The 57,671-nt window shown below is 60.7% G+C and carries 53 protein-coding genes and 1 pseudogene (2 of these 54 running past the window's edge); 29 read left to right on the top strand and 25 right to left on the bottom strand.

Going from position 1 to position 57,671, the window contains the following annotated elements:
* Positions 1–1,161, top strand: partial view of a cytochrome ubiquinol oxidase subunit I gene (locus tag J1W56_RS05655; protein WP_223612301.1) — the 3' portion only. 204 nt of this gene lie to the left of the window's left edge; only the last 1,161 of its 1,365 coding nucleotides appear in the window; the start codon falls outside the window, past its left edge; its stop codon occupies positions 1,159–1,161.
* Complete coding sequence (locus tag J1W56_RS05650) at positions 1,158–2,162, top strand: cytochrome d ubiquinol oxidase subunit II (protein ID WP_223612300.1); 1,005 nt, start codon at positions 1,158–1,160, stop codon at positions 2,160–2,162. Before J1W56_RS05655 ends, J1W56_RS05650 begins: the two co-directional genes overlap by 4 nt.
* On the opposite strand, the gene J1W56_RS05645 is transcribed toward J1W56_RS05650, so the two are convergent.
* Complete coding sequence (locus J1W56_RS05645) at positions 2,153–3,916, bottom strand: phospholipase D-like domain-containing protein (RefSeq protein ID WP_223612299.1); 1,764 nt, start codon at positions 3,914–3,916, stop codon at positions 2,153–2,155. The two genes, J1W56_RS05650 and J1W56_RS05645, sit on opposite strands and share 10 nt — an antisense overlap.
* A gap of 126 nt (positions 3,917–4,042) precedes the next feature.
* On the opposite strand from J1W56_RS05645, the gene lepA reads away from it, so the two are divergent.
* Entirely contained in the window at positions 4,043–5,851 is a 1,809-nt protein-coding gene (lepA, locus tag J1W56_RS05640; protein ID WP_223612298.1) for a translation elongation factor 4, read from the top strand.
* Between the two features lie 6 nt (positions 5,852–5,857).
* Positions 5,858–6,049, top strand: coding sequence for a hypothetical protein (locus J1W56_RS05635; protein ID WP_223612297.1), 192 nt, complete (start codon positions 5,858–5,860; stop codon positions 6,047–6,049).
* Positions 6,050–6,057: 8 nt separating this feature from the next.
* Here the strand turns inward: J1W56_RS05635 and J1W56_RS05630 are convergent, their stop codons facing one another.
* The gene (locus J1W56_RS05630) at positions 6,058–6,456 is read right to left on the bottom strand and encodes a DUF1801 domain-containing protein (RefSeq protein ID WP_223612296.1); all 399 of its coding nucleotides are present in this window, start codon (positions 6,454–6,456) and stop codon (positions 6,058–6,060) included.
* 115 nt (positions 6,457–6,571) lie between these two features.
* Here J1W56_RS05630 and J1W56_RS05625 point away from each other — a divergent pair, with 115 nt between their 5' ends.
* Positions 6,572–6,736 (top strand): hypothetical protein, encoded by a 165-nt coding sequence (locus J1W56_RS05625; RefSeq protein WP_223612295.1) that lies wholly within the window; start codon positions 6,572–6,574, stop codon positions 6,734–6,736.
* 29 nt (positions 6,737–6,765) lie between these two features.
* On the opposite strand, the gene J1W56_RS05620 is transcribed toward J1W56_RS05625, so the two are convergent.
* Entirely contained in the window at positions 6,766–7,098 is a 333-nt protein-coding gene (locus J1W56_RS05620) for a helix-turn-helix domain-containing protein (RefSeq protein WP_223612294.1), read from the bottom strand.
* Between the two features lie 79 nt (positions 7,099–7,177).
* On the opposite strand from J1W56_RS05620, the gene J1W56_RS05615 reads away from it, so the two are divergent.
* Entirely contained in the window at positions 7,178–7,462 is a 285-nt protein-coding gene (locus J1W56_RS05615) for a hypothetical protein (RefSeq protein WP_223612293.1), read from the top strand.
* A gap of 29 nt (positions 7,463–7,491) precedes the next feature.
* Here the strand turns inward: J1W56_RS05615 and J1W56_RS05610 are convergent, their stop codons facing one another.
* Entirely contained in the window at positions 7,492–7,968 is a 477-nt protein-coding gene (locus tag J1W56_RS05610) for a hypothetical protein (protein ID WP_223612292.1), read from the bottom strand.
* A 493-nt stretch (positions 7,969–8,461) separates the two neighbouring features.
* Between J1W56_RS05610 and J1W56_RS05605 the strand changes: the two are divergent.
* The 10 genes and pseudogenes from J1W56_RS05605 to J1W56_RS05560 all read left to right on the top strand — a co-directional run.
* Positions 8,462–8,734 (top strand): annotated as a pseudogene (locus J1W56_RS05605) (SelT/SelW/SelH family protein); the annotation flags it as partial.
* Positions 8,735–8,910: 176 nt separating this feature from the next.
* Entirely contained in the window at positions 8,911–9,867 is a 957-nt protein-coding gene (locus tag J1W56_RS05600; RefSeq protein ID WP_223612291.1) for a sugar-binding transcriptional regulator, read from the top strand.
* Between the two features lie 134 nt (positions 9,868–10,001).
* Positions 10,002–11,312 carry an ABC transporter substrate-binding protein gene (locus J1W56_RS05595; protein ID WP_223612290.1) on the top strand — a complete coding sequence of 437 codons (1,311 nt, stop codon included), beginning with the start codon at positions 10,002–10,004 and terminating at the stop codon, positions 11,310–11,312.
* A gap of 101 nt (positions 11,313–11,413) precedes the next feature.
* The gene (locus tag J1W56_RS05590) at positions 11,414–12,286 is read left to right on the top strand and encodes a carbohydrate ABC transporter permease (protein ID WP_223612289.1); all 873 of its coding nucleotides are present in this window, start codon (positions 11,414–11,416) and stop codon (positions 12,284–12,286) included.
* Positions 12,287–12,290: 4 nt separating this feature from the next.
* A complete protein-coding gene (locus J1W56_RS05585; RefSeq protein WP_223612288.1) occupies positions 12,291–13,121 on the top strand; it encodes a carbohydrate ABC transporter permease in 831 nt (276 codons plus the stop codon).
* Positions 13,122–13,163: 42 nt separating this feature from the next.
* Complete coding sequence (locus J1W56_RS05580; protein WP_223612287.1) at positions 13,164–14,162, top strand: ABC transporter ATP-binding protein; 999 nt, start codon at positions 13,164–13,166, stop codon at positions 14,160–14,162.
* 1 nt (position 14,163) lies between these two features.
* On the top strand, positions 14,164–14,940 hold the full coding sequence (locus tag J1W56_RS05575; RefSeq protein WP_223612286.1) for an L-iditol 2-dehydrogenase: 777 nt from the start codon (positions 14,164–14,166) through the stop codon (positions 14,938–14,940).
* A 75-nt stretch (positions 14,941–15,015) separates the two neighbouring features.
* Positions 15,016–16,494, top strand: coding sequence for a mannitol dehydrogenase family protein (locus tag J1W56_RS05570; protein ID WP_223612285.1), 1,479 nt, complete (start codon positions 15,016–15,018; stop codon positions 16,492–16,494).
* 4 nt (positions 16,495–16,498) lie between these two features.
* Positions 16,499–17,185 (top strand): HAD family hydrolase, encoded by a 687-nt coding sequence (locus tag J1W56_RS05565; RefSeq protein ID WP_223612284.1) that lies wholly within the window; start codon positions 16,499–16,501, stop codon positions 17,183–17,185.
* Between the two features lie 199 nt (positions 17,186–17,384).
* Positions 17,385–18,968: an FGGY-family carbohydrate kinase gene (locus J1W56_RS05560; RefSeq protein ID WP_223612283.1), complete on the top strand. Its 1,584-nt coding sequence runs from the start codon at positions 17,385–17,387 to the stop codon at positions 18,966–18,968.
* Positions 18,969–18,984: 16 nt separating this feature from the next.
* On the opposite strand, the gene polA is transcribed toward J1W56_RS05560, so the two are convergent.
* Both polA and J1W56_RS05550 read right to left on the bottom strand, forming a co-directional pair.
* Positions 18,985–21,927 carry a DNA polymerase I gene (gene polA / locus J1W56_RS05555; RefSeq protein ID WP_223612282.1) on the bottom strand — a complete coding sequence of 981 codons (2,943 nt, stop codon included), beginning with the start codon at positions 21,925–21,927 and terminating at the stop codon, positions 18,985–18,987.
* 114 nt (positions 21,928–22,041) lie between these two features.
* Entirely contained in the window at positions 22,042–22,647 is a 606-nt protein-coding gene (locus J1W56_RS05550; protein ID WP_223612281.1) for a YdeI/OmpD-associated family protein, read from the bottom strand.
* Positions 22,648–23,024: 377 nt separating this feature from the next.
* On the opposite strand from J1W56_RS05550, the gene J1W56_RS05545 reads away from it, so the two are divergent.
* Positions 23,025–24,413, top strand: a complete 1,389-nt coding sequence (locus J1W56_RS05545) for a M20/M25/M40 family metallo-hydrolase (RefSeq protein ID WP_226904566.1) — start codon at positions 23,025–23,027, stop codon at positions 24,411–24,413.
* Between the two features lie 14 nt (positions 24,414–24,427).
* Positions 24,428–25,045 carry a ribonuclease D gene (locus J1W56_RS05540; protein WP_223612280.1) on the top strand — a complete coding sequence of 206 codons (618 nt, stop codon included), beginning with the start codon at positions 24,428–24,430 and terminating at the stop codon, positions 25,043–25,045.
* A 17-nt stretch (positions 25,046–25,062) separates the two neighbouring features.
* Here J1W56_RS05540 and J1W56_RS05535 read toward each other — a convergent pair whose 3' ends face one another.
* Positions 25,063–26,190, bottom strand: coding sequence for an acyltransferase family protein (locus J1W56_RS05535; protein ID WP_223612279.1), 1,128 nt, complete (start codon positions 26,188–26,190; stop codon positions 25,063–25,065).
* On the opposite strand from J1W56_RS05535, the gene J1W56_RS05530 reads away from it, so the two are divergent.
* Positions 26,183–26,548, top strand: coding sequence for a hypothetical protein (locus J1W56_RS05530; RefSeq protein WP_223612278.1), 366 nt, complete (start codon positions 26,183–26,185; stop codon positions 26,546–26,548). The genes J1W56_RS05535 and J1W56_RS05530 overlap by 8 nt on opposite strands.
* An 8-nt stretch (positions 26,549–26,556) precedes the next feature.
* On the opposite strand, the gene J1W56_RS05525 is transcribed toward J1W56_RS05530, so the two are convergent.
* Complete coding sequence (locus tag J1W56_RS05525; protein WP_223612277.1) at positions 26,557–26,754, bottom strand: hypothetical protein; 198 nt, start codon at positions 26,752–26,754, stop codon at positions 26,557–26,559.
* Positions 26,755–26,950: 196 nt separating this feature from the next.
* Here J1W56_RS05525 and J1W56_RS05520 point away from each other — a divergent pair, with 196 nt between their 5' ends.
* From J1W56_RS05520 to J1W56_RS05495, 6 genes are all read left to right on the top strand, one after another.
* On the top strand, positions 26,951–29,146 hold the full coding sequence (locus J1W56_RS05520; protein WP_223612276.1) for a transglycosylase domain-containing protein: 2,196 nt from the start codon (positions 26,951–26,953) through the stop codon (positions 29,144–29,146).
* 193 nt (positions 29,147–29,339) lie between these two features.
* A complete protein-coding gene (locus J1W56_RS05515; protein ID WP_223612275.1) occupies positions 29,340–30,185 on the top strand; it encodes a transporter substrate-binding domain-containing protein in 846 nt (281 codons plus the stop codon).
* Between the two features lie 67 nt (positions 30,186–30,252).
* Positions 30,253–30,915, top strand: a complete 663-nt coding sequence (locus tag J1W56_RS05510) for an amino acid ABC transporter permease (RefSeq protein WP_223612274.1) — start codon at positions 30,253–30,255, stop codon at positions 30,913–30,915.
* Between the two features lie 4 nt (positions 30,916–30,919).
* Positions 30,920–31,582 (top strand): amino acid ABC transporter permease, encoded by a 663-nt coding sequence (locus tag J1W56_RS05505; protein WP_223612273.1) that lies wholly within the window; start codon positions 30,920–30,922, stop codon positions 31,580–31,582.
* 12 nt (positions 31,583–31,594) lie between these two features.
* Positions 31,595–32,365, top strand: coding sequence for an amino acid ABC transporter ATP-binding protein (locus tag J1W56_RS05500; protein ID WP_223612272.1), 771 nt, complete (start codon positions 31,595–31,597; stop codon positions 32,363–32,365).
* A gap of 100 nt (positions 32,366–32,465) precedes the next feature.
* On the top strand, positions 32,466–33,215 hold the full coding sequence (locus tag J1W56_RS05495) for an SDR family NAD(P)-dependent oxidoreductase (protein WP_130268458.1): 750 nt from the start codon (positions 32,466–32,468) through the stop codon (positions 33,213–33,215).
* 27 nt (positions 33,216–33,242) lie between these two features.
* Here J1W56_RS05495 and xylA read toward each other — a convergent pair whose 3' ends face one another.
* From xylA to J1W56_RS05480, 3 genes are read right to left on the bottom strand one after another with little or no spacing between them, the layout of a single operon-like run.
* Positions 33,243–34,553: a xylose isomerase gene (gene xylA / locus J1W56_RS05490; protein ID WP_223612271.1), complete on the bottom strand. Its 1,311-nt coding sequence runs from the start codon at positions 34,551–34,553 to the stop codon at positions 33,243–33,245.
* A complete protein-coding gene (gene xylB, locus J1W56_RS05485) occupies positions 34,550–36,004 on the bottom strand; it encodes a xylulokinase (RefSeq protein WP_223612270.1) in 1,455 nt (484 codons plus the stop codon). The genes xylA and xylB overlap by 4 nt, the downstream gene beginning before the upstream one ends.
* A 24-nt stretch (positions 36,005–36,028) precedes the next feature.
* Positions 36,029–37,273: an ROK family transcriptional regulator gene (locus tag J1W56_RS05480; RefSeq protein ID WP_223612269.1), complete on the bottom strand. Its 1,245-nt coding sequence runs from the start codon at positions 37,271–37,273 to the stop codon at positions 36,029–36,031.
* Between the two features lie 214 nt (positions 37,274–37,487).
* Between J1W56_RS05480 and xylF the strand changes: the two genes are divergently transcribed.
* The 3 genes from xylF (at position 37,488) to J1W56_RS05465 (ending at position 40,715) form a co-directional block, all read left to right on the top strand.
* Entirely contained in the window at positions 37,488–38,528 is a 1,041-nt protein-coding gene (gene xylF / locus J1W56_RS05475) for a D-xylose ABC transporter substrate-binding protein (RefSeq protein WP_223612268.1), read from the top strand.
* 86 nt (positions 38,529–38,614) lie between these two features.
* Positions 38,615–39,922, top strand: a complete 1,308-nt coding sequence (locus J1W56_RS05470; protein ID WP_223612267.1) for a sugar ABC transporter permease — start codon at positions 38,615–38,617, stop codon at positions 39,920–39,922.
* A gap of 13 nt (positions 39,923–39,935) precedes the next feature.
* The gene (locus tag J1W56_RS05465) at positions 39,936–40,715 is read left to right on the top strand and encodes an ATP-binding cassette domain-containing protein (RefSeq protein WP_223612266.1); all 780 of its coding nucleotides are present in this window, start codon (positions 39,936–39,938) and stop codon (positions 40,713–40,715) included.
* Between the two features lie 76 nt (positions 40,716–40,791).
* On the opposite strand, the gene J1W56_RS05460 is transcribed toward J1W56_RS05465, so the two are convergent.
* The 14 genes from J1W56_RS05460 to sppA form a co-directional block, all read right to left on the bottom strand.
* Positions 40,792–41,370, bottom strand: a complete 579-nt coding sequence (locus J1W56_RS05460; protein ID WP_223612265.1) for a NifU family protein — start codon at positions 41,368–41,370, stop codon at positions 40,792–40,794.
* A gap of 100 nt (positions 41,371–41,470) precedes the next feature.
* Complete coding sequence (locus J1W56_RS05455) at positions 41,471–41,959, bottom strand: universal stress protein (RefSeq protein ID WP_223612264.1); 489 nt, start codon at positions 41,957–41,959, stop codon at positions 41,471–41,473.
* Positions 41,960–41,986: 27 nt separating this feature from the next.
* Positions 41,987–43,066, bottom strand: coding sequence for a tryptophan--tRNA ligase (gene trpS, locus J1W56_RS05450; protein ID WP_223612263.1), 1,080 nt, complete (start codon positions 43,064–43,066; stop codon positions 41,987–41,989).
* A 131-nt stretch (positions 43,067–43,197) separates the two neighbouring features.
* Positions 43,198–44,751 carry a murein biosynthesis integral membrane protein MurJ gene (murJ, locus tag J1W56_RS05445; protein ID WP_374042694.1) on the bottom strand — a complete coding sequence of 518 codons (1,554 nt, stop codon included), beginning with the start codon at positions 44,749–44,751 and terminating at the stop codon, positions 43,198–43,200.
* A gap of 82 nt (positions 44,752–44,833) precedes the next feature.
* Entirely contained in the window at positions 44,834–47,644 is a 2,811-nt protein-coding gene (locus tag J1W56_RS05440; RefSeq protein WP_223612261.1) for a [protein-PII] uridylyltransferase, read from the bottom strand.
* Between the two features lie 275 nt (positions 47,645–47,919).
* Positions 47,920–50,640 (bottom strand): DNA mismatch repair protein MutS, encoded by a 2,721-nt coding sequence (mutS, locus tag J1W56_RS05435; RefSeq protein ID WP_223612423.1) that lies wholly within the window; start codon positions 50,638–50,640, stop codon positions 47,920–47,922.
* Positions 50,641–50,787: 147 nt separating this feature from the next.
* Positions 50,788–51,627 (bottom strand): GNAT family N-acetyltransferase, encoded by an 840-nt coding sequence (locus tag J1W56_RS05430; protein ID WP_223612260.1) that lies wholly within the window; start codon positions 51,625–51,627, stop codon positions 50,788–50,790.
* A gap of 157 nt (positions 51,628–51,784) precedes the next feature.
* The gene (gene lspA, locus J1W56_RS05425) at positions 51,785–52,288 is read right to left on the bottom strand and encodes a signal peptidase II (RefSeq protein ID WP_223612259.1); all 504 of its coding nucleotides are present in this window, start codon (positions 52,286–52,288) and stop codon (positions 51,785–51,787) included.
* Positions 52,289–52,293: 5 nt separating this feature from the next.
* A complete protein-coding gene (locus tag J1W56_RS05420; RefSeq protein ID WP_223612258.1) occupies positions 52,294–53,172 on the bottom strand; it encodes a TrmH family RNA methyltransferase in 879 nt (292 codons plus the stop codon).
* Complete coding sequence (locus J1W56_RS05415) at positions 53,169–54,275, bottom strand: class I SAM-dependent methyltransferase (RefSeq protein ID WP_226904565.1); 1,107 nt, start codon at positions 54,273–54,275, stop codon at positions 53,169–53,171. Before J1W56_RS05415 ends, J1W56_RS05420 begins: the two co-directional genes overlap by 4 nt.
* Before the next feature lie 83 nt (positions 54,276–54,358).
* Complete coding sequence (locus tag J1W56_RS05410; RefSeq protein WP_223612257.1) at positions 54,359–55,333, bottom strand: ornithine cyclodeaminase family protein; 975 nt, start codon at positions 55,331–55,333, stop codon at positions 54,359–54,361.
* Positions 55,334–55,357: 24 nt separating this feature from the next.
* A complete protein-coding gene (locus J1W56_RS05405; RefSeq protein ID WP_105738045.1) occupies positions 55,358–55,687 on the bottom strand; it encodes a LapA family protein in 330 nt (109 codons plus the stop codon).
* A gap of 69 nt (positions 55,688–55,756) precedes the next feature.
* On the bottom strand, positions 55,757–56,038 hold the full coding sequence (locus J1W56_RS05400; protein WP_091878879.1) for an integration host factor subunit beta: 282 nt from the start codon (positions 56,036–56,038) through the stop codon (positions 55,757–55,759).
* A gap of 78 nt (positions 56,039–56,116) precedes the next feature.
* A complete protein-coding gene (gene sppA, locus J1W56_RS05395; RefSeq protein WP_223612256.1) occupies positions 56,117–57,103 on the bottom strand; it encodes a signal peptide peptidase SppA in 987 nt (328 codons plus the stop codon).
* A gap of 259 nt (positions 57,104–57,362) precedes the next feature.
* Between sppA and lptC the strand changes: the two genes are divergently transcribed.
* On the top strand, positions 57,363–57,671 hold the 5' end (the start) of the coding sequence (gene lptC, locus J1W56_RS05390; RefSeq protein WP_223612255.1) for an LPS export ABC transporter periplasmic protein LptC. The gene runs 429 nt beyond the window's last position; 309 of the gene's 738 nt are visible here — the first part of the coding sequence; the start codon lies at positions 57,363–57,365; its stop codon lies beyond the right edge, outside the window.

The following is a 57,671-nucleotide window of genomic DNA, read 5'->3' as shown; positions in this document are numbered from 1 at the left end:
GGCGTGACCATGAGCTTCCAGTTCGGCACCAACTGGCCGGGCTACATGCAAACGGTCGGCAATATTGCCGGGCCGCTGCTGGCCTATGAAATTCTCACCGCGTTCTTTCTGGAAGCAGCCTTTCTCGGCATCATGCTGTTCGGGTTCCGCCGCGTGTCCAATCGTATCCATACGCTGGCAACCCTGCTTGTCGCCTTCGGCACGACGGTGTCGGCATTCTGGATCATTGCGCTGAATTCCTGGATGCAGACGCCCGATGGTTTCGAGATGCGCGGCGGCAAGGCCTTTGCCACCGATTGGGCCGCCATCATCTTCAACCCGTCCATGCCCTACCGGCTTGTGCACATGCTGCTGGCATCGGGGCTCACCATATCCTTTCTGATCTCAGGCCTGTCTGCCCTGCGCTGGCTACTGGGCGACCGCAGCGATGCCATGGGCAAAGCCCTGCGCACCGGCGTTTATCTCGCCGCGGTGCTCATCCCGGTGCAGATCGTCGCGGGCGATCAGCATGGGCTGAACACGCTGGCGCATCAGCCGCAGAAGATCGCGGCGATCGAAGCCAACTGGCAAACCCGCTCCCATGCGCCGCTGCTGCTGTTTGCCGTGCCTGACGAGACGACACGCGAAAATCGTTTCGAGGTCGCCGTGCCGGATGGTGCCAGCCTGATCCTGCGGCACGACGCTGCCGGTGCCGTACCCGGCCTCGACCAGTTCGCGGGTAATCACCCGCCGGTTCTGCCGCTGTTTTTCGCCTTCCGCATCATGGTCGGCACCGGCGTCCTGATGCTGCTGGTGTCGTGGACAGCCGCGTGGATGCTGTGGCGGCGCAGCACGCTCACGCGGCCGCTTGCGCTCGTGCTGGTGCCCATGGCTCTGTCCGGCTGGGTGGCAACGCTGGCCGGCTGGTACACGGCGGAAATCGGCCGCCAGCCCTGGCTGGTCAACGGCGTGCTCAAAGCGGCGGACGCGCTCGGGCCGGTGCCCGCCGGTACGGTCGCCGCGTCGCTTGCGGCCTATCTCATTGTCTATACCATGCTGCTGCTGGCATATATCGGCGTGATCCTGCGGCTGACGGTCAAGGCCGCCCGTGAGGGCGACCGGCAGCCGGAACCGGGCGTCGAAGACCAGCCGCTGGGCCAGCCGGTGCGGGGAAGCGGATGACCTTTGATCCCGCCATCCTCCTTCCCCTCATTTTTGCCGGGCTGATGGGCCTGTCGATCCTGGTCTATGTCATCCTCGATGGCTTTGATCTCGGCGTCGGCATTCTTTTCGCCGCAACGGACGATGCGGAGCGCGACACCATGGTTGCCGCCATCGGCCCGTTCTGGGATGCCAATGAAACCTGGCTGGTCCTCGCCATCGGCCTGCTGCTGGTGGCCTTTCCCGCGGCGCATGGCGTCGTGCTGCCGGCGCTGTATGTCCCCGTCACCGTCATGCTGATCAGCCTGATCCTGCGCGGTGTCGCCTTCGATTTTCGCGCCAAGGTTGATCTGCATGTGAAGCCGCGCTGGAATTTCGTCTTCGCCGTCGGCTCGATCACCGCTTCCATGGCGCAGGGCTACATGCTCGGCGTCTATGTGCTGGGGCTTGACCAGTCAGCGGCCTGCATCCTGTTCGGCCTGCTGGTCGGTCTTTGCCTCACCGCGTCTTACGCCGCCATCGGCGCCGCATGGATCATCCACAAGACCGAGGGCGCCTTGCAGCACAAGGCCGTCCTCCTGATGCGCCGGTCGCTGGTCTTTGCCGCGCTCGGCATGGTTGCGATTTCGCTGGCGACGCCCTTGGCCAGTCCGCGCATTTTCGCCAAATGGTTTGTGCTGCCGCAGATGATCCTGCTCGCGCCGCTGCCACTGGTCACTGCCGCGCTCTTTGCCGCACTCTGGGCCGTGCTTGCCAGGCTGCCCGCTGCCAATGACCGCTATTCGGCGCTGCCGTTCATGCTGATGGCGGGTATTTTCACCCTCGGCTTTGCCGGGCTCGCCTATTCCTTCTATCCCTATGTGGTGCCGGAGCGGCTGACGATTTTCGCCGCCGCCAGCGCGCCGGAAAGCCTTGGCATCATCCTCGTCGGCGTCATCGTCGTGCTGCCTGCCATCGTCGGCTATTCCATCTTCGCCTACCGGGTGTTCGGCGGCAAGGCGCACGACCTGCGCTACGACTGACGCGAAAAGGTCAGCCGGTCGCGCTCGCGCTGGCTTCCCGCCACGTAGAACTTGTCGAACCACGCGGTGCTTTCGCCCGAGATCGCCTTGGGTTTCTTCAGGGTGATCTGTTTCGGTAGCGCGGCGATTTCCACCTGCATGCGGTTGCGGAAGTTCAGGTGGTCGAACATGCGCAGCGCCTCGATGGCAAAGGCCGTCGCCACCCGCTGATCCTCGATGATGACGAGATGATCGCCATTGCCGGTCTCGCCGGAGGGCGAAAAATTGCTCGATCCGGTGAACACCTTGGCCGTCGGCTTGTCGAAATCCACCACGGCGAACTTGTGGTGAATATTGATGCCGCTGCCGCCGGACCATTCGCTCTTGAACGGCTCCGGTGCATTCTTGGCCAGATAGGCGAAATCGACAAGGCCGTTCTCGCCGCTCGGCTTCTGGATTTCCATCCCGCTCTTCTTGTCCACCACGCCATAGCTGAACAGCGGCTTCTTGATCAGACGGTCCAGCGCCTCGCGCACCGGGCCGGATTTGGTCTGGTTCATGAAGGCGAAGGAATAGAACACCGAGGATGTCGCCTGGTCGATGGCGCCGCCCACCGGCCGCAGCGATAGCTCCGATGTCTTGTGCGGCGAAAAACAGACATGCACCGCCGGGCGGCCTTCGCGTTTTACCGAATGCCAGACTTTCGAAAACGGGTCTTTCTGGAAATTGGCCATGTCAGTGAAGGCCAGCGTGAACATCTGCGCGAACAGGCCCGCCACCGCCTCGTCATCGAAGATGAACAGGTTGTTGGCCTGGATGTAGAAGCCGCGGAACGAAAAATTCATCGAGCCGCCCAGCACCCGCACCGGCACGCCGTTGCGTTTGGCGATCAGCACCTTGTTGTGCTGCAGCCCGCGAAAATGCCCGCGTTTGACCCGGTCCGCCCCGGCGCTGGCAACAAGCCGCGCCGCCGCCTGGGTTTCCGCACTGTCCGGCGCGCCATGCCCGCTTTTTAGTCCGCCGGTCTTCTTGTCCGCCACGCCGGAATCATCGACGATCACCCGCAGGCGGCTGCCGAGCTTTTCCAGCTGTGCCAGAAAATCCGGCTCATTCAGGTCGTAGGCCAGCGCGTCGACCTCGATGGTCGGGTCCTTCACCGCCCAGTCGAGGAAGCCGAACAGCAGCCGGTGCGCCTCGAACCCCAGCCAGTCATAGATACCCGTCTTGGCGATTGCGGCTTTCCTGGCCGCAAAGGCGAGGCCGTCATCCGCATTGGCGGGGATGATGTCATTGGTCAGGTGCAGCCGCTTCTTCTTGTCCTCGAAAGCCTGCGACGAGGCAAAGTTGCGGGTAAAGCCGATATCGAGAAAGCCGTCATAGGTGACGCTGTCATAGCGGATCGGCAGCTCGATCATGGTGCCGCGCACCAGCTTGCCGTCCTGCGGCATGTGCATCTTGGTGATGCGGTAGGTGTAGATGCCGTCCTGCGGCTCATAGGGAAAATGCACCCAGCGGAACATCTGCAGCGGCGCTTCGGTGGTGGGGAACTTGACCCCGCCGGTGACCGCGTTCTTGGCGGGCTCGCCGTAGTCGAAGGCGATGCGGTTGCGTAGGTTCAAAAATGTGTCGCCCTTCGGCTCTTTGTACTCCACCGCGAAACCGACAAAATCATCCTCCGGCGCATCCACGTCGAAGCCCAGCAGGCACATATACTCGCCCCGCCAGAGTTTGACCCGGAAACCATCCGTCTCTTTGAAATTGAAGAATTCGTCCATCATCACATCCCCTGTGTGTGGCGCAGGGGCAAAATATAGCACAGACGATGCAATCTTGTGACGGTCCGGGCGGGCGGATTGCATTTCCCGCTTTGCGTTTTGCCTGTTCACTGCTAAATCGCGCGCATGAGCACTCCACTTGACCACATCCGTAATTTTTCCATCGTCGCCCATATCGACCATGGCAAATCCACCCTTGCCGACCGCCTGATCCAGCAGACAGGCGGGCTCGAGCTGCGCGACATGAAGGAACAGGTGCTCGACTCGATGGATATCGAGCGCGAGCGCGGCATCACCATCAAGGCGCAGACCGTCCGGCTGAACTACAAGGCCAACAACGGCGAGACCTATGTTCTCAACCTGATTGATACGCCCGGCCACGTCGACTTTGCCTATGAGGTGTCGCGGTCCCTGTCGGCCTGCGAAGGTTCACTGCTCGTCGTCGACGCCTCGCAGGGCGTCGAAGCGCAGACCCTCGCCAATGTCTATCAGGCCATCGACAACAACCACGAGATCGTCGTGGTGCTGAACAAGGTCGATCTGCCGGCCGCCGAACCCGAACGCATCCGCGAACAGGTCGAGGAAGTCATCGGCATCGATGCCAGCCAGGCCGTGCTGATTTCCGCCAAGACCGGCCTCGGCATTCCCGATGTTCTGGAAGCCATCGTCAACCAGCTGCCGCCGCCGCGTGAAGGCGACCGCACCAAGCCGCTGAAGGCCATGCTGGTCGACAGCTGGTACGACAGCTATCTCGGCGTTATCGTTCTCGTGCGCATCATCGATGGCGTTTTGAAAAAGGGCCAGACCATCCGCATGATGGGCACAGGCGCCAAATATCCGGTCGAGCGCACCGGCGTGTTCACGCCGAAGATGCTGGCCGTGGATGAGCTTGGACCGGGCGAATTCGGCTTCATCACCGCCTCGATCAAGGAAGTCGCCGACACCCGCGTCGGCGATACCATCACCGAGGACAAGCGCCCGACCGATTCCATCCTGCCCGGTTTCAAGCCGGCGCAGCCGGTGGTTTTCTGCGGTCTCTTCCCGGTCGATGCAGCTGATTTCGAGGATTTGCGCGCCGCTATGGGCCGCCTGCGCCTCAACGACGCCTCGTTCTCCTTCGAAATGGAAAGCTCCGCCGCGCTGGGTTTCGGTTTCCGCTGCGGCTTCCTCGGGCTCTTGCATCTCGAAATCATCCAGGAGCGGCTGGAGCGTGAGTTCAACCTCGATCTCATCGCCACCGCCCCGAGCGTTGTCTACAAGCTCAACATGACCGACGGCACGCAGAAGGAGTTGCACAACCCCGCTGACATGCCCGAGGTGATGAAGATCGCCACCATCGAGGAACCGTGGATCCGCGCGACGATCCTCACCCCCGATGATTATCTCGGCTCCATCCTGAAACTCTGCCAGGACCGCCGCGGCATCCAGATCGATCTCAACTATGTCGGCAAGCGCGCCATGGTCACCTATGACCTGCCGCTCAACGAAGTCGTGTTCGATTTCTACGACCGGTTGAAGTCGATCAGCCAGGGCTATGCCTCCTTCGACTATCACCTCTCGGATTACCGCGAGGGCAATCTGGTCAAGATGTCGGTGCTGGTCAACGGCGAGCCGGTCGATGCGCTGTCGATGATGGTGCACCGCGCCGCCGCGGAAAAGCGCGGCCGCGACCTCTGCGAAAAGCTGAAGGATCTGATCCCCAAGCACATGTTCAAGATCCCGATCCAGGCGGCCATCGGCGGCACGGTGATCGCGCGTGAAACCATCTCGGCCCTGCGCAAGGACGTGACGGCAAAATGCTATGGCGGCGACGTCTCGCGTAAGCGCAAGCTTCTGGAAAAGCAGAAGGAAGGCAAGAAGCGCATGCGGCAGTTCGGCAAGGTCGAAATCCCGCAGGAAGCCTTCATCCAGGCGCTGAAGATGAGCGATAACTGAGGCTTGATGCAAGCCGGTTTTCCCCGCGCCCTGGCGCGGAAGCTCGCCTTTGCTGGCATTCTGGCCTGCGCGGCCGCCTGCACCACGGCGCGGCCGCTGGTGCCGTCGGCGCCTGTCCTGCAGGCGGACAAGCCGGAACCGCTGCCGCCGGAGATCAAGCCGCTGACGGTCGAGCAGGCCGAGCAGGTAGGTCGCTGACCGCCTGATTACTTGCGCGGCTTGGCGGTGTTCAGCGCGACGGCGGCGCGGATGAGCGCCTTGAAGGCTTCCTCATCGATGACATCGCCCTCGTGCAGATCGATGGCGCGCCGGGCATTGCCCTCGAGGCTGGAATTGAACAGCTTTGCCGGATCGGCGAGTGCCGCACCCTTGAGAAAGGTCAGCTTCACCGCGCTCTTGTAGGTCTCGCCTGTGCAGATGATGCCGGCATGTTCCCAGACCGGCACCCCGCGCCACTTCACCTCTTCCACCACCTCGGGGTCGGCCTGCCGGATGAGCGCCCGCACATGCGCCAGCATCGGGCCGCGCCAGTCGCTGAGTTCTTTGATCCGCGCATCGATCAGCGCGGCGGGGTTTTCGGTCTTGGTTGTTGCCGTCTTGTCCATCGTCTTGGCGTTTCCCTTTATGTCGACATACCACCCATGCGCATATTGCACTGCACAATCCGGGCGTGTGGATTTATCCTTGGGGTAACACTACATCGACACGGGTTACACACCAATGAGCTTCATCTTCGATTTCACCGCGCGCGGACGCCGCCGCAAGGACCAGGATTTCCGCAACGCCATGGCGCTCCTCAACGCCATGAGCCCGGCCGACCGCGCCGATATCGGCATCAAGCAGGCGGATTTCACCCGCATCGCCCGGGAAATGTCCCGCCGCTGAATTTGTATGCGGCGGGGAGGACGCTGGCCTCAGCCCCCGCCCGCATGGCGCTTGCTCGCCAGTGCCTCGACCATGATCGCCACGGTTTCCAGATCATCCGGTGACAGCACCCCGATGGCCGCGCGGATGCGCTGCTGCGCAATCGGCTCGGCATCGGTCTCGTCGCCGAACGACAGCAATCTGTCCGGCGTCGTCTGCAGCACTTTTGCAATACGCACGACTGTCGCAAGGTCAGGTTCACGCCTGCCGGTGACGTAATTGCTGTATCGCTTCTCACTTAAGCCAGCGCGCCGCGCCACATCCGCCTGATGAATGCCAAGCTCTTTGGTTCGGAGGCGTAGATTCGATGCAAATGATTCCATGAGAACAATTTGTTCTGGCAAAAACCACAGGTCGATCTACAATGTGACGATTTGATATCGTCTTTATGTGGATACTGCCATGTGTTTTTCCAATTGTTTTGAATGGTTCATTTTCATCATCTGCATTTCCCCGATCTGGGGCACGCTGCTCTTCCATGCATGGGAAGCATCGATCAAGCCGTGGCTGGTTCCGAGGGATGAAATCACTGATATGGCGGACGCGCTTGTTGCCAGGCATGGCGCGTTTGCCGGGTATCAGGCCTGGATCGAGGAGGACTATGCATGGCGGCGTGGCGACATGGTGCGGCAGGGCGTCTGGCGCCGTGTGCGGCGGGAGCTGCGGCGGCGGGGCAGAGGGGGGTGAGGACACGATGCAATCTCAGCACAGCAGCATCACACCCGGGTGAACCGCATCATCCAGTTGGTTTCCCAGGTTTCGCCGCCATCGCGGGAAAACGCCTGTTCCCAGCATGGGGTGTGCTGGCAGGGTTCCCAGAGAAACCGCACGCGCACCGGCCTGCCCTCGTCGGTGTCATCGCCGTAGAACAGGCCTTCATCCTGGTCGAACCGGCCGATAACAGGCGCAAACAGGCGGTTGCTCCGGCTGTCCGCCCAGTGCAGCGACCACGAGCCGTCGCGCGGGTTGAACAGGCGCAGCGTGATCCCGGCAAAGCCCTTGGCCGGAATGTCCATCTCTTCCAGATTGGCCGTGTCCTGCAGCAGCTTGCGCACGCGCGACGTGGCGGGAAATTCATCCCAGTCGTCGCAACCGGCAAAACGCTGTTTCAGCCGCAGATTGCGGATGGTCCAGTCGCCGATGAGAAAATCGAAATCCGCCGCGCTGCCGGTCGTCTGTTCCCTGCCGTCCATGATGCCCTCCCTCGCGCCTGTCTTCCGGGCGCGCGGTATAGCGCAGGGCTGCTGACAACCTTCTGTCAGGAGCGACCGTTGCCACGCCCGCTTTTGCGTCTGGCTGTTGAAAGAGGAGAATGACGGGCGGTCCTGGGAACGCGGGTCTAGGGGTAGTCCGTATGCGATGCTTGCGATCCAAGGACCACCCGCCCCGGCGTTTTCAAGTTTTTGCTCAATGTTCCACCACCGAGCCAAACCTCCCCAGCCGCACAGGTTTTCCTCCCTGCAGGGCCGAAGCGCCGATCCTTTCCCGACTTTCGAAAGTTTCCGGAAGCATTCCCGCCGGAAAGGACACGAGAAGGATAAGCGCGGATGGGACGTGTTGGATAAGTTTCAGCCCAATTATTTTTCACCCCCCTCTGGGCTGCCGGACAGAGGGGGGTGAAACCTATCCAACAGCATCCCAACACAGCAGCTTACATCCCGATGCGGAAATGCTAAGAAGCTCGGCATGACAACGAAACCGCGCATCACCATCCTTTACTGCACCCAATGCAGCTGGCTCCTCCGCTCCGCCTGGATGGCGCAGGAACTGCTGTCCAGCTTTGGCGCCGATCTCGGCGAGGTGGCCCTGATCCCCGGCACCGGCGGCGTGTTCGAAATCCGCGTCGAGGGCGATCTGATCTGGGAGCGCAAGCGCGATGGCGGTTTCCCTGAAGCCAAGGTGCTCAAGCAGAAGGTGCGCGACATCGTCTGGCCCGAGCGCGATCTCGGCCATTCCGACGGGCACAAGGCCGTGGGAGGTCCGGCCAGCAACGAGCGGAGCGAGGCGCTTAAGGGCGGGGCAGACAATGGGGTCCCCGCCAGCAACGAGCGGAGCGAGGCGCTTAAGGGCGGGGCAGACAATGGGGTCCCCGCCAGCAACGAGCGGAGCGAGGCGCTTAAGGGCGGGGCAGATAATTGAGTAAGCCCGAGATTACCACATCAAGGCTGGACGATGCGGCGCGGGCCGGCTGGCTCTATTACGTCGCCGGCAACACACAGGATGAGATTGCGGCCAAACTCGGTATTTCGCGCCAGTCGGCGCAGCGCATGGTGTCGCTGGCCGTGTCGGAAGGGCTGGTCAAGGTGCGCCTCGACCATCCCATCGCCCACTGTCTTGACCTTGCCGCGCAGTTGAAAAAGCGCTTCGACCTCAAGATGGTGGAAGTGGTGCCGACCGATCCGGGCTCGACCTCGACCACGCTCGGCGTGGCCGATGCGGCGGCGGATGAAATGACCCGCTGGCTGAAATCCGAGGCGCCGATCGTCCTCGGCATCGGCACGGGACGCACGCTGAAGGCCGCCATCGAACGGCTGTCACCCATTGAGTGTCCCCAACATAAGGTTGTATCGCTTACCGGCAATATTTCGCCGGATGGTTCAGCCGCGTATTACAACGTCATTTTCAATATCGCCGACAAGATCAAGGCGCGCTCCTTCCCGATGCCGCTGCCTGTTATCGCCTCCTCGCCGGAGGAGCGCGAGCTGCTGCACGCGCAGGCCATGATCCGTCCGGTGCTGGAATTGTCGGCGCAGGCCAATGTCGCCTTTCTCGGCATCGGCGACCTTGAGGACGATGCGCCGCTCTTCGTCGACGGCTTCATTTCGCGCGATGAACTCCTGGCTTTGCGCCGGGCCGGCGCGGTGTGCGAGATCGTCGGGCGGGCGTTCGACCGCAATGGCGTGCCCATCGAGGGCCTCACCAATGACCGCGTGGCCAGTGCGCACATCCCCTCGCGCGAGACGGCGACGGTGATCGCCATCGCCATGGGCGCCAAGAAGCTGCCCGGTATTGTCGCTGCGATTAAAGGCAGTCTTATCAATGGCTTGATTACGGACGAACAGACCGCCGAAGCACTCCTCCGTCCCGCCTGATTTCCACCGTTTTGCTGGAAGCGAAGGTTTGATGCTGCAGCGCAGCATCGATTGCCTCTTGACTTGTTTCGGGATTGTGTGAGTATTTGCCCATAAGACAAGCAATTGCTCATAACATTCACGGGAGGAATGAGATGTTAACGAGAACGCTTCTGCTCGGCGCTGCGTCAGTTCTGGCCATGGCGAGTTTCGCCAATGCCGAAACGCTGACCATTGCCACGGTCAACAATGGCGACATGGTTCGCATGCAGAAATTGACCGACGACTTCACCAAGAAAAATCCCGACATCAAGCTGGAATGGGTCACGCTCGAAGAAAACGTGCTGCGCCAGCGTGTCACCACCGATATCGCCACCAAAGGCGGCCAGTACGACATCATGACCATCGGCACCTATGAAGTGCCGATCTGGGCCAAGCAGGGCTGGCTCCTGCCGCTCGACGGCCTTGCCAAGGATTACAGCAAGGACGACCTCCTGCCGGCGATCCGCGATGCGGTTTCGGTTGACGGCAAGCTCTACGCCTCGCCGTTCTACGGCGAAAGCGCCATGGTCATGTACCGCAAGGACCTGGCTGAAAAGGCCGGTGTGACCATTCCGGAAAAGCCGACCTGGGACCAGATCGCCGAAGCGGCGAAGAAGATGACCGACAAGTCCACCGAGACCTACGGCATCTGCCTGCGCGGCAAGGCCGGCTGGGGCGAGAACATGGCGCTGCTGACGGCCACCGCCAATTCGTTCGGCGCGCGCTGGTTCGATGAAAAGTGGCATCCGCAGTTCGACCAGCCGGAATGGAAGCATGCGCTGAAGTTCTATGTCGACCTGATGAAGGAAGCCGGACCTCCCGGTGCATCCTCCAACGGCTTCAATGAAAACCTCGCGCTGTTCCAGACCGGCAAGTGCGGCATCTGGATCGATGCGACGGTGGCCGCGTCCTTCGTGACCAACCCGAAGGAATCCAAGGTTGCCGACAAGGTGGGCTATGCGCTCTTCCCGACCGGCGGCGTTGAAAACCACGGCAACTGGCTGTGGGCCTGGAACCTCGGCGTTCCCGCCGGCACCAAGAAGGCGGAAGCCGCGCAGAAGTTCATCTCCTGGGCGACCGACAAGGCCTATACGGAACTCGTTGCATCCAAGGAAGGCTGGGCCAACGTTCCTCCGGGCACGCGCACCTCGCTCTATGCCAATGCCGAGTACCAGAAGGCCGCGCCTTTCGCCAAGATCACGCTCGATGCGATGACCGCCGCGAACACCAGCAAGCCGACCATCAAGCCGGTGCCCTATACGGGCGGCCAGTTCGTCGCCATCCCTGAATTCCAGGGCATCGGCACCGCCGTGGGCCAGCAGTTCTCCGCTGCGCTCGCCGGTTCGATGAGTGTCGACCAGGCCCTGCAGGGTGCCCAGGCGCTGACCACCCGCGAGATGACAAAGGGCGGCTACATCAAGTAGAATCCTCCTGGCTCCGGACGGCTTCCGACGCGAATGTCGGATGCCGCCCGGGCCTCCTTTTGCATTATCGTTTTTGATAATTATCGTATCGGAACCTGACCATGGCTACGCTTCAGACACGTGCAACGGCCCGTATCATGATGTCGCCCGCCGTCATCCTGCTCTTCGTGTGGATGATCGTGCCGCTTGTCATGACGCTGTACTTCTCGTTCCTGCGCTACAACTTGCTGATGCCGGGGACCGAGGAATATATCGGCTTTCTCAACTACCAGTATTTTCTGACCGATCCCGCCTTCTTCACCGCGCTTGCCAATACACTCATTCTGGTTGGCGGGACGCTGCTCATCACCGTCATCGGCGGCATTCTTCTGGCGCTGGTGCTGGATCAGCCGTTCTTCGGCCAGGGCATCGTGCGGCTCTTGGTCATCGCGCCGTTCTTCGTCATGCCGACGGTATCGGCGCTGGTGTGGAAGAACATGTTGATGCATCCGGTCAACGGCCTGTTCGCCTGGATTGCCCGCCTGTTCGGCTTCCAGCCGATCGACTGGTTCGCGCAGATGCCGCTGTTTTCGATCATCCTCATCGTCGCCTGGCAATGGCTGCCCTTCGCCACCCTCATTCTCCTCACCGCCCTGCAATCGCTGGACGGCGAGCAGAAGGAAGCCGCCGAAATGGACGGCGCCGGGGCGATCTCGCGCTTCATCTATCTGGTGCTGCCGCATCTGTCGCGGGCGATCACCGTGGTCATCCTGATCCAGACGATCTTCCTGCTCAGCGTCTTCGCCGAAATTCTGGTGACGACCAATGGCGGGCCGGGCATCCAGACGACCAACATCACCTATCTCATCTACATGCAGGCATTGCTGCAGTTCGACGTGGGCGGCGCATCCGCCGGCGGTATCGTCGCGGTGGTCCTTGCCAATATCGTCGCCTTCTTCCTCATTCGCCTCATCGGCAAAAATTTAGAGAGGTAGGATCATGGCCCGCGCAACCACGACACGCAGCAAAGTCATCTTCACCGTCATCGGCTGGACCATCGGTTTCCTGATCTTCTTTCCGATCCTGTGGACGTTCCTGACCAGCTTCAAATCGGAGGGAGCCGCGGTGGCAACGCCGCCGCAGTTCCTGTTCTTTGACTGGACGCTGGAAAACTACCGCGAGGTGCAGAGCCGCTCCGACTACTTCAAGCATTTCACCAATTCCGTGGTGATTTCGGTGGGGTCGACCCTGATCGGCCTGGCGCTCGCCATTCCCGCCGCCTGGGCCATGGCCTTCTCGCCGACCAAGCGCACCAAGGACATCCTGATGTGGATGCTGTCCACCAAGATGATGCCGGCGGTCGGCGTACTAGTGCCGCTCTATCTGATCTTCCGCGACTGGGGCCTGCTCGATACGCGTTTCGGCCTCGTCGCTGTTCTCACCATGATCAATCTGCCGATCATCGTCTGGATGCTCTACACCTATTTCAAGGAAATTCCGGGCGAGATTCTCGAAGCGGCGCGCATGGATGGCGCGTCGCTGATGAAGGAGATCGTCTATGTGCTGACGCCCATGGCGGTTCCCGGCATCGCCTCGACCATGCTGCTCAACATCATCCTGGCATGGAACGAGGCCTTCTGGACACTGAACCTGACCGCCGCCAACGCCGCGCCGCTCACCGCCTTTATCGCATCCTACTCAAGTCCCGAGGGCTTGTTCTGGGCCAAACTCTCCGCCGCATCCACCATGGCCATTGCCCCCATCCTGATCATGGGGTGGTTCTCGCAAAAGCAGCTGGTGCGCGGCCTGACCTTCGGCGCAGTGAAATAGGTTTCAGCCTTTGGCGCAGCCAAAAGAGATGGGAAGAATATTATGGGAAGCATTACACTCGAAAAAGTATCCAAGTCATTTGGAACCACCTCGGTCATTCCGCACATCGATCTTGAAATCAACGATGGCGAGTTCGTCGTGTTTGTCGGCCCGTCCGGCTGCGGCAAGTCCACGCTGCTGCGCATGATCGCCGGTCTCGAGGATTTGAGCGGCGGGCGCATCATCATCGACGGCAAGGATATGTCGAGCGAGGCGCCGGCCAAGCGCGGCCTGTCCATGGTCTTCCAGTCCTATGCGCTCTACCCGCATATGACCGTCTACGGCAACATCGCCTTTCCCCTGAAAATGGACGGGCAGGAAAAATCCGTGATCGACAAGAAGGTCAAGGATGCCGCGCATATCCTCAACCTTACCAATTATCTCGAACGCCGTCCGGGCCAGCTTTCCGGCGGCCAGCGCCAGCGTGTTGCCATCGGCCGGGCGATCGTGCGCCAGCCGAAGGCATTCCTCTTCGACGAACCGCTGTCCAACCTGGATGCGGCGCTGCGCGGCAATATGCGGCTGGAGATCAGCGATCTGCACCACCAGCTGAAGACGACGATGATCTACGTCACCCACGACCAGGTGGAGGCGATGACCATGGCCGACAAGATCGTCGTGCTGAATGCCGGGCGCATCGAGCAGGTGGGGTCGCCCATGGAACTCTACCGCAGCCCGAAGAACGTGTTTGTCGCCGGGTTTATCGGCTCGCCGCGCATGAACCTCATCGAAGGTGCGGAAGCCGCCAAGCACAATGCGACGACCCTGGGCGTGCGCCCGGAACATATCCGCATTTCCGCAACGGAAGGTGCCTGGACGGGCAAGGTTGGCGTCACCGAACATCTCGGTTCCGACACGTTCATCCATACCCAGATCGATGGCATCGGTCAGGTGACCGTGCGCACCGACGGTGACTTTGACACGAAACACGGCCAGCCGATTTTCCTCACGCCGGATCCGGCGCGGCTGCATCGATTTGGCGCGGACGGACAGGTGATTTGACATGAGCAGACTGGCAGGCAAGACGGCATTCATTACGGGATCGGCACGCGGCATCGGCCGGGCCTTTGCGGAGGCCTATCTCAAGGAAGGCGCCGCCCATGTGGTGATTGCCGATATCGATCTGGCGCGCGCGCAGCAGACCGCGACGGAACTCGGCAAGGGCGCGCATGCGGTCAAGCTGGATGTGACGGACCAGGCTTCCATCGATGCCGCCGTCAAGGAAACCGTCGACCTGTTCGGCGGCGTCGACATCCTCGTCAACAATGCGGCGCTGTTCGATATGTCGCCGACTGTCGAGATCACCCGCGCCAGCTATGAAAAACTGTTCGCCGTGAATTTTTCCGGCACGCTGTTCACGTTGCAGGCCGTAGCCAAAACCATGATCGCACGCGGCAAGGGCGGCAAGATCATCAACATGGCGAGCCAGGCCGGCCGCCGGGGTGAAGCGCTGGTCGCCATCTACTGCGCCACCAAGGCCGCCGTCATCAGCCTGACCCAGTCCACCGGACAGGACCTGATCAAGCACAGGATCAATGTCAATGCGATTGCCCCCGGTGTTGTCGATGGCGAGCACTGGGCCGGGGTCGACGCGCTGTTTGCCAAGTATGAAAACCGGCCGCTCGGCGAGAAGAAGCGTCTGGTCGGCGAGGCGGTTCCCTATGGCCGCATGGGCACCGCGGAAGACCTGACCGGCATGGCGGTTTTCCTCGCCAGCAGCGACAGCGATTACGTGGTGGCGCAGACATACAATGTCGATGGCGGCAACTGGATGAGCTGAGCGAAAGCCCGGCTCCTGCTGCGCCCTGAAAACGGGCGCAGACGCAGCTTCATTTGAAAAAAGGGGTTAGGCCCGATGACTGTTAAACTTTCCAAAAGCGCGCTGTCGCAGCTTCCAGCCAACGTCGCTGTTCCCGGCTACAGGCAGGCCGATCTGACGGCCGGCATCATCCATTTCGGTATCGGCAATTTCCATCGCGCCCATCAGGCCGTCTATCTCGACGATCTTTTCAACGCCGGCAGCGATCATGACTGGGCGATTGTCGGCGCCGGGGTCCTGGCGTCGGACGAAACCATGCGGCAGAAACTGCGGGAACAGGACTGGCTGACCACGGTCGTCGAACAGGACAGCGGTCATCGCACCGCACGCGTGACCGCATCGATGATCGACTACCTGAAACCGAGTGAGACGGAAAACACCATTGCGCGGCTTGCCGATCCGAAAATCCGCATCGTGTCGCTGACTATCACCGAAGGCGGTTATTTCATCGATCCGGCCTCCGGCGTGTTCAACCCGCAGCATCCTGCAATTGTGGCCGACGCCGCCAATATCGGCGATCCCAGGACCGTGTTCGGCCTCATCCTCGCCGGGCTGATGCGCCGCCGCGCCGAGGGCACGGCGCCTTTCACGGTGATGTCCTGTGACAACATTCCCGGCAACGGGCACGTTACCAGCGATGCCGTCAGCGGTCTTGCGGCGCTTGTCGATGCGGATCTGGCCAAATGGGTGAAGGACAATGTCGCCTTCCCCAACAGCATGGTCGACCGCATCACCCCGGCAACCTCCGACCGCGAGCGCGGCATGCTTGCCAGCGATTTCGGCGTCGAGGACAATTGGCCGGTGTTCTGCGAACCGTTCAAGCAGTGGGTGCTCGAGGATCATTTCCCGACCGGCCGCCCGGCACTGGAAAAGGTCGGCGTCACCTTCGTGAGGGATGTTGCGCCGTACGAGCTGATGAAAATCCGCATCCTCAATGGCGGCCACGCGACCATTGCCTATCCCGCAGCGCTGATGGACATTCACTTCGTGCATGAAGCCATGGAGGAACCGCTGATCCGCGGCTTCCTCGGCAAGCTCGAACGGGAAGAGATCATTCCCGTTCTCCCGCCGGTGCCCGGCATCACCTTCGAGGAATATTACGACCTGATCGACCGGCGGTTCTCCAACCCGAAGATCGGCGATACGATCCAGCGCCTGTGCCAGGACGGGTCCAACCGCCAGCCCAAATTTATCCTGCCGACCACGGCGGACCGCTTGAAGGCGGGCAAGAGCATCACCGGTTTGTCGCTGGTTTCCGCGCTCTGGTGCCGGTTCTGCGAGGGAACAACCGATAGCGGTAAGCCGACGAATTATCTTGACGCCAACGCCGAGCGATTGAAGGTGGAAGCGGTAAAGGCCAGGAGCGATCCCAGGGCATTTCTTGCGATGAGCGATATTTTCGGCGATGTCGGTACGTCGCCCATCTTCGTCGAATCGTTCTCGCGAATTTTGAAAACCCTTTGGGACAAGGGTACGCGCGAGACCCTGACGCTTTACCTCGCAGACAAGCTCTGACGCCATGACCAAGCCCGCTCTTGTCATTTTCGATTGCGATGGTGTCCTCGTCGACAGCGAGCCGATCTCCATTGCTGTCCTGCTCGAGATGATTTCCCGAAGCGGCACGACGCTGTCCGAGGAAGAGGCCTACGAGATGTTTCTCGGGCGCAGCATGGCGACGATCAGCAAAATCCTGCATGAGGATTATGGTTTTGCCGCCAGCGCGGCCGACCTGGAGGATATGCGCGCCAATCTCTACGCACGGTTCCGTGCCGATCTGAAACCGATCCCCGGCATAGCCGAGACGCTCAATACGCTCGATCTGCCGCGTTGCGTTGCCTCGTCGAGCCAGCCCGACCGGATTCGCCTGTCGCTTAAGCTGACAGGCTTGCTCGATCTGCTGGAGCCGAATATTTTCAGCGCCACCATGGTCAAGCACGGCAAGCCGGCGCCGGACCTGTTCCTGCATGCGGCGCAGGTCATGAACACGCCGCCGGAAGACTGCGTGGTCATCGAAGACAGTCCTGCGGGCATTGAAGCCGCCAAACGGGCAGGCATGCGCGTCTTCGCCTTCACCGGTGGCACCCATGCGCGCGGCGGCCGGCTGGAAGCAGCGCTTGCGTCTCTCGAGCCAGACCTTATATTCGGCGACATGCTGGAATTGCCCGGCCTGTTGTCATCACTACAGGCCCGAACAAACGTTCACTAGTGGAACGAATTTGACATTCGCATCCCATTTGACATCACGCGAGATAGGCGAATGTCAAATTCAAAGTTCCACTAGAATCGTGTACTTGCTAGTGGTCCTTTGATTCTGATATTTGCCTGAATGGCTTGTATCAATGGGGTGCAAATATCAGAATCGGACCACTAGAGCGTTCCGGTTCACGACAAGCCGGAAGGTTCGAATGCCAGATTTTGTATGTGCTGTGGATGTGGGAACGGGAAGCGCCCGGGCGGGCATTCTTGATATCAAGGGGAATCTGTTGGGGCGGGTGGAACACCCGATCCTGATGAACCGCCCGCTGCCTGACCATGCCGAACATGATTCGGAAGACATCTGGAAGTCGGTCTGCATCGCGGTGCAGGGCGCGGTCGCGGCGTCCAAGGTCGATCCGTCCGATATCACCGGCATCAGTTTCGACGCCACCTGCTCGCTGGTTGTGCGCGACAGGGATGGCAAGCCGCTGACTGTCTCGACAGGCGGAGACAACCGCTGGGACACGATCGTCTGGCTGGATCACCGGGCGCTCGACGAATCGGATGAATGCACGGCAACGGGCCACGACGTCCTCAAATATCTCGGCGGGGTCATGTCGCCGGAAATGCAGACGCCAAAGCTGATGTGGCTCAAGAGGCATCTGCCCAACTCCTGGGACAAAGCCGGATATTTTTTCGACCTTGCCGATTTCCTCAGCTGGAAGGCGTCGGGATCGCTCGCACGGTCGCAATGCACGATCACCTGCAAATGGACCTATCTGGCCCACAAGGAACCGGGCTGGCAGAGCGATTATCTCCAAGAGGTCGGCATCGGCGATATGGTCGAGCGCGGCAGCCTGCCGGAGCGGGCAAGCCCGGTGGGGACCGATGTCGGGCCATTGACGCCGGAGGCTGCAAAGGCACTTGGCCTTACCACGCGCTGCCATGTGGGCGCGGGGCTGATCGATGCCTATGCCGGGGCGCTCGGCGTCCTCGGCGGCTTCGCCGGCGATCTCTCGCAGATCGACCGGCATCTGGCTTTGATTGCCGGGACCTCCAGCTGCCTGATGGCGCTGTCGCAGGAGCCGATTTCGTTCAACGGCGTGTGGGGACCCTATTACGGCGCCGCTTTGCCGGATTGCTGGCTGAGCGAGGGCGGACAGTCGGTTTCCGGCGCGCTTCTCGATCACGTCATCCGCTGGCACGGGGCTGCGGGCGAACCCAACGCCGCCCTGCACAAGAAGATCACCGACCGCGTCATGGAACTGCGGGAAAAGGAGGGGCTCGATCTGGCCGGCCGCCTGCATGTCCTGCCGGATTTTCATGGCAACCGCTCGCCGCTGGCTGACCCGCATGCGGTGGGCGTCATCAGCGGCCTGACGCTGGACGCCTCCTTTGACAGCCTGTGCCGCCTCTACTGGCGCACCTCCGTCGGTATTGCCCTTGGCGTTCGGCATGTCCTCGATGCGCTGAACGAGCGCGGCTACGCCATCGACACGATGCATGTGACGGGCGGGCACACCAAAAACCCGCTGCTGATGGAACTCTATGCCGATGCCACGGGCTGTACCGTCATCACGTCGGCTGCCGAAGATGCCGTGCTTCTCGGCACGGCGATGGTCGCGGCAACGGCGGCCGGGCTTTACCCGGATCTGCCCGCCGCCTGCATGGCGATGAAACAGGGCGGGCGCCCGCGCCAGCCCGAACCGAAGGCGCGCCAGCGCTTTGACCGGGATTACCGCATTTTCCTCGAAATGCATGCCCAGCGCAAAGTGCTGGATTCCATGCAGTAGGCCCCAGCTTCCGGTTCTAGTGCGCTTCGTCCCAATTGTGTGCGGCGCGCGCATCCACCTGCAGCGGCACGGACAGGGAAATCGCCGGCATCGCAGCATTGACCATGATGTCGCGAATGATCGGAATGGTCGCGTCGACTTCGCCTTCCGCGGTTTCAAAGATCAGTTCGTCGTGCACCTGCAGCAGCATGCGGGCCGAAAGCTTTGCCTCGTTGAGCGCCGGTTCCATGCGCACCATGGCGCGGCGGATGATGTCGGCGGCCGAACCCTGGATCGGCGCATTGATCGAGGCACGCTCGTTGAAGGCGCGAACCTGCGGATTGGATGAGCGGATTTCCGGATAATGCGCCCGGCGCCCGAAGATGGTTTCGACATAGCCGTTCTGCCGGGCAAAGGCCTTGGTCGCCTCCATATAGTCCTTGATGCCGGGAAAGCGCTCGAAATAGGTGCGGATATATTGCCCGGCTTCTTCGCGCGGAATTGACAGCTGGTTGGCAAGGCCAAACGCGGAAATGCCGTAGATGATGCCGAAGTTGATTGCCTTGGCGCGGCGGCGCACTTCCGAGGGCATGTCCTTGACCGGAACGCCGAACATTTCCGATGCGGTCATCGCATGAATGTCGATGCCATCGGCGAAGGCCTGGGTGAGCTGGGGAATCTCGGCGACATGCGCCAGGACCCGCAGCTCGATCTGGCTGTAGTCGGCGGAAATCAGCTTGTTGCCCGGCGCGGCGATGAAGGCCGTGCGGATCTTGCGGCCTTCGCTGGTGCGCACGGGAATGTTCTGCAGGTTCGGCTCCGACGAGGACAGCCGCCCCGTCGAGGTCGCGGCCATGGCATAGGACGTATGCACCCGCTTGGTATCGGGATGGATATAGCCGGGCAGGGCGTCCGTATAGGTGGATTTGAGCTTGGTCAGCTGGCGCCAGTCGACGATCTTGCGCGGCAGTTCATGCCCTTCCGCCGCAAGGTCTTCCAGCACCTGTGCCGATGTCGACCACTGCCCGGTCTTGGTCTTCGAACCGCCGGGAAGGCTCATCTTGCCGAACAGGATGTCGCCCAGCTGTTTGGGCGAGCCGATGTTGAGCTTTTCCCCGGCAAGCTGGTAAATCTCGTGCTCGATGGCGGCTGCCGCCTGCGCCAGATCGCCGGAAAGCCGCGACAGGATTTGCCGGTCGACGGAAATGCCGCGCTCTTCCATCCGCGCCAGCACGGCAACGAGCGGGCGCTCCAGCCGTTCATAGACCGAGACGAGCCCATCCTCGACCAGACGCGGCTTGAGCAGGCGCCACAGGCGCAGGGTGACATCCGCATCTTCGGCGGCATAGGCGGTGGCGCGGTCGATATCGACCATGTCGAATGTAACCGATGACTTACCGCTTCCGGCCACATCCTTGTAGGCGATGGGCGTGTGGCCCAGCCAGCGCTCGGATAGGGCATCCATGCCATGGGTGCCTTCACCCGCATCGAGCACGTAGGAGATCAGCATCGTATCGTCGAAGGGGTGCGGATCGATGCCGTAGCGGTGCATGACCAGCCAGTCATATTTCATGTTGTGTGCGATCTTGAGCACCGAACGGTCCTCGAGCAGTGGCTTCAATACGCGCAAGGCATCGTCGAGCGGAATCTGTCCTTCGACGGTGCCACCGCCGAGGAGATCGCCATTGCCGGACTTGTGGTTGAGCGGGACATAGGCGGCGTGCCCCGGCCGGATGGCCAGGGAAAAGCCGACCAGCTCGGTCTGCATCGGATCGAGCGAGGTGGTTTCCGTGTCGAACGCCACCAGTCCGGCTTCGGTCGCCTCGTCTATCCAGAGTTGCAGCGTGGCAAGATCGCGGATGCAGGTATAGGCTGTTGTGTCGATCTTCGAAGCCAGCGCTTCGTCACCGCGCGCCTTGATCAGGTCGGCGGGCAGCATTGCGCCGTTCTCCGCTTTGTTCGGACGGGCCGCGGCCGGTGCAGCCGGCGCAGACGCGCCGGCGGTTTCGCCAGGGATTTCAACGTCGGGTCCGTGCGCCTCGGCGACGGTGTCCACCGCGACCTCAGATGGTTCGACGGCGGCGGCATCGATGCCCGTCGCTTCGGCGGCGCGCCGGGTGAGGGAGGTGAACTCCATGGCCTTGAGGAAGGCGACCAGCTTCGGTCCATCCTGCGGCTCAAGCCCGAATTCATCGAGCCCGACATCGATGGGGGTGTCGGTCTTCAGGGTGACCAGCTGGCGTGAGATAAGCGCCTGTTCGCTGAATGCAATGATGTTCTCGCGGCGTTTCTGCTGTTTGATTTCGCCAGCGCGGGACAGCAGCGTATCGAGATCGCCGAACTCTTCCAGAAGCTGGGCAGCGGTCTTCGGCCCGATGCCGGGAATGCCGGGAACATTGTCGGTGGAATCGCCGGTCAATGCCTGCAGGTCGATCATCTTTTCCGGCGGCACACCCCATTTCTCGACGACGTCGGGAATGCCGATCTGCTTGTCCTTCATGCTGTCATACATCGACACCAGCGGGGTGACGAGCTGCATCAGGTCCTTGTCGGAGGAGATGATGGTGACTTCCGCGCCGACAGCTTCCGCCATCCGCGCATAGGTGGCGATCAGATCGTCCGCCTCGTAGCCTTCCTTTTCGATGCAGGGAAGGTTGAAGGCCTTGGTGGCCTGGCGGATCAGGCCGAACTGCGGAATGAGGTCTTCCGGCGGGGCCGAGCGGTTTGCCTTGTATTCCGGGTAGATTTCCTTGCGGAAGGTGTTCGACGAATAGTCGAAAATGACGGCGAAATGCGTCGGCGTCACCCGGACCGAGGTGTCCCTGGCTTCCCGCAGCAGCTTCCACAGCATGTTGCAGAAACCCGACACGGCGCCCACCGGCAGGCCATCCGATTTGCGGGTGAGGGGCGGCAGCGCATGATAGGCCCGGAAGATATAGCCGGAGCCGTCGACGAGAAAGAGATGATCACCTTTTTTCATGGTGCCTACGATTAAATGATCATCCCGCAAAAGGAAATGATCTGTCTTTCCCATGCACCGAAAGATCGCGGGATAGCCGACTCCTCCTGACAAAATCCGCCGGGCCGCCGCAGCTTATCGGGAAGGTTTGGCCTTCTGCGGATGGATGGTTTCGCCGCGCGCCAGCATGGCAACGAATTTTTCGATGCGCTGCAGGCGTGTCTCGGGTTTCTTGGCATCGTTGACGCGGTAGATGATGGCGTAGCGGTTCGCGCTGCTCAATGTCCCGAACATCTGCTTTGCCTCGGCATTCACGTCGAGGGCTGCCTGCAGATCGTCGGGTATCGTGGCCTTGCCTTGCGAAAGATACGCCTTGTCCCAGCGTCCATCGGCCTTGGCCCGTTCGATTTCCGCAAGGCCGGAGGGTGTGATGCGATCCTGTTCGATCAGCTCGAGGGCGCGCTTGCGATTGATGTCGGACCAGCCGCTTGCAGCCTTGCGCGGCGTGAAGCGGATGAGCCAGTGGTCTTCATCGAATGCATCGATCTGGCCGTCGATCCAGCCGTGGCAGAGCGCACCATCGATCGCATCCTGTTTGGACAGGCTTTTGATCCGCGCGGTCTTCTTGGAAAATTTGAGCCATGCGCCCGGCGATGCCGCATGATTGGCGGCCAGCCACGCCTCCCAGTCCGCGCCTGCCGGAAAGAACAGAACCGGCAATTCTGTCGTTGCTTTCGCCATGGAATTCGCCTCCGCTCACGACAGCTTTATGCCGGATCAGACGGGTCTTGAACATATCACTTATGCATCACGCGTTTGTTACAAAGATGTAATGTTCCGTGCCCTTGAATTGCCATGGTTTGAGGCCCAAATCCTAGCTGTCGACGATAGATCGATGTCCGGGATTTAAGGCTCGTCCCCCGCCTGCCCCGGACTTGCGGTGACCTCATCCCCCCTCTCCGGGTCGCCGCATCTGAGTGTAGTGATCTGGTCGCCTGTGGTCCCCCCGCCACGGCGGCCATTTCTTTTCCGGCTCCACTTTTTTCTGCCGCGTTCCTGAAAATGGGCTAAGAAGAACTCCCTTCACGAATCCCGGTCCAACAAATTCAGGAATTACCATGTCAGCGCTTGAACCTGTCTTGAACGCCCTTGATGCCAATCTGGATAAAAGTCTGGAGCGGCTGTTCGAACTGTTGAAGATCAAGTCCATCTCGACCGATCCGGCATTCAAGGCCGAATGCCGCAAGGCTGCCGAGTGGCTGGTCGCCGATCTGAAGACCATCGGTTTCGACGCCAGCGTGCGCGACACGCCGGGGCATCCGATGGTTGTGGCGCATCATGAAGGGCCAAGCGCCGATGCACCCCATGTCCTTTTTTACGGTCACTATGACGTGCAGCCGGTTGATCCGCTCGAACTGTGGGAAAACGATCCCTTTGCCCCTGCCATCAAGGATATGGGCGATGGCCGCAAGATTCTGACCGGCCGCGGCACGGCCGATGACAAGGGCCAGCTGATGACCTTCGTCGAAGCCTGCCGCGCCTACAAGGACGTGCATGGCCAGCTGCCGGTCAAGATTTCCATCCTGTTTGAAGGAGAAGAAGAGTCGGGATCGCCGTCGCTGAAGCCTTTCCTCAATGCCTGCAAGGACGAGCTCAAGGCCGACTTCGCCCTCGTGTGCGATACCGGAATGTGGGACAGGCAGACCCCGGCGATTTCCGTCGGCCTGCGCGGGCTGGTCGGCGAGGAAATCGTCGTCAAGGCTGCCGATCGCGACCTGCACTCCGGTTCCTTCGGCGGTGCGGCGGCAAACCCGATCCACATTCTCACGAAGATTCTCGCCGACCTGCACGACGAAACCGGTGCCGTGACCATTCCCGGCTTCTATGACGGTGTCGAGGAAACCCCGACGCAGATCCTGCAGACCTGGAACGGACTCGGCTGCACGCCGGAAAACTTCCTCGGCCCCATCGGCCTTTCCATTCCCTCGGGTGAAAAAGGCCGTTCCATCCTGGAACTGGTCTGGGCGCGCCCGACCGCCGAGATCAACGGCGTGATCGGCGGTTATACCGGACAGGGCTTCAAGACTGTCATTGCCGCGCAGGCATCGGCCAAAGTGTCGTTCCGCCTCGTGCACAAGCAGAACCCCGCCAAGATCCGCGAAGCCTTCCGCGCCTTTGTGCGCGAGCGCGTCCCTGCCGACTGCTCGGTGGAGTTCCATGAGCATGGCGGCTCGCCCGCCATCCAGCTGTCCTATGACTCGCCGCTGCTGGCCAAGGCCAAGACTGCCTTGAGCGACGAATGGCCGAAGCCTGCCGTGCTGATCGCCATGGGCGGATCGATCCCGATTGTCGGCGATTTCCAGAACATGCTGGGCATGGAATCGCTGCTCGTCGGCTTCGGGCTTGAGGACGACCGCATCCATTCCCCCAACGAAAAATACGAGCTGAATTCCTTCCACAAGGGCCAGCGTTCCTGGGCACGCATTCTTGACGTGCTGACGAAATAAACCGGAGAGATTTGATGACCATCCGCTTTCACCGCAATGATCTGCCCGACCTTGCAAACTATCAGGTCAATGCCGTTGCCATTGATACGGAGACGCTGGGGCTGAACCCCCATCGCGACCGGCTGTGTGTTGTGCAGATTTCACCCGGTGACGGCTCGGCTGATGTCATCCAGATCGACAAGGGGCAGACATCTGCCCCCAATCTGGTGAAACTTCTTGGTGATGCCGCCATCACCAAGATTTTCCATTTCGGCCGGTTTGATCTTGCCGTGCTCTATCACGCCTTCGGTGTGATGCCGCAGCCGGTCTTCTGCACCAAGATCGCCTCGCGCCTGACCCGCACCTACACGGACCGGCATGGCCTGAAGGAGATTTGCAGCGAATTGCTGGATATCAACCTGTCCAAGCAGCAGCAGTCGTCGGACTGGGCGGCGCCGGAACTGTCGCAGGCTCAGCTGGAATATGCGGCATCCGACGTTCTCTACCTGCACCGGCTGAGCGCCATCCTGATCGAGCGCCTGAAGCGTGACGGACGGGCGGAAGAGGCTGCCGCCTGCTTCCAGTTCCTGCCGACGCGGTCCAAGCTCGATCTGATGGGCTGGGACGAACAGGATATTTTCGCCCACAGTTAAACGGAAAACGGCTCCTGCTATTCTGCAGAAGCCAGCGCGCCCCTGCCTTGCGGCGTGGGCGCGCGGTCGATATGCGCCCATTGCGGCCGTTTGAACAGGAACCGGCCATAGCCGATCCATTGCACCAGCCCATAAAGGATCACCGGCCCCAGGACGCCGCAGACGACGGTCAGGAGCGAAATCGTGCCGATATCGGTGATGACGCCGGACTTGAGCAGGATGGTTCGCGCCACCGCCATGGGCAGGAAGAAGGCCAGGTAGACAACAATGGAATGGGCGCCGAGCCAGCGCAAAGCACGCACAAGCCATTGTGCAACGGGTACCGAGCCCAGTCGCGCCAGCAGCGCAGAGACCGAAACAATGGCCAATGCCCCGGCAAAACCGGCAAGCAGCGAAATGATGGGCACATTGCTCCAGCCGCCGAGCCCGCCGGATGTATAGGCCTCCAGCGGTATCCAGGCGGCAAAGGGTTGCGATGCCGGGTGAAACACCAGCCAGCCATTGGCGAGCGCCCATACGCCGAGGATGGCAAGGGCGGTGAGTGGCCGCTGCCGCAGCCATTGCGCCAGATCGAAAATGACGGGTGCAAAGGCGTAGCCGGCAAAGAAGAAGACATAGCGGCTGCAGAATTCGTCGAGGACCAGCCATCCCGTATGGATGGGGACGGTTTCAAGCGCGGCGGCAATGGCGAGGATGATCCAGACATTGACGGATCTGACGAGGCGCGTGACGACAAAGAACACCGGCAGCAGATAGATGAACCACAGGGTGCCGAAGGGCTGGACGAGGGCAAGGAGATAGGCGCCGACAGCGCCGCCGGGGCCGCTGTCGGCGATAATGCCCGGCGCCTTGAACAGGAACTGGATCGTCAACCACAGCAGGTAGAAATAGGCGAAATGGATGATCTTGCGGTCGGCATAGCGCAGCCATGGCCGGTCGATCACCAGTCCGAGGAACAGGCCCGAGATCAGGAAGAAGTCCGGCATGCGGAATGGCTGGGCAAAGGACACGACCGGATGCATCCAGCCGCGGGCGCCGGCATCGTCCTCGACACCAAGCACCGAGTGCATCATGACGACAAAGATGATGCAGATACCCTTGGCGATGTCGACCCAATCGACACGTGTTTTTTCGCCCGTGCTCATCGTTGTTTTTGTTCCCCCGCGTTTTACTCTCTTTGATACGCGATATTTCAAAACGGGAAGTAAAATTCAGGTGATGCGCGCAGAAATGACGGTCGGATCACGTGTTCGAAGGGCCGATTGCCCCGGAAAGACCCGGTTGCTGCATCCGGATACAAAAATGCCGGGCAGAAGCCCGGCGAATTGTGAACGCAAATGCGTCCAGAGGGGAACACGCAACGAGCGAAAAATGGGAGGAGAACCGCTCGTTACGCACCACCAAAATATGCCTGCCGCGTTTAATTTTCAAGGGCGCAAGAATAATAATCTTTTCGCGCGCCAAGATTTGACAGAAAACGACAGCGGCGCTGCGGCGGCCTGAACGCGGTTTCAGTTGACGGCGGCACCCGCCGGGGTGGGCGCGCCGGTCGCGTCGAGAGGCTCCTTGCACGTCCCGTGACCGCGCAGCTGGCAGCCGCCGAGGCGATACTGTGCTTCGGATTCGGGCGAGGGATTCAGTCTGGCAATGGCACCGCCACCGCAACCGCCGAGGATGATCGCAGCGCAGGCAAGGACCACAAATCGCATTTTCCACTCCATTCCTAATGAGCGGGAAGCTAACGGTCCGGCGCGGATTTCTCAAGCGCGAACCGAACCGTTCGCCTTCACGCATGCTCAGTTTGATGCCATCGGCCGAATTTAACCGCACCTTAAATCGCCGCATTTACCCTGCAACGCGTCGCGAAGGATTTTGCGGCACCGATTGGGGCGGGTATTTCAGTCAATGGCACCACGTGACAAGGGCAGGCAGCGCATCGAGCCGGGGTTCAGTTCGGACCGCCGTTCCGATGACGATGACATGCGCGCCGACCCGGAGGACAGACCCGTGCGAAGCCAGAAGCGCCGGACCTCATCGCGCAAACCCGCCAAGTCAAGGCGCGGCCGCTCCAGCCGCCGGCAGGGTGGCGGTTTCCTGGGTCTCATCCGCCGCACCATCTACTGGTCGTTTGTCCTGTGCATCTGGGGCGGTATCGCCGTCGCGGGCACGGTGATCTATTTCGCCGCCAAGATGCCGCAGACCACCACCTGGACGATCCCCGACCGCCCGCCCAACGTGAAGATTGTTTCGGTCGAAGGCGACCTCATCGCCAATCGCGGCGCCACCGGCGGCGAGGCGATTGGCCTGCACCAGATGTCGCCCTACCTGCCGCAGGCGGTGGTGGCGATCGAAGACCGCCGCTTCTATTCGCATTTTGGTGTCGACCCCGTCGGCTTCGTCCGCGCCATGGCGACCAATGTGATCTCGGGGCGCCTGGTGCAGGGCGGTTCGACCATCACGCAGCAGCTGGCGAAGAACCTGTTCCTGACGCCCGACCGCACGCTGGAGCGCAAGGTTCAGGAAGTCCTGCTCGCCCTCTGGCTGGAGCACAAATACTCCAAGGACCAGATTCTGGAGATGTATCTGAACCGGGTTTATCTCGGTTCGGGTTCCTATGGCGTGGCCGCGGCCTCGCGGCGCTACTTCAACAAATCGGCGCACGACGTCAACCTGTCGGAAGCGGCTGTCATTGCCGGCCTGCTCAAGGCGCCTTCGCGCCTGTCGCCGGCGCGCGATCCGAAAGCCGCCGTCGAGCGTTCGCAGCTGGTGCTGGCGGCCATGCGCGACCAGGGCATGATCGGTGACAAGGAGCTGACCGTTGCCATGAAGCAGCCGGCGACCCGAGCTGCGGCCTATTGGAGTGGCTCCGAGCATTATGTCGCCGACCGGGTGATGGAGGAATTGCCCGAGCTTATCGGCGATGTCCGTGCAGATGTGGTTGTCGACACCACCGTCGATCTCGGCCTGCAGAAGCTGGGAGAAGCCTCGATCCGCGATCTGATCCAGAAGAACGGCGACCGGCTCAATGTTTCGCAGGGCGCGCTGGTCTCCATCGATGGCACCGGTGCGGTGCGGGCGCTGGTGGGCGGCTATGACTATGCCAACAGCCAGTTCGACCGCGCCAGCGAAGCCAAGCGCCAGCCCGGCTCGACCTTCAAGCCTTTCGTGTATCTCTCCGCATTGGAGCAGGGGCGCACGCCGGAATCGGTGCGCAACGATGCGCCCATCCGGATCGGCAACTGGACGCCCGGCAACTACAACGGCAAATATTTCGGCAAGGTGACGCTGGCGGAGGCGCTGGCCCGGTCGCTCAATTCGGTATCCGCCCAATTGGTCATGGAAGTCGGCCCCAGCACCGTTGTCGATACGGCGCATCGCCTGGGGATCGTTTCGACCCTCAACGCCAATGCCTCACTGGCGCTTGGGACCTCGGAAGTCACGCTGCTCGAACTCACCGATTCCTTCGTGCCCTTTGCCAATGACGGCTACAAGGCGCCCGTCCATCTGGTCCGCCGCGTCACCACGCATGAGGGCAAGGTGCTGTATGAATTCAAGAATCCCAAGCAGGAGCGGGTGATCAGCGAGCGCAATGTCGGCATGATGAATGCCATGCTGCGCCAGACCGTCGAAAGCGGCACGGCGACCAAAGCCAAATTCGGCTGGCCCGCTGCGGGCAAGACCGGCACCAGCCAGAATTTCCGCGATGCCTGGTTCATCGGCTACACCTCGAACCTGACCACGGGCGTGTGGTTCGGCAATGATGACGGCAAGCCGACCAAGAAGGTCACCGGCGGCGCACTGCCCGCGCTGGCCTGGAAGGAATTCATGGTCGCCGCGCACAAGGGCGTGCCCGTGGCTGAGCTTCCCGGCAATTACCGCGTCAATGAAACCGTCATCGACGGCAACGATGCCTTGCCCGGCGCGGATGTTCCGGCGGCCGAAGGTGTGCCATCGGCCCAGCTCAATCCGGGCGGGCCGGTTCCGCCGGTGGGGCTGGACGATCAAACCGGATCGACCCATCCGACGCCGCCGGTCGGCGTGGGCGGCAATGGCCAGAAGCCGCGCAAGACCACGCTCTTCGACCTGATCATGGGCAACTGACCGGCAAGCCGTCCGGTCCGTGCTTCCCTACGCTCGCATACAGCTTCTGAAAACCCCCTGACGCGGCGATTCCAAATGTCGCTTGACAAGTCGCGACTCTTGTCCTCGTATTATGAAAATCCATTATTAGATATTCTATTCCATAGTAATGGATTAAAACATAATATTCGCTTGACGGATAGGGGAACGAAAAATGTCTAAAGTATTTTACGCGACGGTCGCTGTGGCCGCGCTGCTCGCATTGCCGTTCAATCAGGCTTTCGCGCAGGACAACAAGAGCAAGCTCGATGAGGTGCTGGCCCGCGGCCATCTGGTTGTCGGCACCGGCAGCACCAATGCGCCATGGCACTTCAAAGGCGCTGACGACACGCTGCAGGGCTTCGATATCGACATGGGTCATATCATCGCCAAGGCGCTGTTCAGCGATCCCAGCAAGGTCGAGTTCGTCAACCAGTCTTCCGATGCCCGCATTCCCAATATCACCACGAACAAGGTGGATATTACCTGCCAGTTCATGACGGTCACGGGAGAGAGGGCACAGCAGATCGCCTTCACCATACCGTACTACCGGGAAGGTGTCGGGCTGATGCTGAAGGCTGACAGCAAGTATGCCGACTACGCCGCGCTCAAGGCGGCGGGTTCTTCGGTGACAATCTCGGTGCTGCAGAATGTCTATGCCGAATCGATGGTGCATGCGGCCCTGCCTGGCGCCAAGGTCGACCAGTATGAATCGGTCGATCTGATCTATCAGGCGCTGGAATCCGGCCGTGCCGATGCGGTCGCCACGGATCAGTCGTCGCTTGCCTGGTACATGACCCAGAACAAGGATCGCTACAAGGATGCCGGCTACGGCTGGAATCCGCAGACCTATGCCTGCGGTGTCAAGCGCGGCGATCAGGATTGGCTGAACTTCGTCAACACGGCGCTGCATGAGGCGATGACCGGTGTCGAGTTCGATACCTATGCGAAATCGTTCAAGACCTGGTTCGGCAAGGACCTGACGCCGCCGCAGATCGGCTTCCCCGTCGAATACAAGTAGTCAACCGGCGGCTCCAGGGTCGTCTGGAGCCGTTTCTCCTTGTCTTGCGATAACGGGGACGTTGTTCATGGGCTATACGCTGAATTTTGCTGCCGTCTGGCGCAGCTTCGATGACCTGCTGTTGGGGCTGGCGCTCAGCCTTGCCCTGGCCTTCGGCTCCATCCTCATCGGCGCCGTCATCGGGTTGTGCACGGCTTTTGGTCTGATATCCAAAAACGGCCTGATAAAGCGTCCGGCCGGGGTCTACGTCTCCATCATCCGCAACACGCCGATCCTCGTGCTTGTGCTGTTCACCTATTTCGCGCTGCCCCAGTGGGGTTTGCGCCTGGGCAAGATCGAAAGCTTCGTCTTCACGCTCGCCCTCTATTCCGGTGCCTATCTGGCGGAGGTGTTTCGCGCCGGACTGCTGTCGATCCCCGCCGGCCTGCGCGAGGCCGGCCTCGCCATCGGCCTGACGGAAATGCAGATACGCACGTCGATCATCGCGCCGCTGATGTTTCGCAATATCCTGCCGTCGCTCGGCAGCACGATCATCTCGCTGTTCAAGGACACCTCGCTGGCCGCGGCCATCGCCGTGCCGGAACTGACGTTCGAAACGCGCAAGATCAATGTCGAAACCTTTCGCGTCATCGAGACATGGATGGTGGCAAGCTGCCTCTATGTCTTTACCTGTTCGATCCTGGCCGCACTGATGCGCATCGTCGAACGCCGTCTGGCCTTGCCGAGGTGATGTGATGGATATTGTTCATTTCGCGGATGTTCTCTGGCTGGCGCGCTGGCCGATCCTCAAGGGTATCGGCGTCACCCTGTCGATTTCGCTGCTGGCGATCTGCTGCGGCACGGTGCTCGGGGTTGGTGTTGGTCTGGCGCTGACCTATGCCAGGGCACCGCTGCGCTGGATCGTGCGCGGCTACACGGATTTCATCCGCGGCACACCGGTCCTCGTGCTGGTTCTCGCCAGCTATTACGTGCTCGGCACCATCGGCCTCGACCTCGGGCCGTTCCAGGCAGGCATTCTCGCGCTCGCCGTGTTCTGCAGTTCGCATGTGGGGGAGATTGTCCGGGGCGCGCTGCAATCCATACCTAAGGGGCAGACGGAAGCCGCCAAGGCCATCGGCCTGACCTTTCCGCAGACCTTCGCCTATGTGCTCGGTCCGCAGGCGCTGCGCCAGGTGCTGCCAGCCTGGGTCAACACCGCCGCTGAAATGGTCAAGGCATCGACCCTCTTGTCGATTATCGGCGTGGCCGAATTGCTGCTGCGCACGCAGGAACTGATTTCCAGAACCTTCATGAGCCTCGAATTCTATTTCTTCGCCGGCTTCCTGTATTTCGTCATCAACTATGCCATCGAACGTTTCGGCCGCTACGTCGAACGCAAGATGGCGGTTCCGTCCTAAGGGGATTCCGGGATGCCAGACAATCTTCTTGAAATCCGCAACCTGCACAAGAGCTATGGCGAGGTGGAAGTCCTCAAAGGCGTCGACTGCAGCATGAAGCAGGGCGATGTCGTCAGCATCATCGGGTCGAGCGGCTCCGGCAAGACCACCATGCTGCGCTGCATCAACATGCTGGAAGAATTCCAGGGCGGGTCGATCAGCATAGACGGTCAGGAGATCGGCTATGAGATGGTCGGCGGCCAGCGCCGGCGCAAGAAGGAGAAGGAAATCGCCCGCCAGCGCGCCCTGACCGGCATGGCTTTCCAGCAGTTCAACCTGTTCCCGCATATGAGTGCCGTGCACAATGTCATGCTTGGCCTGGTCAAGGTGAAGAAGCTGGACAGGGACGAGGCGCGCACCATTGCGCTGAAATGGCTGGATCGTGTCGGCCTGCTCGCCCGTGCTGATCATTTTCCCGGGCAATTGTCCGGCGGCCAGCAGCAGCGTGTCGCCATCGCCCGCGCCATTGCCATGAATCCCCGGTTGATGCTGTTCGATGAAGTCACCTCGGCACTCGATCCGGAACTGGTGAACGAGGTGCTGCAGGTGATCAAGACACTGGCGCAGGACGGCATGAGCATGCTGCTTGTCACCCACGAGATGCGCTTTGCCTACGAGGTCTCCAACCGGGTGATCTTCATGAACCAGGGGCTTATCGGCGAGGAAGGCAACCCGCGCGACATGTTCCACAAGCCGCAGAGCGAGCGCCTGGCCGAGTTTTTGAAGACGTCGAGTTTTTCCTGAACTTCGCGATGTTTGTTCGCAGGCACACGTCAAAATACCGGCGTGCACAGTTCCCTTTGGGCGGCGCTTGCTCTATGGCTCATGCAAACGGAGTTTTCCCATGAGCAGCGATGAAGCACGCAAAGTCCTCGTCTTGACTGGCGCAAGCCGTGGCATCGGCCACGCCACGGTCAAGCGGTTTTCCCGCGCCGGCTGGCGCGTCATCACCTGCTCGCGGCAGGATTTTTCCGATGATTGTCCCTGGCCTGCTGGTCCCGACGATCATATCAAGGTGGATCTCGCCGATCCCGCCGATGTGGATCATGCCGTCCTGGAAATTCGCCAGAGGCTGGAGATCGAAGGCGGCAAGCTGCATGCCCTGATCAACAATGCCGGTATCTCGCCCAAGAATCCGGGCGGTGACCGGCTGGATTCGATCGAGACCCCCATGCACACATGGTCGACCGTGTTTCAGGTGAATTTCTTCGCACCCATCATGCTGGCGCGCGGCCTGTTCAAGGAGCTGGAAGCGGGCAAGGGTTCGATTGTCAACGTCACCTCCATCGCCGGAAGCCGCGTGCATCCCTTTGCCGGAACGGCCTATGCGACATCGAAGGCTGCGCTGGCATCCCTGACGCGGGAAATGGCCTCGGATTTCGGCCCGCACGGCATTCGCGTCAACGCGATCGCGCCGGGCGAGATCGATACGGCGATCCTGTCGCCGGGCACCGATAAGCTGGTGGAACAGCTGCCGCTGCGCCGTCTCGGCAAGACCGCTGAGGTTGCCGAGACGATCTATTTCCTGTGCTCCGAGGCATCGTCCTATGTGACCGGATCGGAAATCCACATCAATGGCGGCCAGCACGTCTGATGCTTGAAGGGGGGTAAAAACACTCCCTCAAACGTAGCGGTTGACCACGTTCTCCAGATATTCCTGGCGGCCGGAGCGCGGCTGCGGCTGGATTTTCTTGTCCTCGACATGCTTGGCGATATCCTCAAGCGACAGCTTGCCCGACAGCATGGCCTGTGCGTCAGGCTTGGCCCAGCCCGCATAGCGCTCCTCGACAAACCCGGTGAGGGCCTTGTCCTCGACCATTTTCGCCGCTGCCTTGAGGCCGCGGGCGCAGGTATCCATGCCGCCGATATGCGCGATCAGCAGGTCCTGCGGATCGAGCGACTGGCGGCGCAGTTTGGAGTCGAAATTGGTGCCGCCCGTGGTGAAACCGCCGGCTTTGAGGATTTCATAATAGGCCAGCGCCACCTCGGGCACGTTGTTGGGGAACTGATCCGTATCCCAGCCCGACTGGTAATCATTGCGGTTCATGTCGATGGAGCCGAAGATGCCGAGCGCCGCAGCGGTTGCCAGTTCATGTTCGAAGGAGTGGCCGGCAAGAATGGCGTGGCCCTGTTCGAGATTGACCTTGACCTCGTTCTCCAGACCAAAGCGCTTGAGGAAGCCATAGACTGTCGCCGCATCGTAGTCGTACTGGTGCTTGGTCGGCTCCTGCGGCTTCGGCTCGATGAGGATCGCGCCCTTGAAGCCGATCTTGTGCTTGTAGTCGACGACGAGGCTGAGGAACCGGCCCATCTGGTCGAGTTCGCGCTTCATGTCGGTGTTGAGCAGGGTCTCGTAGCCTTCGCGGCCGCCCCAGAGCACGTAGTTTTCGCCCTTCAGCTTCTGCGTGACGTCGATACAGGTTTTCACCGTTGCTGCCGCATAGGCGAAGACATCGGGATCGGGATTGGTGGCTGCACCGGCCATGTAGCGCCGGTTGGAGAAAAGATTGGCGGTGCCCCAGAGCAGCTTGGTGCCGGTCTTTTCCATCTTGCCCGCAAAATAATCTGCAATCTCGTAGAGGCGCTTGTTGCTTTCGGCGAGAGTCTCGCCTTCCGGACGGACGTCGGCGTCGTGGAAGCAGAAATACGGTGCGCCCAGCAGCGAGAACATCTCGAAAGCCACGTCGGCTTTCAGCTTCGCACCCTGCATCGTGTCATTGAACCACGGACGTTCGAAGGTCTGGCCGCCGAAGGGATCGCCGCCCGGCCAGGTGAAGGAATGCCAGTAGGCGACCGCAAAGCGCAGATGGTCTTCCATGCGCTTGCCATTGATCAGCTCTTCGGGATTGTAAAAACGATAGGCAAGCGGATTGGTGCTGTCCGGCCCCTCATATTTGACTGGTTTGATGTCACCAAAAAATCCGCTGCTCATGATTGAACTCCCTTTAATGCTGGATAGAGGTTGTGGTAGCGCCGGTAGGCGATGTCGAAATCGGCGGTGAGACCCTTGTCGGGCTCGATGGTCTTTTCCGTTGCGGGCTGTGTGCAGATGGCACGCGGATCGGCCTTTTCCGCTGCGATGAGGCCAAGCCGTGCGGCACCGAAGGCTGCGCCGAAATCCCCGTCGGCAGGCACGTCGACGGGAATGTCGAGCGCCGTGGCAATGGTTTTCAGCCAGTAGGCGGACCGCGAACCGCCGCCGACGGCGGTCACCCGGTCAAGCCTGGTGCCTGCACTGGCAAGCGCATGCAGGCAATCGCGGAAGGCAAAGGCGACGCCCTCAAGCACTGCCTGTGTCAGGCTCGCCCGGTCGCTGGCATGTTCCAACCCCTGGAATGAGCCACGGATGGCGGAATCGTTGTGCGGGGTGCGTTCCCCGGAGAGATAGGGCAGGAAGGTCACGCCGGAAGGGGCTCGTAAATTGTCACCCAATTCGTCGGTCAGTTCCGCCGGCTTGCGCGCGGTGATGCCGGCATACCAGTTGAGCGCATCGGTGGCCGAGAGGATCACGCCCATCTGGTGCCACGTGTCGGGGATGGCATGGCAGAAAGTGTGAACGGCACTGGCCGGGTTGGGCAGATAGGCATTGTTGGCGGCAAACAGCACGCCGGATGTACCGAGCGAGACGAAGGCATGGCCTTCAGCCACGGTGCCCATGCCGCAGGCGGAAGCGGCATTGTCCCCGGCGCCGCCGGCAACAACCACCCCGTTGCCCATGCCCCAACGCGTGGCCAGACTGGCTTTCAGCGTGCCGGAAACCTCGGTTCCCTCGACGAGGGATGGCATGTGGCTCCTGTCGAGTCCGGATGCACCGAGCAGCTCGTCCGACCAGGCGCGTTTGCCGACATCGAGCCAGGAGGTTCCCGCCGCATCGGACATTTCGGAGACGTGTTCGCCGGTCAGCCAGAGCCGCAGATAATCCTTCGGCAGCAGCACCCGCCGCAGTTTTGCGAAAATCTCCGGCTCGTTGTTCTTCACCCACATCACTTTCGGTGCGGTAAAGCCGGGAAAAACAATGTTGCCGCTGAGCGCGCGAAAGATCGGGTTGCCGTCGAGTTCGGCTGCTTCCGCATGGCTGCGCGTGTCGTTCCACAGCATGCAGGGCCGGAGCACGCTGTCGTTGCCGTCAAGCAGCGTTGCACCGTGCATCTGGCCGGACAGGCCGATGCCTTTCACAGCAGCCAATTCTTTGGGATGACTGGCCTTCAGCGCGGCAATGGCATCTTCCGTTGCGCTGATCCAGTGCGCCGGGTCCTGCTCGGACCAACCGGAATGCGGCCGTGAAACATCCAGTGTTCCTGTGCCGGAGCCAATGACGGATTGCTTGTCGTCAATCAACAGCGCCTTGACGCCGGATGTGCCTAAATCGAGACCGAGATACATGGAGGATCCTTTGAAATGTGGAGGCTAGATCGCCCGCCGCAGCGGTGCTTCACGCAGATCGCCGGGGGCGAAAAGCTGGGTATCGAGATGCAGCAGGGACGTCATCATGCAGCCCTGCAGGATGAGCGGATGCTCGTCGGGATAGCAGCGGATGGTCAGGTCAGGCTTGCCGCCCCAGCCGGTCGTGCCGGATACGATTTCCCGCAGGTCCGCCTCGATGAGGTCGAAGACACCGGCGCCGGGCCCGACAAGCGCGATGGGCACGGGATCGATCAGCGAGAAAAGACTGCGCAGGCCGGAGCCGATGGCTTGTCCCGCCTTGCGGAATGCCGCCCGCTCCGCACCGTCGCGGCTGCGGGCACGATCGGCCACGGCATTGAAGGAAGCGGCATCGACATCCTGGGCCGGCTGGGCCTGTTCGTCCTCGCCCGCTGTCCGGCGCAGGATGGCATAATCACTGGCATAGGCCTCGATGCAGCCGTGGCGGCCGCAGCGGCACAGCGCGCCGTTGGGGACATGCAGCATATGGCCGAATTCGGCACCCGAAGACTGGACGCCGAGAAACGGCTTGCCCTTGAGATAAAGGCCCATGCCGATGCCGTGCGACAGGAGGATGGCGGCAAAGTCTTCGGCGTAATGTTCCGGATCGGTCCAGCGCAGCGCCTCGGCAATCATGCTGCAATCATTGGCAACCGCAACGCTGACGCCGTAGCGCGCGGAAAGGATTTCGCCGAAAGCCACATTGATGTCGGGCGTGATCGGCGACCAGAGCATGGTCGCGCTGGCGGCATCGGTGACACCCTGCACGCCCATGGAGATATGCATGAGCCTGCCCGCGCTGCCCGGCATGGCAGCGAGCAGGCCGTCAAGCATTTCGCAGATCGCCCGGGTCAGGTCGCCGGCGCTCGCATCGAGCGTCGGGATACGGCGGATTTCCTGCGCGATCACCTGTCCCTTGTAGTCGAACAGCACGGTGTGGGCGAGGTTGAGCGCCAGTTCAACCGTGGCGATCGTCGCGATTTCCGGGTTGAGCGTCAGGGCCACCTGCGGGCGGCCGCGGCGATTGGCCGTGACATCGCCGTCGCGGCTTTCGTTGACAATGCCTTCGGCGATGAGGGCCGTGGTGATGGCTGAAACCGTCGATGCGCTGAGGCCGGTCTGGGCCACGATATCGGTGCGCGAGAGGAGATCATGGCCGCGCAATGCGGCCAGGACGAGCCTGCGATTCTGACGCCGGACATCGTCCGGCCGGGCTATCTCATCTACCAACGAACGATCTCCTCCCGAAATCTTTTTTTGATGCGATGCAAAAATATTGTTGCAACGCAATAACTTAGCAGATCAGATTCTATGTTGACATGGAAATGAAATTAAGTCACTATTTTTTTCGAGCCTCGAAATAAAGAGGTTTGGGTGACTGGCCGGAGGTGAAAGGCCTGACATCCGACGGGATCAACGTGCCATGTGCACTGGGAGGATTATCATGAAAAAATACGCAACCGCTCTGGCGGGTGTTGCTCTTGCCGTTTCTTTGGCCGGCCCTGCGCTGGCGAAAGACAAGATCATTGGCGTGTCCTGGTCCAACTTTCAGGAAGAGCGCTGGAAGACAGATGAAGCTGCCATCAAGAAAGCGCTTGAAGCCAATGGCGACAAGTATATTTCGGCCGATGCCCAGTCTTCCGCTTCCAAGCAGCTCACCGACGTTGAAAGCCTGATCGCCCAGGGCGCCAATGCCCTGATCATCCTTGCGCAGGATTCGAGCGCAATCGGACCAGCTGTTGAAAAGGCGGTCGCTGAAGGTATTCCCGTCGTCGGCTATGATCGCCTGATCGAAAACAAGGATGCGTTCTACATCACCTTCGACAACAAGGAAGTCGGCCGCATGCAGGCGCGCGGTGTCCTGGCTGTGAAGCCGGAAGGCAATTACGCCTTCATCAAGGGCAGTTCGGCCGATCCGAACGCTGATTTCCTCTTCTCCGGCGCGCAGGAAGTTTTGAAGGACGCCATCGCGTCCGGCAAGATCAAGAATGTCGGCGAAGCCTATACGGACGGCTGGCTGCCGGCCAATGCCCAGAAGAACATGGAACAGTTCCTGACCAAGAACGACAACAAGATCGATGCTGTCGTTGCGGCCAATGACGGCACTGCCGGCGGCGCCATCGCTGCCCTGCAGGCCCAGGGGCTTGCCGGTACGGTGCCCGTATCCGGTCAGGATGCGGATTTCGCCGCCCTGAACCGCATTGCGCTCGGTACCCAGACCGTTTCGGTCTGGAAAGACTCGCGTGAACTGGGCAAGGAAGCAGCCGGTATCGCTGCGGCACTCGCCGACGGCAAGAAGATGGGCGACATTCCGCATGTGCAGAAGTTTGCCGGCGGTGCGAACAAGGTTGAAGTCAATGCCGTGTTCCTGACGCCCGTTCCGATCACCAAGGACAACCTCAACGTCATTATCGACGCGGGTTGGGTGAAGAAGGATGTTGTCTGCCAGGGCGTCAAGGCCGGTTCGGTCGCAGCCTGCAAGTAAGTCCTGAATAATCTGCTAATATTGAGCGCCGCTGGTCCACTGGATCGGCGGCGTTTTAAAAAGAACCTGAAACTGGGGAGAGACAAATGAGTGATCCGGCAGTCAGTATTGACCGGGCCCGCGCCTCCGAACTTGGCCTTACCGCCCGCTTCTTCAAAGCCACCGAACTTGATACCCGGCTTCTGGGTATGATCGGTGCGCTGGTTGTCATCTGGATCGCTTTCCAGGTTCTCTCCGGCGGCCAGTTCCTTACACCGCGCAACCTGTGGAATCTTTCCGTGCAGACGTCATCCGTTGCCGTGATGGCGACCGGCATGGTGCTGATCATCGTGACGCGCAATATCGACCTGTCGGTCGGTTCGCTGCTGGGTTTCATCGGCATGATCATGGGCGTCATGCAGACGGAAATGCTGCCGAAACTCATCGGCTTCGAACATCCCGCCACCTGGATCATCACGCTTGGCATTGGCATTGTCGCCGGTGCCGTCATCGGCGGCTTTCAGGGCTTCATCATCGCCTTCCTCGGGGTTCCTGCCTTCATCGTGACGCTCGGCGGCCTGCTCGTCTGGCGCGGCGCCGCCTGGTGGGTCACGTCGGGCCGTACGGTCGCACCGATGGACTCGACCTTCCGCCTGATGGGCGGTGGCCCGGAAGGTTCCATCGGCTCCATGTGGAGCTGGATTCTCGGCATCGCCGCCTGCGTCGCCATCGTGATCATGGTGGCCAACAGCCGCCGGCAGCGCCAGCGTTTCAATTTTCCGCGCCGTCCCGTCTGGGCCGAAGTGTTCATGGCTGCCATCAGTTGCGGTCTGGTGCTCGGAGCCGTCTCGATTGCCAATGCCTATTACTGGCCCATCGGCATCGTGCGCAAATATGCCGATGCCAACAACATTACCATTCCCGACGGCGGCCTGTTCATCTCGCATGGCATTGCCATACCGGTGCTGATTGCCGTGGCAACCGGGATCATCATGACATTCGTGACCACGCGCACGCGCTTCGGCCGCTATGTCTTCGCCATGGGCGGCAATCCCGAAGCTGCCGATCTGGCCGGTATCAACACGCGCTGGGTCACCATGAAGATCTTCATCATCATGGGCATTCTCTGCGCCATCGCCGGTGCGATCTCGACCGCGCGCCTCAACGCGGCAACCAATGCCCAGGGCACGCTGGACGAGCTTCTGACCATTGCCGCCGCCGTGATTGGCGGAACGTCGCTGGCCGGCGGCGTCGGCACCATCGCCGGTGCGATGATCGGCGCGCTGCTCATGCAGTCGCTGAGCTCGGGCATGGTGCTTCTCGGCCTCGATACGCCGCTGCAGAACATTGTTGTCGGTATCGTTCTGGTGATCGCCGTCTGGCTCGACACCATCTATCGCCGCCGTACCGCGTGAGGGAGGAAAGATCATGAGCACTGCACAGACACCTCTCATCGACATGGACAATATCTCGATCGCATTCGGCGGTATCCGCGCGGTCGACGGTGCGTCCGTCAATCTCTATCCGGGCGAAGTGGTGGCCCTGCTCGGCCACAACGGCGCCGGCAAATCGACGCTGATCAAGATCCTGTCCGGTGCCTACAAACGCGACAGCGGCACGATCAAGGTCAATGGCGAGGAAGCCTCGATCGGCAATCCGCGCGATGCCAAGGCCTACGGCATCGAGACGATCTATCAGACGCTGGCCCTGGCCGACAATGTCGACACGGCGGCCAATCTCTATCTCGGGCGTGAACTGATGACGCCGTGGGGCACGCTCGATGACGTGGCCATGGAGCACAGCGCGCGCGAGGTGATGGGGCGGCTCAATCCGCGCTTCCAGCGCTTCAAGGATCCGGTCAAGGCCCTGTCCGGCGGGCAGCGGCAGTCCGTCGCCATTGCCCGGGCGATCCTGTTCAATGCCCGCATCCTGATCATGGACGAGCCGACGGCGGCGCTGGGCCCGCAGGAAACCGCGCAGGTGGGCGAACTGATCAAGCAACTGAAGAGCGAAGGCATCGGCATCTTCCTGATCAGCCACGACATCCACGATGTCTTTCATCTCGCGGACCGGGTGGCTGTCATGAAAAACGGCCAGGTGGTCGGCACCGCCAAGGTGGGGGATGTCACCGAAGATGAAGTGCTCGGGATGATCATTCTCGGCAAATGCCCGCCCGGTGCCATACCCGGACCCGGCGCCGTGAACTGACAATTGCAACCGCTATTGGTGAACAATGAAAAGGCCGCATCAAGCGGCCTTTTCATTATCAATATCTGGAAGCGCCTTAGATCGCTTCGACCTGCTGAACTTCCGGCACGAAATGCTTCAGGAGGTTCTGGATGCCATGCTTTAACGTTGCTGTAGACGACGGGCAGCCGGAGCAGGCGCCCTTCATGTGCAGGTAAACCGTGCCGTTCTCAAAACCGCGGAAAGTGATATCGCCGCCATCCTGCGCAACGGCAGGGCGCACGCGGGTCTCCAGCAGTTCCTTGATCGTGTCGACGATCTCGGTGTCGGCCGTGTCGAAAAACTCGCCGTCGCCTTCCAGCTGGGCTGTGGCGGCGACCGATGTCGCGCTCGCCATGACAGGCGCGCCGGACATGAAGTGTTCCATGATCGCGCCGAGGATGGCCGGCTTCAGATGCTGCCATTCCGGGCCTTCGGCCTTGGTGACGGTGACGAAATCATAGCCGAAGAACACGCCCGTCACGCCGGGAACGGCAAAAATCTTGGCGGCGAGCAGCGAGGCTTCCGAAGCGGTTGCCGCATCGCGGAAATCTGCCGTGCCTTCCTCAAGCACAACCTTGCCAGGCAGGAATTTCAAGGTCGCCGGGTTGGGCGTTGCTTCGGTCTGGATGAACATGGCGGATATCTCGCGTGTCTAGTTTAGAACGGTTCAAAGGCATATAGGCCTTTCGGCCAGTCTCTTCAAGGCAAGAGTGTATCACGGTTTCAAGATGCAATCATGTGATTGCGTCAATATCCTCGTTTGAGAGATTATAGGGCACGACGGTGACGGGAATCGAGAAGGATTCGCGCCCGGCCAGGGTCTGAACCAGCGGGCCGGGCCCATCCTTGCCGGAACCGGCCGCCAGAACCAGAATGGCGATATCCTGGTCTTCCTCGATGAGCTTCTGGATCTGTTCGGCGGTAATGCCTTCGCGCACCACAAGCTCGGATTCGATATTGATGGTTTCCCGCACCGAAGCGGCAAACTTGCTCAGCGTCGAATGCGCCCGTTCCTCGGCTTCCGCCCGCATGATCTGCTCGACCCCCAGAAACTGCTGGAAGTCGGCGGAGTCGATGACAAACAGCAGGACCAGCACGCCGTTCGTGGTCTTGGCGCGGCGCGAGGCATAGGCAACCGCCCGCTCGCATTCCGGCGTTTCGTCGATCACCGCCAGGAACTTGCGGCGGTGCCCTGCTTCACGGCTGAGACGTCTTGATACCATCTGTTCAACCTGCCCTGACTGTTGAGCCTAATCCTGAAGGAATCCGACAATATCACGCACATTGCGCATCGTCTTCTCCGCCAATATAGCTGCACGCTCGCCGCCATTTTTCAGCACGGAATCGATATAGGCGGTATCGGCGGAAAGACGGCGCATCTCGCTGGCAATCGGCGCCAGCTTTGCCACGGCCAGATCGGCCAGCGCCGGCTTGAACACCGAGAACTGCTGGCCGCCGAAATCGCGGATGACGCCCGCCTTGTCCGTATCGGTCAGGGCGGCATAGATGCCGACAAGATTGTCGGCTTCCGGGCGATCGTTCAGGCCCTCGATATCCGATGGCAAGGGCTCGGAATCCGTCTTTGCCTTGCGGATCTTCTTCGAAATCGTGTCCTCGTCATCGGTCAGGTTGATGCGTGACAGGTCGGATGGATCGGATTTCGACATCTTCTTCGTGCCGTCGCGCAGGCTCATCACCCGCGCCGCCGGACCGCCGATGACCGGTTCGGTCAGCGGGAAAAAGCTCTGGATCGTTTCATCGCCGGACTGGGTCTCGATGCCGAGGCCGAGTTCCGCAATGCGATCGGAGAAGTCCGTGTTGAATTTCTGGGCGATGTCGCGTGTCAGCTCCAGATGCTGCTTCTGGTCTTCGCCGACCGGCACATGGGTGGCGCGGTAGACAAGGATATCGGCCGCCATCAGGTTGGGGTAGGCGAAGAGGCCGACCGAGGCGTTCTCGCGGTCCTTGCCTGCCTTGTCCTTGAACTGGGTCATGCGGTTCAGCCAGCCCATGCGCGCGATGCAATTGAACACCCAGGCAAGCTCGGCATGCTGGCGCACACGGCTCTGGTTGAAGACAATATGCTTCTCGGCATCAATGCCGGCGGCGAGGAACGCGGCGGTTACTTCGCGCGTGTTGCGCTGCAGCTCGGCCGGACCGCCCCAGACGGAAACCGCCTGTGTGATGGCGTGCTGGTCGACCACGCAGTAGATGCAATTGTTGTTTTCCTGCAAGGCAACCCAACGCCGCACCGCTCCCAGATAGTTGCCGAGATGCAGATTACCGGTTGGCTGGACACCGGAAAAGACGAGCGGCTCAAACGTGCTCATGAACAGTCCTTGATCGTTCGGGGACCGGGCCGTTCCGGCCCGGTGGCAATGGAGAGGAGGTTTTGGCAGAGCAGGGCGCTCTATTCAAGCCCTATCGGGATGGCGAAGGCTATTTGAGCTTCAGGAGACGCTCATGCCGCAGGGCCCTCCGGCGGCAAAACCGGTGCTTTGGCGCCGCGTTTCACATTGCGGCGGATCATGCCGAAACTGGCGCCGCCGGTTGCGAAGGCCAGGACGAAATAGACAACCATCGACAGCATGATCAGGCCGAAGACCACGGGGGCCTGGATATGCACCGGCGTGTGGGAGGCAAGATAGGGCGCAGCCCAATGGATGGCGTAATACAGGGCAACAGCCATGGCTGCGGCGGAAAAGATCAGGCGCGGAATGCGGGTGAGCAGCGGGATATCGCGGCCCCAATGTCCACGCCACACCAGCGTTGCGAAGAGGAGAATGGCATTGACCCAACCGGCCGTCACTTCGGCCGTGGCAATGCCGGTTTCGGCCATCAGCGGAAACAGCGTCAGCGCCATGCTGACATTGATAACAACGGAAACCGCTGCAAAGATCATCGGTGTCTTGGTGTCTTCGCGGGCGAAGAAGCCGGGAATGAAAGCCTTGATCAGCACGAAGGCGGGCAGGCCAAGGCCGTAGACCGCGAGAATATTGGACACGCGCCGCGTCGATTCGGCGGTGAATTCACCGCGCTCGAGCAGGAGGCGGATGATCGGCTCGGACATGACCAGCAGCGCCGCTGCAGCCGGCAGCGTCAGAAACAGGATGAACTCGACCGACCGGTTCTGCAGGCTGCCGGCTTCCCTGTGGTTACCGGAGCGCAATGCACGGGCAAGCTCGGGCAGCAGCACGGTTGCAACGGCAATACCCACCACGCCGAGGGGCAGCTGATAGACCCGGTCGGCATTGGCGAGCGACGTCACCGCGCCCTCCTTGCCGGAAGCGATGTTCGTGTTCACCAGAAGGTTTATCTGGGTGATGCCGCCGGTGATGGCCGCGGGCAGGGCCAGCACCAGCAGGCGCCGCACATTCGGCGTGAAGTGCGGCAGCCGGAAGCCGATGGAAATGCCGGCATTGCGCACGGCAAACCAGACGATGGCCAGTTGCACCAGTCCCGCCGCCATGACGCCCCAGGAGAGGCCGTAACCGATCGTGATGCCGTCATGTCCCTTGTACCAGGCATAGGCGAGCACGCCGATCAGGATCACGTTGAGGAAAACCGGAGCGACGGCAGCAGCAAAATAGCGGTGCAGCGAGTTCAGCATGCCACTCATCATCGCCGCCAGCGACATGCAGGCCAGATAGGGAAACATGATGATCGCCATCGACACCGTATTGCCGAACTTCACCGGGTCGTCGAGGAAGCCCGGCGCGATCACCGTGCGCACAATCAGCGGCATCGACAGTTCCATCAGAATGGTCAGCGCCATCAGGACGGTGAACAGGACGCCGAACACCTCCTCGGAGAAGCGCTTTGCCCCATCCATGCCGTTCGCCTCGATCTCCTTGGCAAACAGCGGGACGAAGGCCGCGTTGAACGCGCCTTCGGCAAACAGGCGGCGGAAGGTGTTGGGGAAACGGAAGGCGGCATTGAAGGCATCGGCGACGGGGCCGGTGCCAAGCGCCGCTGCCATCAGCATTTCTCGCGTCAGCCCGAAGACACGGCTCATCAGGGTACCGGAGGCCACCGTCGCGAATTTTTTGACCAGACTCATATCTGTTCCAGATTCCGAATAAACATGGGTGCTGAACCTATTCTGCCGACATCAGGATGTTGTGCCGCTGCGGCTGGGCCGTGGTGATATCGCCTTCGCCGAACAGGGCGAGCAGCTTCTTGCGGATGCGGTTCTGCCGCGCCCCGTTGGTGACCTGGTGGCCGACAAGATCGGTGACGTAGAACACGTCGATGACCTTTTCGCCGAACGTCGTCACATGCGCCGAGGCGATGTCGAGGGACAGATCGGAAATGACGCCGGTGATCTCCGAGAGCAGACCCGGACGGTCCAGTCCCTCGACCTCGATAACGGTGAACTTGTTCGACAGCGTGTTGTTGATTTCGACGCGCGGCGTGATGCGGAACGCCTTGACCGCGCGTTTCGGCTTGGTGCGCGATGCCAGCATCTCCGGCAGGTAGGACTTGCCGGACAGTACATCCTCGATCAGGCGCCCCACCCGCATGGCGCGGCGGCGCTCGTCGTCATCGGTCGGGAATTCGCGGCTGATCAGGATTGTATCGAGCGCACGGCCGTCGCTCGTGGTGAAGATCTGCGCGTCAACAATGTTGGCGCCAGCGGCAGCGCAGGCGCCGGCGATGATCGACAGAAGGCGGGGATGATCGGGCGAAAGCACCGTGATTTCGGTGACACCTTCGAAATCATGGGTTTTGACCATGGTCGCCAGGGTCTTTTCCGAACTGTCGGATTCGCGCACGAAATTGGCATGGCGGATCTGGTCGTCGAGGCTGACCGTCAGCAGGTAGTTCTGATAGTGCAGGGCAAGATAGGACTGGCGCTCGAGCTGCGGCCAGGATGACAGGGCATGTTCGAGCTGCGCGCGGGCGTGGTCGGTGCGTTCCTTGCGCGACACTTCCGAGAAACCGCCGGTCAGCATCAGTTCGGTTTCGTAGAACAGGGTGCGCAGCAGCTGGCCCTTCCAGCCGTTCCACACGCCCGGCCCGACCGCCTTGATATCGCAGACGGTGAGGATCAGAAGCAGTTTCATCCGGTCGAGCGTCTGGACGATCTCGGCAAAGTCCTCGATGGTCTTGCGGTCATTGAGATCGCGCGACTGGGCGACCATGCTCATGGTCAGGTGCTGCTCGACCAGCCACGACACGGTTTCCGTATCGGACTTGGACAAGCCCAGACGCGGGCAGACGCGCTTGGCGATGCGCGCACCAGCAAGAGAGTGGTCTTCCGGCCGGCCTTTGGCGATATCATGCAGCAAAAGGGCGACATAGAGGAGTTTGCGGTCCTTTTTCAGGGCTGGCATGATCTGGTTGGCCAGCGGATGCTCATTGCTGAGGTCGCCGTGATCGATCTCGGACAATACGGCGATGCAGCGCAAGAGATGCTCATCGACCGTGTAGTGATGATACATGTTGAACTGCATCATCGCGACGACCTTGCCGAAATCCGGGATGAACCTGCCCAGCACGCCGGATTCATTCATGCGCCGCAGAATGAGTTCGGGATTACGCTCGGAAGTCAGGATTTCAAGAAACAGGCGGTTGGCCTCGGGATTTTCGCGCAAATCCGCCTTGATCAGCGACAGGGAACGGGTCACCAGCTGCATCGCATCGGGGTGGAGTTCGAGCCCATGCAGATCGGCCAGGTGGAACAGGCGGATGAGGTTGACCGGATCCTTCTGGAAAACGCCGTCATTGGCGATGGTGATACGGTGGTTGTCGACGACGAAATCCGACGTTCCCGGCAGTTTGCGCTTGCGGCGCGAGAAGGTGAGGAAAATCCGGTTGAAACCGGGAACATGTTTTGCCTGCTCTTCTTCCAGCGCGGCGCAGATGATGCGCGTCAGGTCGCCCACTTCCTTGGCGACGAGGAAGTAGTGCTTCATGAAGCGCTCGACATCGCGCTGGCCGGGATGTGCCGTATAGCCGAGCCGCTGGGCAATCTCGCTCTGGATGTCGAAGGACAGCCGTTCCTCCGCCTTGCCGGTATAGAAATGCATGTGGCAGCGCACCGCCCATAAAAGGTCTTCGGCCTTGCGGAAAATATTGTGCTCGGCGCGCGACAACACCCCGAGCTTGACCAGTTCGTCACTGGTCTTGACGTGGTAGTAATATTTGGCGATCCAGAACAGCGTGTGCAGATCGCGCTGGCCGCCTTTGCCTTCCTTGACGTTCGGTTCGACGAGATAGCGGGTCGCACCGGCCTTGCGGTGCCGTTCGTTGCGCTCGGTCAGCTTCGCCTCGATGAAGGCCGGTCCTGTCCCCTTGACGACTTCCGTATCGAAGCGGCGCACCAATGTGGTAAAAAGCTCGTCATTGCCGCAGACGTAGCGGGCTTCGAGAATACTGGTGCGGATGGTCATGTCGGCGAGCGACTGGCGGATGGATTCGTCGACATTGCGCGTGGCGTGGCCGACCTTCAGGCCCATGTCCCAGAGCATGTAGAGGATATACTCGACCACCTGCTCGCCCCACGGGGTCTGCTTGTAGGGCAGCAGGAACAGAAGGTCGATATCGGAACCGGGCGCCAGCCCGCCGCGGCCGTAGCCGCCAACCGCCACCACCGTCATCCGTTCTGCCGTGGATGGATTGACCGAATGATAGACATGGGTGATCGCAAAATCGTAGAGCGCCGAAATGATCTGGTCCATCAGATAGGACAGGCGCACGGAGCAGCGTGTGCCGCCGCCGTCTTTTTTCAACATCTCCTCGGCAGTCTTGCGACCCGAAACGAGTGTCTCTTTCAGGAGCTGCAGCACGTCATTGCGATTGACGGAAGCGGCGCCTTGTTTTTTTGCCGCCTTGACCAGATCTTCAAACTGACGATGAAGTTTGGCCGGACTGACGATCTGTTCCAGTTTCAGGTCTGCGCTCATGAACACGACTTTATGAATGATGGCCGCACGCTATAGCGCGTATTTGCCATAAACGAAATGCTTACCTTTGAAGACACTGTACCCGCTAGTGGTCCGATTCTGACATTTGCAACCCATTGATACAGGCCATCCAGGCAAATGTCAGAATCAAAGGACCACTAGCAAGTAGATGGTCCTAGTGGAACTTTGAATTTGACATTCGCCTATCTCGCGTGATGTCAAACGGGTGCGAATGTCAAATTCGTTCCACTAGGGACAGACGTGCCCCTAAGTCTTCACGATGTCGGGTTTGTGGCAAGGCCTTTCAACCGGTAGAGCGCGTCAAGTGCCTCGCGCGGCGTCATTTCATCGGGATTGACCGTCGAAAGGGCCGCCAGCAATGCGCTGTCCTTGCCTTTTACGGGGGCTTTCACCTCGCGCTTCACCTCAACGGAGAATAGCGGCAGATCATCGATCAGCTTGTCAGCCTTACCCGAGGTTTCACCGGCTTCCAGCTGGTGCAGAACGTCGCGGGCGCGGTTGACCACGGCTTCCGGCAATCCGGCGAGCCGCGCCACCTGCACGCCATAGGAGCGGTCTGCGGCGCCCTTGGCCACCTCATGCAGGAAGACGACGTCGCCGTCCCATTCCTTGACCCGCATGGTGACATTGCTCAGGCGCGTCAGCTTTTCCGACAGCGCGGTCATTTCGTGGAAATGCGTGGCGAAAATTGCCCGGCACTGGTTCTTCTCATGCAGATATTCCACCGCTGCCCAGGCGATCGACAGGCCGTCGAAGGTCGCGGTGCCGCGGCCGATCTCATCGAGAATGACCAGGGAATGGTCGCTGGCCTGATTGAGGATGGCGGCTGTTTCCACCATCTCCACCATGAAGGTCGACCGGCCGCGCGCCAGATCGTCCGATGCGCCGACGCGCGAGAACAGCCGGTCGACAATGCCGATATGCGCTGAACCGGCCGGGACGAACGATCCCATCTGCGCAAGAATGGCAATCAATGCGTTCTGGCGCAGGAATGTCGATTTACCGCCCATGTTCGGTCCGGTCAGAAGCCAGATCGCGCCTTTGGCCGCACCCTCGGGCGAGAGATTGCAGTCATTGGCAACGAATGGATTGGCCGCCTGCCGGCGCAGCGACTGTTCCACGACGGGGTGACGCCCGGCCACGATCTCGAAGGCGAGGGTGTCATCGACCAGCGGACGGCAATAGCCCTGCTCTTCGGCAAGGGCAGCGAGCGATGCCGAGACGTCGAGGGTTGCCAGCGCTGCAGCGCCGGCGCGGATTGCGTCGGCATTGGCAACCGTTTCCCCGGTCAGCGCGTCGAAAATGCCCAGTTCAATCGACAGCGCCCGTTCGGCGGCATTGGCGATTTTGGTTTCGAGTTCGGCGAGCTCCGTTGTCGTGAACCGCATCGCATTGGCAATGGTCTGACGATGGATGAATTTGCCCTTGGCCTCATCCGTGTCGGTCATCACGGACGTATTGTTCGCCGTGACCTCGATGAAATAGCCGAGCACATTGTTATGCTTGATCTTGAGCGAGCGGATGCCGGTCAGATCCATGTAATCGGCCTGGAGACCGGCAATGATACGGCGGGAGTGGTCGCGCAAGGCGCGCATCTCATCGAGTTCCGCATTGTATCCTGGCCGCACGAAGCCGCCGTCGCGTTTGAGCAGAGGCAGTTCGTCATCCAGCGCCCGGTCAAGGTGAGCGGCATAGTCGTGGGGCAGGCTGCCAAGGCAATCCCGAACGGCGGAGAGTTCGGCGGGAAGCACTTCCCTGCCCAGGAAAGAAGCGATTTGGGCGGCAGCCTCGAGTCCGCGCGCGAGTGCGCCGAGATCGCGCGGGCCACCGCGCCCGACGGCAAGGCGCGACAGGGCGCGGGGCATGTCCGGCACGCCCTTCAATGCTTCGCGGGTCAGATCGGCGAGGGATTGTCCGGTGAGAAAGCAGGAGACGGAATCGAGCCGCGCCGCAATGGCGGCGGGATTTGTCAGCGGCGAGGTCAGCCGCTCGGCCAACAGCCGGGCGCCGCCGCCGGTAACCGTGCGGTCAATGGATTTGAGCAGGCTGCCATCGCGATTGCCCGACAAGGTGCGCAGCATTTCCAGATTGGCGCGGGTGGCCGGGTCGATGAAAAGCGTGGAGCCTTCCGATTCCCGCTCTGGCCGCATCAGCGGCGGGCGTTCCGAAATCTGCGTCTTTTCCACATAGGCAATGGCGCCCGATATGGCTGACAGTTCGGCGCGCGAAAAATGGCCGAAGCCGTCGAGCGTGGCCACGTCGAAATAGCGCTGTATGCGGTTTTCCGCCGTGGCGCTGTCGAAAAGGCTTGGCGGCTGCGGGCTGACCGAGCGCCCGATGACATCGAATGTCGGGCGCAGGTCCGGATCGTGAAACACCGGATCGGCAACGATCAGTTCGCGCGGATCGACGCGCAGAATATCGGCAAGCAGCCGCGACGGATCGGTTTCGCTGACCCGGAACGTGCCGGTGGAAATATCGATCCAGGCGAAGGCAAACTGGCCCTGCGCCGCGCCTTTCACCCGTCCCAGCGTCATGAGATAGTTGGCTTCGGAGGGATCGAGCAGCTTTTCCTCGGTGAGCGTGCCGGGGGTGACCAGCCGCACGACATCGCGCTTCACCACGGATTTCGAGCCGCGCTTGCGCGCTTCAGCCGGGTCTTCCACCTGTTCGCACACCGCAACCCGGAAGCCGCGCATGATCAGCTTCTGCAGATAGTCGTCCGCCGCGTGCACCGGTACGCCGCACATCGGGATATCCTCGCCCAGATGCTTGCCGCGCTTGGTCAGCGTGATCCCGAGCGCGCGGGACGCGGCTATCGCATCGTCGAAGAACAGCTCGTAGAAGTCGCCCATCCGGTAAAACAGCAGGCTGTCCGGATTGGTCGCCTTGATCTCGATATACTGCTCCATCATCGGCGTTGGGCGCGCCGAGCTGTCAACCTCATAGGATGGTGTTTCCGCAGTGAATGGCATGTCGGCCAAGACGTTCTCCTGATTTTGACCGATTCCGATCAGAAGACCAATCTATGCGCTATCGGGAACTTTACACACCGTGCAGGCGCATCATCGGCGGTTTTCTCCACAGATGATGTTCGTCCTGCATGAGGCGAAAGTGGAATTTCAGTCGAAACGCTTGGCGTTCGAGATGTAATGGCTGACGTAGCGGGTGGAAATGCGGCTGACCGGCAGAATGATCAGCACGTCGGTCGTGCCGAAATCATGATCCACCACCGCACCGTCACCGATCATGGCACCAAGGCGCAGATAGCCCTTGATCAATGGCGGCATGGCGAACAGGGCAACCTTCGGATTGACCGCTTCGCTGGGAACGAGGTCCATCGGCTGATACAGCGATGGCAGGGCCTGGACATCCCAGTCCGGCGTTGCGCGGCAATTGTGATGCAGGAACGACAGCGGCAGGGCATGCGCCGCCGGCACCGTTCCCTGGAAGGATGCGCAGCCGAACATCACGTCGATGGAGTGATAGCGGCAATAGCTCCAGATGCCCTGCCACAGCAGTTCGACCGTGCGCTTCGAGCGGTATTCCGGCAAAACACAGGACCGGCCGAGCTCAAGGAAATGCATCTGCGGCTTGGCAGCTACCAGACTGTCGATCGTATATTCGCTAGCCGAGTAAAAACCGCCTGTTTTGTGGGCAACTTCCGAGCGCATCAGCCGGTAGGTGCCGACGATCTGCTTGTGCTTGGGGCCAATGATCGAGGTGTCATAAACCAGGAGGTGATCGCATACGGGATCGAAACGGTCTGCGTCGCGTTGCTCCAGGGAAGCCGAGCCCTTGGCGCCGAGTTCATCGAAAAATACCTTGAAGCGCAGCTGCTGGGCAGAGACGATTTCGGCTTCGGTTTGCGCAAGGCAAACTTCCATCGTCCCAATGCGTCCAAGCACCGCGACAAGGTGTGGCGCCGTAAACGGCGAGGGTGTTGAATCAACCTGCGACATCGTGTGCTGATCTTTAAAGATAGACGCAGGTTCAAGCAAGGCGAAGCTCATAACGATTCGCTCTCATCATGGTTGATCGGCAATCACTAGGTGCTTGAATACAACAATTGGATGACGGGCGCATGACGCGGGGGACACCGCAGATGCTGGGTTTTCCTCAGTTTCCCCCAGCTTGCCCCTTTGGCGTCTTGCGCTCGCGCAGCCAGACAAAAATTTCTTCAAGCACGACCAGTGCGGCGCCGACGGAAATGTAGGCATCGGCCAGATTGAAGACGGCAAATGACCATGACGGCAGATGGAAAAGAATATAATCAACGACATAGCCAAGCAGGCTGCGGTCGATCAGATTGCCGATGGCACCGCCGATGATCAGCGCAAAGCCGATGCGCGAGATCCAGCGTGCCGGTACGGTGCTCCACCAGAGATAGCTGACAAAGGCGATGACGACGACGGTCAAGCCGATCAGGGCGAGGTCGTGCATGCCGCTGAGCATCGAAAATGCAATGCCATTATTGTGAACACGAAAAAGCGCCAGAAATGGCAGCAGATCGATCTGCTGCTGGTAATCCATGCCGGTCTCGACGAGATATTTGATGATCTGGTCGCTCGCCACGGCAAGCACCACAATCGCCAGCAGGCCGAAGAAGGATTTGCTTTTCATGGAGGTTATTTATCCTGTTTGCCGCCATCGAGTGTCAACGCCTCGCGGCGGATCTCGAACAGCATGACGCCGGTGGCAATGGCGAGATTGAGCGAATCCGCCCGGCCTTCCTGGGGAATGCGGGCCAGCTTGTCACAGGTTGAGGCCAGCGTGTCGGGGAGGCCCTGCTGCTCATTGCCCATCAGCAGAATGACCGGCTTGCCCTTGTAGGGAATCGTCCGGTAGTCGACAGCGCCCTTGAGGTGCGTGCCGACGATGAGTCCCGAAAATCCCTTTCGCCAGGAAAGGAATTCCGTTTCGTTCGTGCGTATCAGCGGGACGGCAAAGACCGAACCCATGGTGGCGCGCACGGTTTCGAGCGAAAACGGGTCCGTGGTGTCGCCGATCAGGATGATACCCTTGGCGCCTGCCGCATCGGCTGTCCGGATGATCGTGCCGAGATTGCCCGGATCGCGCACCCGGTCGAGCGCGACGTAAACATCGTTGCCCTGCGGTCGGGTGGCCGACAGGGGCTGCAGCTGCTGCTCGAACACACCGACGACCATTTGCGGATTGTCGCGCCGGGTGATGGCGGAAATCACCTTCTCGTTGACCTCGAGCACGTCACCGCCCTTGGCAATCGTGCGGGCTGCCACCTGCTCGACAAGGGAATTGCCCTTGCCGGCCTTGGAATAGACAAGCGTCTTGATGACCCAGCCGAGATCGAGCGCGTCGATGACGAGTTTCAGGCCTTCGGCCAGAAACACACCTTGCTGGTCGCGGAACTTCTTCAGCGCCAGGGATCGCAGATCCTTGACGATCGGGTTGGTCAGGCTGGTGACTTCCTTGACCTTGCCGGGCCGCGCGATGGAGCTGCCGTGCTGGCGGTCGTCATGTCTGGTCATTTGGCACCCCAGCGGCTGAACAGGGACGTGGAAAGGGCGCGCCCGGAAGACCGTTCGCGCAGGATCAGTTCGCCGGACTGCACTTCGCCGCCAAGACCGGTAAAGGCATCGCGCATCAGCTCGTGAATGGCAAAGAACGATGCGCGGATGGAATAGGCGGTCAGCACCACACCGAGCGGATTGGGCGTCAGGATCGACCGGCACAGATCGACCATATCGGGCAGATTGTCGAAGAGCTGCCAGACCTCGCCATTCGGGCCGCGGCCATAGGCGGGCGGATCGAGCAGGATGATGTCATAACCGCTGCCGCGCCGCTCTTCGCGGGCGACAAACTTCATAGCATCCTCGCAAATCCAGCGGATGGGCTTGCCGGAAAGTCCGGCCATTTCCTGGTTTTCGCGGGCCCAGACGATCGCTTTCTTCGAGGCATCGACATGAGTCACCTCGGCGCCCGCACGGGCGGCAACGAGCGAGGCGACGCCGGTATAGCCGAAAAGATTGAGCACCTTCACCGGGCGCTTTGCACCGCGAATGAGGCTGTCCATGTGCGACCAGTGCGTTCCCTGTTCGGGAAACACGCCCACATGCCGGAAGGAGGTGAAGCGGCCGAAGAAGGGAATGCCCTCATAGGCAAGCGGCCAGGTTTCGCCGAGCGGCACTTTGGGGAAATGCCAGCGTCCGACGCCTTCCTCGTCCGTATTGCCGGTAAAGATCGCGTCAGCCTTGTCCCACTCGGCCTTGTTCCAGGCCGGGAGCCAGATGGCCTGGCCTTCCGGGCGGATGATCCGGTAGGGACCATATTGTTCGAGCTTGAGGCCGTTGCCGCTGTCGAGCAGCGCGTAATCATCGGAGGGCAGCGTTTCGAGGACCAGTCCGGTCTTTTCTGTCGGGCGCGGGCCGGTATGGCGGGTCAGGACCCGCTTGGGCAGCGGTTCGGAACGCGGCGCTGCCTTGACGCGCGCATCATTGTCCGCCGGGGCAGAGGGTTTGGCAAATTGCGGGCGGGGTTTTGTCGCCTGCTGCCGGTGCGGCGCAGCTTTCGGTCCCGCGCCTTTCGGGCCGGTGCCCTTGGCCTTCCTGATTTTTCCGCCAGACGATTTCAAACCGTTATGCCCTCATATGCCCTTGGCCATCGCTCAATGGTGGTTTCCTATGCCAAGATGAGGAAAGGCGAAAGCAAAAACACTCAGGCAGAGGCTGCAATCGCCTTTTCATAGACCAGAATGCCGGCGGCAAGGTCTTCCAGCGCAGCGCCGACCGACTTGAACAGGGTGATTTCATCGGGCGACTGACGCCCCTTCACCGTTCCGCGGGTGAGATCGAACAGATCGCCGATCACGTGGCTGTCGCCGATGACGCCCGCCTTGATCGGCTGGACGAGGTCGCCGCCTTCCTTCAGCGCGCCTTCCCGGGTGTCGACAAACACCCGCGCGCGCTTGACGCACTCATCGTCGCTTTCCCGCATGGTGGGGGTAAAGGCACCGATAAGATCGACATGCGCGCCCTTCTTCAGATGCCTGCCGAGAATAAGCGGTTCGGTCGACAGTGTGCCAGCGGCGATAATATCGGCGTCGGCGATGGCCGCATCCTTGTCGGTGACCGCCTTGGCGTTGAACCCGTCAGCGACAAGATCCGCCGCCACTTTGCGCGCATTGTCGATGCTGCGGTTCCAGATGGAAATCTCGCGGATCGGTCTGACGGAGCTGTGCGCGCGGGCAAGAAAGCCCGAGAGCGCGCCGGCGCCAAGGATAACCAGTTTGGATGCATCTTCACGGGCGAGATAGCGGGCGGCAAGGGCGGAGGCGCCTGCGGTGCGCCATGTGGTCAAACGCTGGCCATCGATGAGGGCCTTGGGTTCCCCGGTCTTGCCATCGAGCAGCAGATAGACGCCCATGACGGCCGGTTTGCCGATGGCCCCATTGTCAGGCGACACCGTGACGATCTTGACGCCCATATAGCCCTTCGACGAATCGCCGAGCGCGTCGAAGTCCGACCAGGCCGGCATCAGCAGAAGCGTCGATGCGGCGCCATCGGGGCGATCAACCGTGTGATGGTGGCGCACGGGCTGGATAACGCCCTGACGGAACGCCGTTTCAATGGCGTTGATCATGTCCGGCCAGTTCAACAGCCCGTCGACGTCAGCCGGAGAGACCAGTTTCATTGCAAATCCTTGACAATACGCTGCTTAGTGCAGGGAGGGAAGGTTGGGCGTGGACTGCGTGGCCGCCGATTTCCGCGCTTCCATGCGCAGGAGTTCGGTTTCCTGCTTGCGCTGGCGCGCCAGTTTGCGGTGCCGGCCCTGGTTGATCCAGGTGGCGAAACTGCCAAGGATCAGCCCGACGAAGAGAGCAAGAAACAGCCAGACGAAGAGGGGTGCGGCATAGGACAGGCCGGGATTGCCCGGATTGAACGGATCGATCGTAAAGGTCACCAGCCCGCGATTGGCCACCGACAGTGCAATCAGGATAACTGCCAGCGGCACGAGAATGAGGACGACAACGACGCGATTGATCATATCTCTCTCCAGGGTAACAGCACTTCACGTATCATCAGGCTATGAAGCCGCCCCAGCTTGTTGCTGCATTCAGTCGGCGTTCAGCCGGTCGCGCAGCTCTTTGCCGGTCTTGAAGAATGGCACCCACTTTTCCTCGACCTCGACGCTGTCGCCGGTGCGGGGATTGCGACCGCTGCGGGCGGGGCGGTTTTTCACCGAGAATGCACCGAAGCCACGAAGCTCGACCCGATTCCCTTCCGCAAGAGCGTCGGTGATCTCGTCGAAAATGGCGCCGACGATATTCTCGACATCGCGTTGAAACAGGTGCGGATTGCGGTTGGCAATGATCTGGACGAGCTCTGATTTGATCACGGCATAATCCCCTTCTGGTTCAAGTTCAAATGACACGGCCATTATGACTATGTCACTGATCCTGTAAGCTTAAATATTCTATTGCGCCCCTACGGGCCTGCCGTCAACGTGCCAAACAGAAACGAGCCCGTCAAGGAAGATGCGATCACCCGTCAAATCGCGCAGCAACCCGGTGCTTTCCTGCGGAATACCGAGATATTGTGCCAGCATTTTCAGCGCGGATTGGGACAGAAACGAGCTGAAGGTTGTCTTTTGTGCGGGTTTCCATTCGATGACAGGCAATTTCTCGTCAACGCCCTTGGTTTTCAGCCAGGCAATCGACTTGTCTTCCCCGCCAAGTTCGTCGATGAGTTTGTTGGCCAGCGCCTGTCTGCCGGTGAAGACCGATCCGTCGGCCAGCGCAAGCGTCTGTTCGCGGGTAAAATTGCGCCGTTCCTGAACGATTCCGACGAACCAGTCATAGGAATCCATGATCATGCGATGGATCATGGCTTTGGCTTCGTCGCTGGCGGGGTTGAAAAAGTTCGGTTCGGCTTTCAGCGGACTGGATTTGATTGTCTCCACCTTGACGCCGACCTTCGTCAGCAGCTCGGAAATATCGGGATACTGGAACAGCACGCCGATCGATCCGACGATGGAGGACTGGCGTGCGACAATATGGTCCGAACCGCTGGCAATCATGTAGCCTGCCGAGGCCGCCAATGTTCCGACCTGCGCAACAACGGGCTTTTTCGCGGCGATCTTGCGCACGGCTTCATAGATGGCTTCGCCGCCTGCCGTGGTGCCGCCCGGTGAATCCACCGAAAGAATGACGCCCTTCACAGCGGTGGAATCGGCGACTTCGCCCAGACGCTTGATGAGTTCGTCATTCTCGAAAATCGTGCCTTCAACACGGATTTTGGCGATATGCGCTGCGGTTTTGCCGGAAAGGCGGTCGGAACCGGAGAGAAATCCGTAAAGCCCGATCAGGGCGAGCGCGACAACCAGAAGGGAAAGCACACGCCAGAATGTCAGCTTGCGCCGGAGACGGCGCCTGTCGATGATTGCGTCAGCTGTGTTTGCCATCGTATCGTCCGTTTCCTGTGCAATTCAGTGCAAGCATTCTTCTGCGGCAACATTCCGAGGAAGTCCAGACCCCGGGGTTCAGCACATTGCCCCATATAGGCAATTGGCGCGGCACCTTGTATATGAGTGGATGACGGCATATTTGTTCGATCAAATGCAACGTGTCCCATAGACCCTGGTTCATTTCATCGAAAAATAACCATATTGGCGTTCAACTAACAGGGCGCCAACACATCGCAATCGGTAGTATAGCCAATACATGTCCATTGAACTGAAACATACGCATCCAAACGGCGATGCAACAGCGGCTGCTGCGCAGCATGCGGAAGTTGCGCGGCAATTTTCTGCCACCGAGAAGGATTCGCACGTTTTTCGCGCTGCGGAACGCCATTCGCGGCGCGTGCGCTTCATGAAATTTGCCTTGCCTGCCGTCGCCGTGATCGGCGCTGCGGTTTTCTCCTGGTTCACATTTTTCTCCACGACGAACATCCCGAGCAATATCACTTTGGACAGTGCGGGCATTCAGGATGGCAAGCTGGTCATGACCAATCCCAAACTGGATGGCTTT

The sequence above is a fragment of the Phyllobacterium calauticae genome (genome assembly GCF_019991125.1).
GTDB lineage: Bacteria > Pseudomonadota > Alphaproteobacteria > Rhizobiales > Rhizobiaceae > Phyllobacterium > Phyllobacterium calauticae.
This window is presented reverse-complemented; position numbering and strand designations above follow the sequence as displayed.

Bases quoted from the DNA above. Each gene is read 5' to 3' on its own strand.
- J1W56_RS05625 (WP_223612295.1), top strand. From the start codon at position 6,572: ATGAGCTTCATCTTCGATTTCACCGCGCGCGGACGCCGCCGCAAGGAC.
- J1W56_RS05525 (WP_223612277.1), bottom strand. From the start codon at position 26,754: ATGCGATTTGTGGTCCTTGCCTGCGCTGCGATCATCCTCGGCGGTTGC.
- J1W56_RS05455 (WP_223612264.1), bottom strand. From the start codon at position 41,959: ATGGTATCAAGACGTCTCAGCCGTGAAGCAGGGCACCGCCGCAAGTTC.
- J1W56_RS05610 (WP_223612292.1), bottom strand. From the start codon at position 7,968: ATGGACGGCAGGGAACAGACGACCGGCAGCGCGGCGGATTTCGATTTT.
- J1W56_RS05460 (WP_223612265.1), bottom strand. From the start codon at position 41,370: ATGTTCATCCAGACCGAAGCAACGCCCAACCCGGCGACCTTGAAATTC.
- J1W56_RS05620 (WP_223612294.1), bottom strand. From the start codon at position 7,098: ATGGAATCATTTGCATCGAATCTACGCCTCCGAACCAAAGAGCTTGGC.
- J1W56_RS05615 (WP_223612293.1), top strand. From the start codon at position 7,178: ATGTGTTTTTCCAATTGTTTTGAATGGTTCATTTTCATCATCTGCATT.
- J1W56_RS05520 (WP_223612276.1), top strand. From the start codon at position 26,951: ATGGCACCACGTGACAAGGGCAGGCAGCGCATCGAGCCGGGGTTCAGT.
- J1W56_RS05565 (WP_223612284.1), top strand. From the start codon at position 16,499: ATGACCAAGCCCGCTCTTGTCATTTTCGATTGCGATGGTGTCCTCGTC.
- J1W56_RS05635 (WP_223612297.1), top strand. From the start codon at position 5,858: ATGCAAGCCGGTTTTCCCCGCGCCCTGGCGCGGAAGCTCGCCTTTGCT.
- J1W56_RS05630 (WP_223612296.1), bottom strand. From the start codon at position 6,456: ATGGACAAGACGGCAACAACCAAGACCGAAAACCCCGCCGCGCTGATC.
- J1W56_RS05595 (WP_223612290.1), top strand. From the start codon at position 10,002: ATGTTAACGAGAACGCTTCTGCTCGGCGCTGCGTCAGTTCTGGCCATG.
- mutS (WP_223612423.1), bottom strand. From the start codon at position 50,640: ATGCCATTCACTGCGGAAACACCATCCTATGAGGTTGACAGCTCGGCG.
- xylB (WP_223612270.1), bottom strand. From the start codon at position 36,004: ATGTATCTCGGTCTCGATTTAGGCACATCCGGCGTCAAGGCGCTGTTG.
- J1W56_RS05465 (WP_223612266.1), top strand. From the start codon at position 39,936: ATGAGCACTGCACAGACACCTCTCATCGACATGGACAATATCTCGATC.
- lspA (WP_223612259.1), bottom strand. From the start codon at position 52,288: ATGAAAAGCAAATCCTTCTTCGGCCTGCTGGCGATTGTGGTGCTTGCC.
- J1W56_RS05505 (WP_223612273.1), top strand. From the start codon at position 30,920: ATGGATATTGTTCATTTCGCGGATGTTCTCTGGCTGGCGCGCTGGCCG.
- J1W56_RS05500 (WP_223612272.1), top strand. From the start codon at position 31,595: ATGCCAGACAATCTTCTTGAAATCCGCAACCTGCACAAGAGCTATGGC.
- J1W56_RS05405 (WP_105738045.1), bottom strand. From the start codon at position 55,687: ATGATCAATCGCGTCGTTGTCGTCCTCATTCTCGTGCCGCTGGCAGTT.
- sppA (WP_223612256.1), bottom strand. From the start codon at position 57,103: ATGGCAAACACAGCTGACGCAATCATCGACAGGCGCCGTCTCCGGCGC.
- J1W56_RS05575 (WP_223612286.1), top strand. From the start codon at position 14,164: ATGAGCAGACTGGCAGGCAAGACGGCATTCATTACGGGATCGGCACGC.
- J1W56_RS05590 (WP_223612289.1), top strand. From the start codon at position 11,414: ATGGCTACGCTTCAGACACGTGCAACGGCCCGTATCATGATGTCGCCC.
- polA (WP_223612282.1), bottom strand. From the start codon at position 21,927: ATGAAAAAAGGTGATCATCTCTTTCTCGTCGACGGCTCCGGCTATATC.
- trpS (WP_223612263.1), bottom strand. From the start codon at position 43,066: ATGAGCACGTTTGAGCCGCTCGTCTTTTCCGGTGTCCAGCCAACCGGT.
- J1W56_RS05650 (WP_223612300.1), top strand. From the start codon at position 1,158: ATGACCTTTGATCCCGCCATCCTCCTTCCCCTCATTTTTGCCGGGCTG.
- J1W56_RS05420 (WP_223612258.1), bottom strand. From the start codon at position 53,172: ATGACCAGACATGACGACCGCCAGCACGGCAGCTCCATCGCGCGGCCC.
- J1W56_RS05515 (WP_223612275.1), top strand. From the start codon at position 29,340: ATGTCTAAAGTATTTTACGCGACGGTCGCTGTGGCCGCGCTGCTCGCA.
- J1W56_RS05545 (WP_226904566.1), top strand. From the start codon at position 23,025: ATGTCAGCGCTTGAACCTGTCTTGAACGCCCTTGATGCCAATCTGGAT.
- murJ (WP_374042694.1), bottom strand. From the start codon at position 44,751: ATGAGCCGTGTCTTCGGGCTGACGCGAGAAATGCTGATGGCAGCGGCG.
- J1W56_RS05470 (WP_223612267.1), top strand. From the start codon at position 38,615: ATGAGTGATCCGGCAGTCAGTATTGACCGGGCCCGCGCCTCCGAACTT.
- J1W56_RS05550 (WP_223612281.1), bottom strand. From the start codon at position 22,647: ATGGCGAAAGCAACGACAGAATTGCCGGTTCTGTTCTTTCCGGCAGGC.
- J1W56_RS05585 (WP_223612288.1), top strand. From the start codon at position 12,291: ATGGCCCGCGCAACCACGACACGCAGCAAAGTCATCTTCACCGTCATC.
- xylA (WP_223612271.1), bottom strand. From the start codon at position 34,553: ATGAGCAGCGGATTTTTTGGTGACATCAAACCAGTCAAATATGAGGGG.
- J1W56_RS05560 (WP_223612283.1), top strand. From the start codon at position 17,385: ATGCCAGATTTTGTATGTGCTGTGGATGTGGGAACGGGAAGCGCCCGG.
- lepA (WP_223612298.1), top strand. From the start codon at position 4,043: ATGAGCACTCCACTTGACCACATCCGTAATTTTTCCATCGTCGCCCAT.
- J1W56_RS05440 (WP_223612261.1), bottom strand. From the start codon at position 47,644: ATGAGCGCAGACCTGAAACTGGAACAGATCGTCAGTCCGGCCAAACTT.
- J1W56_RS05570 (WP_223612285.1), top strand. From the start codon at position 15,016: ATGACTGTTAAACTTTCCAAAAGCGCGCTGTCGCAGCTTCCAGCCAAC.
- J1W56_RS05495 (WP_130268458.1), top strand. From the start codon at position 32,466: ATGAGCAGCGATGAAGCACGCAAAGTCCTCGTCTTGACTGGCGCAAGC.
- J1W56_RS05510 (WP_223612274.1), top strand. From the start codon at position 30,253: ATGGGCTATACGCTGAATTTTGCTGCCGTCTGGCGCAGCTTCGATGAC.
- J1W56_RS05430 (WP_223612260.1), bottom strand. From the start codon at position 51,627: ATGTCGCAGGTTGATTCAACACCCTCGCCGTTTACGGCGCCACACCTT.
- J1W56_RS05645 (WP_223612299.1), bottom strand. From the start codon at position 3,916: ATGGACGAATTCTTCAATTTCAAAGAGACGGATGGTTTCCGGGTCAAA.
- J1W56_RS05535 (WP_223612279.1), bottom strand. From the start codon at position 26,190: ATGAGCACGGGCGAAAAAACACGTGTCGATTGGGTCGACATCGCCAAG.
- J1W56_RS05580 (WP_223612287.1), top strand. From the start codon at position 13,164: ATGGGAAGCATTACACTCGAAAAAGTATCCAAGTCATTTGGAACCACC.
- J1W56_RS05410 (WP_223612257.1), bottom strand. From the start codon at position 55,333: ATGAAACTGGTCTCTCCGGCTGACGTCGACGGGCTGTTGAACTGGCCG.
- xylF (WP_223612268.1), top strand. From the start codon at position 37,488: ATGAAAAAATACGCAACCGCTCTGGCGGGTGTTGCTCTTGCCGTTTCT.
- J1W56_RS05540 (WP_223612280.1), top strand. From the start codon at position 24,428: ATGACCATCCGCTTTCACCGCAATGATCTGCCCGACCTTGCAAACTAT.